This is a genomic window from Pseudomonas sp. BYT-1, assembly GCF_023611805.1.
Taxonomy (GTDB): Bacteria; Pseudomonadota; Gammaproteobacteria; order Pseudomonadales; family Pseudomonadaceae; genus Aquipseudomonas; species Aquipseudomonas guariconensis.
The window spans coordinates 4,780,001-4,837,538 of the sequence record NZ_CP072559.1 but is presented as its reverse complement, the minus strand read 5'-3'; the positions used below and the strand labels follow the sequence as shown (position 1 = coordinate 4,837,538).

50 protein-coding genes, 2 tRNA genes and 1 pseudogene (2 of these 53 cut by a window edge) are annotated in these 57,538 nt (G+C 61.6%); 35 read left to right on the top strand and 18 right to left on the bottom strand.

Annotated features, from left to right (window positions below; genetic code table 11):
• The 3 genes in view from carB to J5X93_RS22620 are tightly spaced (each overlapping or abutting the next) and all read left to right on the top strand, a layout consistent with a single transcriptional unit that may run on beyond the window.
• A protein-coding gene (gene carB, locus J5X93_RS22630; protein WP_043210112.1) for a carbamoyl-phosphate synthase large subunit crosses the window boundary here: on the top strand, positions 1-2,348 show its 3' portion. It extends 874 nt beyond the left edge of the window; 2,348 of the gene's 3,222 nt are visible here — the last part of the coding sequence; its start codon lies off the left edge, out of view; it ends in the stop codon at positions 2,346-2,348.
• Positions 2,345-2,827 (top strand): transcription elongation factor GreA, encoded by a 483-nt coding sequence (gene greA / locus J5X93_RS22625; protein ID WP_080642091.1) that lies wholly within the window; start codon positions 2,345-2,347, stop codon positions 2,825-2,827. Before carB ends, greA begins: the two co-directional genes overlap by 4 nt.
• A complete protein-coding gene (locus tag J5X93_RS22620) occupies positions 2,805-3,254 on the top strand; it encodes a hypothetical protein (protein ID WP_052352448.1) in 450 nt (149 codons plus the stop codon). Before greA ends, J5X93_RS22620 begins: the two co-directional genes overlap by 23 nt.
• Positions 3,255-3,266: 12 nt before the next feature.
• Here the strand turns inward: J5X93_RS22620 and yhbY are convergent, their stop codons facing one another.
• Entirely contained in the window at positions 3,267-3,575 is a 309-nt protein-coding gene (gene yhbY / locus J5X93_RS22615) for a ribosome assembly RNA-binding protein YhbY (RefSeq protein ID WP_023378620.1), read from the bottom strand.
• A gap of 102 nt (positions 3,576-3,677) precedes the next feature.
• On the opposite strand from yhbY, the gene rlmE reads away from it, so the two are divergent.
• The 16 genes from rlmE to J5X93_RS22535 all read left to right on the top strand — a co-directional run bounded on the left by rlmE (position 3,678) and on the right by J5X93_RS22535 (position 19,646).
• Positions 3,678-4,304, top strand: a complete 627-nt coding sequence (rlmE, locus tag J5X93_RS22610; protein ID WP_043210105.1) for a 23S rRNA (uridine(2552)-2'-O)-methyltransferase RlmE — start codon at positions 3,678-3,680, stop codon at positions 4,302-4,304.
• 203 nt (positions 4,305-4,507) lie between these two features.
• Entirely contained in the window at positions 4,508-6,415 is a 1,908-nt protein-coding gene (ftsH, locus tag J5X93_RS22605) for an ATP-dependent zinc metalloprotease FtsH (protein WP_043210103.1), read from the top strand.
• An 8-nt stretch (positions 6,416-6,423) separates the two neighbouring features.
• Positions 6,424-7,275: a dihydropteroate synthase gene (gene folP / locus J5X93_RS22600; RefSeq protein ID WP_043210099.1), complete on the top strand. Its 852-nt coding sequence runs from the start codon at positions 6,424-6,426 to the stop codon at positions 7,273-7,275.
• Between the two features lie 16 nt (positions 7,276-7,291).
• On the top strand, positions 7,292-8,632 hold the full coding sequence (gene glmM, locus J5X93_RS22595) for a phosphoglucosamine mutase (protein ID WP_043210097.1): 1,341 nt from the start codon (positions 7,292-7,294) through the stop codon (positions 8,630-8,632).
• A gap of 66 nt (positions 8,633-8,698) precedes the next feature.
• Positions 8,699-9,454, top strand: a complete 756-nt coding sequence (gene tpiA / locus J5X93_RS22590) for a triose-phosphate isomerase (protein ID WP_102082016.1) — start codon at positions 8,699-8,701, stop codon at positions 9,452-9,454.
• Positions 9,455-9,458: 4 nt separating this feature from the next.
• Entirely contained in the window at positions 9,459-9,851 is a 393-nt protein-coding gene (secG, locus tag J5X93_RS22585) for a preprotein translocase subunit SecG (protein ID WP_043210094.1), read from the top strand.
• Between the two features lie 21 nt (positions 9,852-9,872).
• Positions 9,873-9,958: transfer RNA gene (locus J5X93_RS22580), tRNA-Leu, on the top strand.
• Between the two features lie 98 nt (positions 9,959-10,056).
• Positions 10,057-10,133, top strand: a tRNA-Met gene (locus J5X93_RS22575).
• Positions 10,134-10,262: 129 nt separating this feature from the next.
• Complete coding sequence (gene rimP, locus J5X93_RS22570) at positions 10,263-10,721, top strand: ribosome maturation factor RimP (protein ID WP_043210161.1); 459 nt, start codon at positions 10,263-10,265, stop codon at positions 10,719-10,721.
• Positions 10,722-10,780: 59 nt separating this feature from the next.
• Positions 10,781-12,262 carry a transcription termination factor NusA gene (gene nusA / locus J5X93_RS22565; protein ID WP_043210092.1) on the top strand — a complete coding sequence of 494 codons (1,482 nt, stop codon included), beginning with the start codon at positions 10,781-10,783 and terminating at the stop codon, positions 12,260-12,262.
• Between the two features lie 27 nt (positions 12,263-12,289).
• The gene (gene infB / locus J5X93_RS22560; protein ID WP_043210090.1) at positions 12,290-14,824 is read left to right on the top strand and encodes a translation initiation factor IF-2; all 2,535 of its coding nucleotides are present in this window, start codon (positions 12,290-12,292) and stop codon (positions 14,822-14,824) included.
• A gap of 115 nt (positions 14,825-14,939) precedes the next feature.
• A complete protein-coding gene (rbfA, locus tag J5X93_RS22555) occupies positions 14,940-15,338 on the top strand; it encodes a 30S ribosome-binding factor RbfA (protein WP_043210088.1) in 399 nt (132 codons plus the stop codon).
• 3 nt (positions 15,339-15,341) lie between these two features.
• Complete coding sequence (gene truB, locus J5X93_RS22550) at positions 15,342-16,259, top strand: tRNA pseudouridine(55) synthase TruB (RefSeq protein WP_043210085.1); 918 nt, start codon at positions 15,342-15,344, stop codon at positions 16,257-16,259.
• Between the two features lie 149 nt (positions 16,260-16,408).
• Entirely contained in the window at positions 16,409-16,678 is a 270-nt protein-coding gene (rpsO, locus tag J5X93_RS22545; RefSeq protein WP_011532144.1) for a 30S ribosomal protein S15, read from the top strand.
• 251 nt (positions 16,679-16,929) lie between these two features.
• On the top strand, positions 16,930-19,035 hold the full coding sequence (gene pnp / locus J5X93_RS22540; RefSeq protein ID WP_043210083.1) for a polyribonucleotide nucleotidyltransferase: 2,106 nt from the start codon (positions 16,930-16,932) through the stop codon (positions 19,033-19,035).
• Between the two features lie 257 nt (positions 19,036-19,292).
• Positions 19,293-19,646 (top strand): BON domain-containing protein, encoded by a 354-nt coding sequence (locus J5X93_RS22535; protein ID WP_043210081.1) that lies wholly within the window; start codon positions 19,293-19,295, stop codon positions 19,644-19,646.
• Positions 19,647-19,757: 111 nt separating this feature from the next.
• Here the strand turns inward: J5X93_RS22535 and J5X93_RS22530 are convergent, their stop codons facing one another.
• Positions 19,758-20,072, bottom strand: coding sequence for a heme-binding protein (locus J5X93_RS22530; protein WP_102082015.1), 315 nt, complete (start codon positions 20,070-20,072; stop codon positions 19,758-19,760).
• A gap of 60 nt (positions 20,073-20,132) precedes the next feature.
• On the opposite strand from J5X93_RS22530, the gene J5X93_RS22525 reads away from it, so the two are divergent.
• Complete coding sequence (locus tag J5X93_RS22525; RefSeq protein ID WP_043210077.1) at positions 20,133-20,546, top strand: VOC family protein; 414 nt, start codon at positions 20,133-20,135, stop codon at positions 20,544-20,546.
• Positions 20,547-20,665: 119 nt separating this feature from the next.
• On the opposite strand, the gene J5X93_RS22520 is transcribed toward J5X93_RS22525, so the two are convergent.
• From J5X93_RS22520 to dksA, 13 genes are all read right to left on the bottom strand, one after another.
• On the bottom strand, positions 20,666-23,602 hold the full coding sequence (locus tag J5X93_RS22520; protein ID WP_250034002.1) for a DUF748 domain-containing protein: 2,937 nt from the start codon (positions 23,600-23,602) through the stop codon (positions 20,666-20,668).
• A gap of 78 nt (positions 23,603-23,680) precedes the next feature.
• Positions 23,681-24,550, bottom strand: coding sequence for an oxygenase MpaB family protein (locus J5X93_RS22515; RefSeq protein WP_250033998.1), 870 nt, complete (start codon positions 24,548-24,550; stop codon positions 23,681-23,683).
• A gap of 31 nt (positions 24,551-24,581) precedes the next feature.
• A complete protein-coding gene (gene acs / locus J5X93_RS22510; protein WP_043210073.1) occupies positions 24,582-26,516 on the bottom strand; it encodes an acetate--CoA ligase in 1,935 nt (644 codons plus the stop codon).
• A 256-nt stretch (positions 26,517-26,772) separates the two neighbouring features.
• Positions 26,773-28,437, bottom strand: a complete 1,665-nt coding sequence (gene pgi, locus J5X93_RS22505) for a glucose-6-phosphate isomerase (RefSeq protein ID WP_043210071.1) — start codon at positions 28,435-28,437, stop codon at positions 26,773-26,775.
• A 141-nt stretch (positions 28,438-28,578) separates the two neighbouring features.
• Complete coding sequence (gene panC / locus J5X93_RS22500) at positions 28,579-29,442, bottom strand: pantoate--beta-alanine ligase (RefSeq protein WP_043210067.1); 864 nt, start codon at positions 29,440-29,442, stop codon at positions 28,579-28,581.
• Positions 29,439-30,239 carry a 3-methyl-2-oxobutanoate hydroxymethyltransferase gene (gene panB, locus J5X93_RS22495; RefSeq protein ID WP_043210064.1) on the bottom strand — a complete coding sequence of 267 codons (801 nt, stop codon included), beginning with the start codon at positions 30,237-30,239 and terminating at the stop codon, positions 29,439-29,441. Before panB ends, panC begins: the two co-directional genes overlap by 4 nt.
• A gap of 250 nt (positions 30,240-30,489) precedes the next feature.
• The gene (gene folK / locus J5X93_RS22490) at positions 30,490-30,969 is read right to left on the bottom strand and encodes a 2-amino-4-hydroxy-6-hydroxymethyldihydropteridine diphosphokinase (RefSeq protein ID WP_043210062.1); all 480 of its coding nucleotides are present in this window, start codon (positions 30,967-30,969) and stop codon (positions 30,490-30,492) included.
• Between the two features lie 2 nt (positions 30,970-30,971).
• Positions 30,972-32,360 carry a polynucleotide adenylyltransferase PcnB gene (locus J5X93_RS22485; protein WP_043210060.1) on the bottom strand — a complete coding sequence of 463 codons (1,389 nt, stop codon included), beginning with the start codon at positions 32,358-32,360 and terminating at the stop codon, positions 30,972-30,974.
• 913 nt (positions 32,361-33,273) lie between these two features.
• A complete protein-coding gene (locus J5X93_RS22480) occupies positions 33,274-34,728 on the bottom strand; it encodes a sigma-54-dependent transcriptional regulator (protein WP_043210058.1) in 1,455 nt (484 codons plus the stop codon).
• A 4-nt stretch (positions 34,729-34,732) separates the two neighbouring features.
• On the bottom strand, positions 34,733-37,708 hold the full coding sequence (locus tag J5X93_RS22475) for a sensor histidine kinase (RefSeq protein WP_168166402.1): 2,976 nt from the start codon (positions 37,706-37,708) through the stop codon (positions 34,733-34,735).
• Positions 37,692-37,868, bottom strand: a complete 177-nt coding sequence (locus J5X93_RS22470; RefSeq protein ID WP_003250005.1) for a hypothetical protein — start codon at positions 37,866-37,868, stop codon at positions 37,692-37,694. The genes J5X93_RS22475 and J5X93_RS22470 overlap by 17 nt, the downstream gene beginning before the upstream one ends.
• Positions 37,869-38,022: 154 nt before the next feature.
• Positions 38,023-38,910, bottom strand: a complete 888-nt coding sequence (gluQRS, locus tag J5X93_RS22465; RefSeq protein WP_250033996.1) for a tRNA glutamyl-Q(34) synthetase GluQRS — start codon at positions 38,908-38,910, stop codon at positions 38,023-38,025.
• A gap of 63 nt (positions 38,911-38,973) precedes the next feature.
• Positions 38,974-39,420 carry an RNA polymerase-binding protein DksA gene (gene dksA, locus J5X93_RS22460; RefSeq protein WP_043210050.1) on the bottom strand — a complete coding sequence of 149 codons (447 nt, stop codon included), beginning with the start codon at positions 39,418-39,420 and terminating at the stop codon, positions 38,974-38,976.
• Positions 39,421-39,631: 211 nt separating this feature from the next.
• On the opposite strand from dksA, the gene J5X93_RS22455 reads away from it, so the two are divergent.
• Positions 39,632-40,804, top strand: a complete 1,173-nt coding sequence (locus J5X93_RS22455; RefSeq protein WP_043210048.1) for a pyridoxal phosphate-dependent aminotransferase — start codon at positions 39,632-39,634, stop codon at positions 40,802-40,804.
• Positions 40,804-41,517 (top strand): DNA/RNA nuclease SfsA, encoded by a 714-nt coding sequence (sfsA, locus tag J5X93_RS22450; RefSeq protein ID WP_250033995.1) that lies wholly within the window; start codon positions 40,804-40,806, stop codon positions 41,515-41,517. The genes J5X93_RS22455 and sfsA overlap by 1 nt, the downstream gene beginning before the upstream one ends.
• Here sfsA and J5X93_RS22445 read toward each other — a convergent pair.
• Entirely contained in the window at positions 41,507-41,824 is a 318-nt protein-coding gene (locus J5X93_RS22445) for a Rieske (2Fe-2S) protein (protein ID WP_070576466.1), read from the bottom strand. The two genes, sfsA and J5X93_RS22445, sit on opposite strands and share 11 nt — an antisense overlap.
• Positions 41,825-41,976: 152 nt before the next feature.
• Here J5X93_RS22445 and J5X93_RS22440 point away from each other — a divergent pair, with 152 nt between their 5' ends.
• The 4 genes and pseudogenes from J5X93_RS22440 to J5X93_RS22425 all read left to right on the top strand — a co-directional run bounded on the left by J5X93_RS22440 (position 41,977) and on the right by J5X93_RS22425 (position 45,553).
• Positions 41,977-42,852 carry a heme/hemin ABC transporter substrate-binding protein gene (locus J5X93_RS22440; protein ID WP_043210041.1) on the top strand — a complete coding sequence of 292 codons (876 nt, stop codon included), beginning with the start codon at positions 41,977-41,979 and terminating at the stop codon, positions 42,850-42,852.
• Between the two features lie 50 nt (positions 42,853-42,902).
• On the top strand, positions 42,903-43,886 hold the full coding sequence (locus J5X93_RS22435; protein WP_180962725.1) for a FecCD family ABC transporter permease: 984 nt from the start codon (positions 42,903-42,905) through the stop codon (positions 43,884-43,886).
• Between the two features lie 53 nt (positions 43,887-43,939).
• Positions 43,940-44,653 (top strand): annotated as a pseudogene (locus J5X93_RS22430) (heme ABC transporter ATP-binding protein); the annotation flags it as partial.
• 12 nt (positions 44,654-44,665) lie between these two features.
• Entirely contained in the window at positions 44,666-45,553 is an 888-nt protein-coding gene (locus tag J5X93_RS22425; RefSeq protein WP_043210035.1) for a ChaN family lipoprotein, read from the top strand.
• 185 nt (positions 45,554-45,738) lie between these two features.
• On the opposite strand, the gene J5X93_RS22420 is transcribed toward J5X93_RS22425, so the two are convergent.
• Together J5X93_RS22420 and J5X93_RS22415 are read right to left on the bottom strand one after the other, a co-directional pair.
• Entirely contained in the window at positions 45,739-46,017 is a 279-nt protein-coding gene (locus J5X93_RS22420) for a TfoX/Sxy family protein (RefSeq protein ID WP_043210034.1), read from the bottom strand.
• Positions 46,018-46,230: 213 nt separating this feature from the next.
• Complete coding sequence (locus J5X93_RS22415) at positions 46,231-47,793, bottom strand: bifunctional aminoglycoside phosphotransferase/ATP-binding protein (RefSeq protein WP_250033994.1); 1,563 nt, start codon at positions 47,791-47,793, stop codon at positions 46,231-46,233.
• A gap of 153 nt (positions 47,794-47,946) precedes the next feature.
• Between J5X93_RS22415 and mrcB the strand changes: the two genes are divergently transcribed.
• From mrcB to msrQ, 9 genes are all read left to right on the top strand, one after another.
• Positions 47,947-50,268: a penicillin-binding protein 1B gene (gene mrcB, locus J5X93_RS22410; RefSeq protein ID WP_090346742.1), complete on the top strand. Its 2,322-nt coding sequence runs from the start codon at positions 47,947-47,949 to the stop codon at positions 50,266-50,268.
• Between the two features lie 25 nt (positions 50,269-50,293).
• Positions 50,294-51,070, top strand: a complete 777-nt coding sequence (locus J5X93_RS22405) for a tetratricopeptide repeat protein (RefSeq protein WP_043215772.1) — start codon at positions 50,294-50,296, stop codon at positions 51,068-51,070.
• Complete coding sequence (locus tag J5X93_RS22400; protein ID WP_043215773.1) at positions 51,067-51,399, top strand: YqcC family protein; 333 nt, start codon at positions 51,067-51,069, stop codon at positions 51,397-51,399. The genes J5X93_RS22405 and J5X93_RS22400 overlap by 4 nt, the downstream gene beginning before the upstream one ends.
• 409 nt (positions 51,400-51,808) lie before the next feature.
• On the top strand, positions 51,809-53,533 hold the full coding sequence (locus J5X93_RS22395) for an acetolactate synthase 3 large subunit (protein WP_043215778.1): 1,725 nt from the start codon (positions 51,809-51,811) through the stop codon (positions 53,531-53,533).
• Between the two features lies 1 nt (position 53,534).
• Entirely contained in the window at positions 53,535-54,026 is a 492-nt protein-coding gene (gene ilvN / locus J5X93_RS22390; protein ID WP_003250040.1) for an acetolactate synthase small subunit, read from the top strand.
• A gap of 58 nt (positions 54,027-54,084) precedes the next feature.
• Positions 54,085-55,101 (top strand): ketol-acid reductoisomerase, encoded by a 1,017-nt coding sequence (gene ilvC / locus J5X93_RS22385; protein ID WP_043215774.1) that lies wholly within the window; start codon positions 54,085-54,087, stop codon positions 55,099-55,101.
• A 153-nt stretch (positions 55,102-55,254) separates the two neighbouring features.
• A complete protein-coding gene (gene pssA, locus J5X93_RS22380; RefSeq protein WP_043215775.1) occupies positions 55,255-56,106 on the top strand; it encodes a CDP-diacylglycerol--serine O-phosphatidyltransferase in 852 nt (283 codons plus the stop codon).
• Positions 56,107-56,183: 77 nt separating this feature from the next.
• A complete protein-coding gene (gene msrP, locus J5X93_RS22375) occupies positions 56,184-57,197 on the top strand; it encodes a protein-methionine-sulfoxide reductase catalytic subunit MsrP (protein WP_043215776.1) in 1,014 nt (337 codons plus the stop codon).
• Positions 57,197-57,538 carry the 5' portion of a protein-methionine-sulfoxide reductase heme-binding subunit MsrQ gene (gene msrQ / locus J5X93_RS22370; RefSeq protein WP_090346734.1) on the top strand. 267 nt of this gene lie beyond the right edge of the window, so 342 of the gene's 609 nt are visible here — the first part of the coding sequence; its start codon is at positions 57,197-57,199; its stop codon lies beyond the right edge, outside the window. Before msrP ends, msrQ begins: the two co-directional genes overlap by 1 nt.

The window sequence follows — 57,538 nt, the reverse complement described above, 5'->3', positions numbered from 1 at the left end:
CCGGCCGCATGGTCGTGATCGAGATGAACCCGCGTGTATCGCGCTCCTCGGCGCTGGCCTCCAAAGCCACTGGCTTCCCGATCGCCAAGATCGCCGCCAAGCTGGCGGTGGGGTATACCCTCGACGAACTGCAGAACGACATCACCGGCGGCCGTACCCCGGCGTCCTTTGAGCCGTCGATCGACTATGTCGTCACCAAGCTGCCGCGCTTTGCCTTCGAGAAGTTCCCCAAAGCCGACGCCCGCCTGACCACCCAGATGAAATCCGTGGGTGAAGTCATGGCCATTGGCCGTACCTTCCAGGAGTCCCTGCAGAAAGCCCTGCGTGGTCTGGAAGTGGGTGCATGCGGCCTTGACCCGAAAGTCGACCTGGCCAACCCGGAAGCCAACAGTATCCTCAAGCGCGAGCTGACCGTGCCAGGCGCCGAGCGTATCTGGTACGTCGCCGACGCCATGCGCGCTGGCATGACCTGCGAGCAGATCTTCGACCTGACCGGCATCGACATGTGGTTCCTGGTGCAGATGGAAGACCTGATCAAGGAAGAAGAGAAGGTCAAGACCCTGGCTCTGTCGTCGATCGACAAGGACTACATGCTGCGCCTCAAGCGCAAGGGCTTCTCGGACCAGCGTCTGGCCAAGCTGCTCGGCATCACCGACAAGAACCTGCGCCGTCACCGCCACAAGCTCGAAGTGTTCCCGGTGTACAAGCGCGTCGACACCTGCGCTGCCGAGTTCGCCACCGACACCGCTTACCTGTACTCGACCTATGAGGAAGAGTGCGAGGCCAACCCATCGACCCGTGACAAGATCATGATCCTGGGTGGTGGCCCGAACCGTATCGGCCAAGGTATCGAGTTCGACTACTGCTGCGTACACGCTGCCCTCGCGCTGCGTGAAGATGGTTACGAGACCATCATGGTCAACTGCAACCCGGAAACCGTCTCCACCGACTACGACACTTCCGACCGTCTGTACTTCGAACCGCTGACCCTGGAAGACGTGCTGGAAGTCTGCCGCGTCGAGAAACCGAAGGGCGTCATCGTTCACTACGGCGGCCAGACCCCGTTGAAACTCGCCCGCGCCCTGGAAGAAGCCGGCGTACCGATCATCGGTACCAGCCCGGACGCTATCGACCGCGCCGAAGACCGCGAGCGCTTCCAGCAGATGGTTCAGCGTCTGAGCCTGCTGCAGCCGCCAAACGCCACCGTGCGCAGCGAAGAAGAAGCCATCAGCGCCGCTGGCGGCATCGGCTACCCGCTGGTGGTGCGTCCTTCTTACGTACTGGGCGGTCGTGCCATGGAGATCGTCTACGAGTTGGACGAACTCAAGCGCTATCTGCGTGAAGCGGTGCAGGTCTCGAACGACAGTCCGGTACTGCTCGACCACTTCCTCAACTGCGCCATTGAAATGGACGTGGATGCGGTCTGCGACGGTACTGACGTGGTGATCGGCGCGATCATGCAGCACATTGAGCAGGCCGGTGTTCACTCCGGTGACTCGGCATGCTCGCTGCCACCTTACTCGTTGAGCAAGGAAGTGCAGGACGAAGTCCGCGTTCAGGTCAAGAAAATGGCTCTGGAGCTGGGTGTCGTCGGTCTGATGAACGTGCAGCTGGCCCTGCAGGGCGACAAGATCTACGTGATCGAAGTCAACCCACGCGCCTCGCGTACCGTACCGTTCGTCTCCAAGTGCATCGGCACTTCGCTGGCGATGATCGCGGCTCGAGTCATGGCTGGTAAGACCCTGAAAGAGCTGGGCTTCACCCAGGAAATCATTCCGAACTTCTACAGCGTCAAAGAAGCCGTCTTCCCGTTCGCGAAGTTCCCAGGTGTTGACCCGATCCTCGGCCCTGAGATGAAATCCACCGGTGAAGTCATGGGTGTCGGCGACAGCTTCGGTGAAGCCTTCGCCAAGGCCCAGATGGGTGCCAGCGAAGTGCTGCCAAGCGGTGGTACCGCCTTCATCAGCGTGCGTGACGACGATAAGCCGCAGGTTGCGGGTGTCGCTCGCGACCTGATCGCCCTAGGCTTCGAAGTGGTTGCTACCGCAGGCACCGCCAAGGTCATCGAGGCGGCTGGCCTGAAGGTGCGCCGTGTGAACAAAGTGACCGAAGGTCGTCCGCACGTGGTCGACATGATCAAGAACGACGAAGTGTCGCTGATCATCAACACTACCGAAGGTCGTCAGTCGATCGCCGATTCCTACTCGATTCGTCGCAATGCGCTGCAGCACAAGATCTACTGCACGACCACCATTGCGGCTGGTGAAGCCATCTGTGAAGCGCTGAAATTCGGTCCCGAGAAGACCGTTCGCCGCTTGCAGGATCTGCACGCAGGACTCAAAGCATGAGCATTACCAAGTACCCAATGACCGTCCAGGGCGCTCGCGCCCTGGAAGAGGAACTGCTCTTCCTGAGCAAGACCGAGCGTCCGCGCCTGAGCCAGGCGATCGGTGAAGCGCGGGAGCTGGGCGACCTCAAGGAAAACGCCGAATACCATGCCGCTCGTGAAGAGCAGGGTATGGTCGAGGCGCGTATCCGCGATATCGAAGGGCGTCTGCAGAACTCGGTGGTGATCGATGTCACCACCATTGCCCACACCGGCAAGGTGATCTTCGGTACCACCGTGGACCTGGAGAACACTGAGACCGGCGATCAGGTTTCCTACCAGATCGTGGGTGAGGATGAGGCGGACATCAAGAAGGGCAAGCTCTCGGCGAGCGCGCCGATTGCCCGTGCCATCATCGGCAAGGAAGAAGGCGACACCGTCGTCGTCAACACGCCAAGCGGCACGGTCGAGTACGAGATTGTCGAAGTCAAGCACATCTGACCGGCGCCTACGCGCGCCGTCCCTTGAGGGCATCCTCTGGCAACTGGCCCAGGTATTCTGGGTCGGTGGCCTGTGGGTTTTTCATGTGGGATTGGTGCCGGCACTCAAGGTGACGGGCCTTGCGCCCTTGTTGGTGCAGGATGTGGCTGCCCAGATTGACCGCTGGTTGATCGGCGTCGCGCTGCTTGGCCTGATGACCCAGCTGGCGGTATTGGCGAGGGTAGACGGTCTGGCGGCCTGGTGGCGACAGTTCCGTGGGCAGATGCTTTTGCTCGGCTTCGGTGCCTGTGTTGGCTATTACACGCTGCGCTACGGGATTTCCGTGGGTGAGCGTTGGCAGATGTTCTGCTTTTTAGTGCTGGGCTTCTCCGGCATCGTGCTGGTGGCCCAACCGGTCCCGGTCAGGGCGCGTCCATCGCGCCACTGACCGGAGCCACCGTCACTTGTAACGGTGGATATTGGACAGCTGCTTGTTCGGCTGCGGATTTTTGCGATAGATCAGCGCTTTCTTACCGATGGTCTGTACCAGTTCGGCGCGGCCGGCCTTGCACAGTTCGGCAATGGCGGCAGCGCGCTCTTCGCGATCTTCCGAGCGGATTTCGACCTTGATCAGTTCATGATCGGTCAGTGCGCGTTCCAGTTCGGCGATGACGCCTTCGTTCAAGCCATTGCCCGCGACGATCAAGACCGGCTTCAGGTCGTGACCAATCGATTTGTATTGTTTCTTCTGCTCGTTATTGAGCGGCATAATCTGACCCTTTTCGTCTGATTCTGTAAAATTGGCGGCCATTTTACCCGAGGGCCCGTGGCTCCGCCCAGTCAATCACGACGCTAATCATCGAGGTGCCCCGTGGCGCAACGTTCCAAGAGCAGCCATAACTGGCTGAGAGAGCATTTCAACGATCCTTTCGTCAAGCAGGCGCAGAAGGATGGCTATCGCTCGCGCGCGAGCTACAAGCTGCTGGAGATCCAGGAAAAGGACAAGCTGATCCGCCCCGGCATGAGCGTGATCGATCTCGGTGCCGCGCCGGGTGGCTGGTCGCAGGTGACCAGTCGTCTGATTGGTGGTCAAGGGCGGCTGATCGCCTCTGACATCCTGGAAATGGACTCGATCCCCGACGTTACCTTCATTCAGGGCGACTTTACCCAGGATGAAGTGCTGCAACGGATCCTCGAGGCGGTGGGCGATTCGCATGTGGACCTTGTGATTTCAGACATGGCCCCCAATATGAGTGGTACGCCCGCCGTGGACATGCCGCGTGCCATGTTCCTCTGCGAGCTGGCCCTGGACCTGGCGTGCCGCGTGCTTCGCCCGGGTGGGGATTTCCTGATCAAGATTTTCCAGGGCGAAGGTTTCGACCAGTACCTGAAGGACGTACGTGGCAAGTTCGACAAGGTGCAGATGCGCAAACCGTCGTCGTCGCGTGATCGCTCCCGTGAGCAGTACCTGTTGGGACGCGGCTTCAAGGGGGCGTGAGAGGCGTTTTGCGGATCGGCCGATAGTTATTTCCAATCGGCGGTTCCGTCAGGATCGTCCGAACTTCGTGTAGTCTAGCTTTCACAAAGGGTTACAGACGGCGCCTGCGGATGCGTAGGTAATGTAGTAAGTTAGGGCGGTGAATATCATGCGAGGCACGGCTGCGTCGTGCGCCGACCTCAGAGGGTAGCTAATTGAACGACATGGCAAAGAATCTGATCCTGTGGTTGATCATCGCGGCTGTCCTTGTGACGGTGATGAACAACTTCTCCAGCCCGAACGAGCCGCAGACCCTCAACTATTCCGACTTCATTCAGCAGGTCAAGGACGGGAAGGTCGAGCGTGTTACCGTCGACGGCTATGTCATCACCGGCAAGCGTACCGATGGCGACAACTTCAAGACCGTTCGTCCGGCCATCACCGACAATGGCCTGATCGGCGATTTGGTCGACAACCATGTCGTGGTTGAAGGCAAGCAGCCGGAACAGCAGAGCATCTGGACTCAGTTGCTGGTGGCCAGCTTCCCGATCCTGGTCATCATCGCCGTGTTCATGTTCTTCATGCGCCAGATGCAAGGCGGTGCGGGCGGCAAGGGCGGCCCGATGAGTTTTGGCAAGAGCAAAGCGCGCCTGCTGTCCGAAGACCAGGTCAAGACCACTTTGGCCGATGTCGCGGGTTGCGATGAGGCCAAGGAAGAAGTCGGCGAGCTGGTCGAGTTCCTGCGCGATCCGGGCAAATTCCAACGTCTGGGTGGTCGCATTCCGCGTGGTGTGCTGATGGTCGGACCGCCCGGTACCGGTAAAACGCTGCTGGCCAAGGCCATCGCGGGCGAGGCCAAGGTGCCGTTCTTCACCATTTCCGGTTCCGACTTCGTCGAGATGTTCGTCGGTGTAGGCGCCAGCCGTGTGCGCGACATGTTCGAGCAGGCGAAAAAGCACGCCCCTTGCATCATCTTCATTGATGAGATCGACGCCGTTGGCCGCCACCGTGGCGCCGGCATGGGCGGCGGTCACGACGAGCGTGAGCAGACCCTCAACCAGTTGCTGGTGGAGATGGACGGCTTTGAAATGAACGATGGCATCATTGTCATCGCTGCCACCAACCGTCCTGACGTGCTCGACCCTGCGCTGCTGCGACCCGGTCGCTTCGACCGTCAGGTGGTGGTCGGCCTGCCGGATATCCGCGGTCGTGAGCAGATCCTCAAGGTGCATATGCGTAAGGTGCCGGTTGGCGAGAACGTCAATGCCGCCGTCATCGCCCGCGGTACGCCAGGTTTCTCCGGTGCCGACTTGGCCAACCTGGTCAACGAGGCTTCTCTGTTCGCCGCGCGCGCCAGCAAGCGTCTGGTTGAGATGAAGGAGTTTGAGCTGGCCAAGGACAAGATCATGATGGGTGCCGAGCGCAAGACCATGGTCATGTCCGAGAAGGAAAAACAGAACACCGCCTACCATGAGGCAGGTCATGCCATTGTCGGTCGTCTCGTTCCCGAGCATGACCCAGTCTACAAGGTCTCGATCATTCCGCGCGGTCGTGCGCTGGGTGTGACCATGTTCCTGCCTGAGGAAGACCGCTACAGCCTTTCCAAGCGGGCGCTCGTCAGTCAGATCTGCTCGCTGTACGGTGGCCGTATCGCTGAAGAAATGACCCTGGGCTTCGATGGCGTCACAACCGGTGCGTCCAACGACATCATGCGCGCCAGCCAGATTGCCCGGAATATGGTTACCAAGTGGGGCTTGTCCGAGAAGCTCGGCCCGCTGATGTATGCCGAAGAAGAGGGCGAGGTGTTCCTCGGTCGCAGTGCGGCGAGCCAGCATGCCAGCGTCTCGGGTGAGACTGCCAAGCTGATCGACTCCGAAGTGCGCAGCATCATTGACCATTGCTACGCCACCGCCAAGCAGATCCTCACCGACAACCGCGACAAGCTCGACGCCATGGCCGAAGCCTTGATGAAGTACGAGACCATCGATGCCGATCAGATCGACGACATCATGGCCGGTCGTACGCCGCGTGAACCGCGCGATTGGGATAATGATGCCGGCACCTCCGGCAACCAGGCCTCCCAAGATGATCGTCCGGAGTCGCCAATCGGCGGTCCAGCGGCTCAACACTAAGGGCATCTATGACCTCACAGCAGTACCCGACCCGGTTGCCTTGCGGCAACCGGGTTCTTGATTTGTCCCGTACCCATGTCATGGGTATCCTCAATATCACCCCTGATTCCTTCTCCGATGGCGGGCGCTTCAATCAGCGCGACGAGGCCTTGCGCCATGCCGAGGCGATGGTGGCTGCCGGCGCGACGCTGATCGACATCGGCGGCGAGTCCACGCGTCCCGGCGCTAGAGCGGTGTCGCCGACCGAAGAGCTGGAGCGAGTGGCGCCCATGGTCGAGGCAATCAACAGCCGGCTCGACGTCATCATCTCGGTCGATACCTCCACGCCTGCAGTCATGCGCGAATCCGCTCGGCTAGGTGCGGGATTGATCAACGACGTACGGGCTTTGGAGCGTGATGGTGCCCTGGATGCTGCCGCCGACACGGGTCTGCCGGTGTGCCTGATGCACATGCGCGGCGAGCCGGGCACCATGCAGGACAATCCGCATTACGACGATGTCTCCGCTGACGTGACGCGCTATCTTGAAGAGCGGATGGCCGCATGCGCCGTCGCAGGGATTGCCGCTGACCGAATCATCCTCGATCCGGGTTTTGGCTTTGCCAAGACGCTCGATCACAACCTCAGCCTCTTCAAACACATGGAAGTGCTCTATCGCCTGGGCCGGCCGTTGCTGGTCGGTGTCTCGCGCAAGAGCATGATCGGCCTCACGCTCGATCGCCCCGTTGGCGAGCGGCTTTACGGCAGCCTGGCGCTGGCCGCATTGGCCATGACCAAGGGAGCCAGCATCCTGCGTGTGCACGATGTGGCCGAGACCGTCGACGTGGTGCGAATGATCACTGCGGTGCAGAACGCCGAATAAGAACATTGGAGTCCCTATGAGCAGAAAATACTTTGGTACCGACGGTATCCGTGGCCGCGTCGGCGAATACCCGATCACCCCTGACTTCATGCTGAAGTTGGGGTGGGCAGCGGGCATGGCGTTCCGCAAGCAGGGCAATTGCCGCGTCCTGGTGGGCAAGGACACCCGGATTTCGGGCTACATGTTCGAGTCCGCGCTCGAAGCGGGCCTCTCTGCCGCCGGTGCCGATGTGATGTTGCTCGGCCCCATGCCGACTCCGGCGATCGCTTACCTGACTCGAACCTTCCATGCAGAGGCCGGCATTGTCATCAGTGCTTCGCACAATCCACACGATGATAACGGCATCAAGTTCTTCTCCGGCCAAGGCACCAAATTGCCCGACGAGGTCGAGCTGATGATCGAGGAATTGCTCGATCAGCCGATGACTGTGGTCGAGTCCAGCAAGCTGGGCAAGGTTTCCCGCATCAACGACGCGGCGGGCCGTTACATCGAGTTCTGCAAGAGCAGCGTGCCCACCAGTACCAATTTCGAGGGGCTCAAGCTGGTGGTCGATTGTGCTCATGGTGCTACCTACAAGGTGGCGCCAAGCGTGTTCCGTGAGCTCGGCGCCGACGTCACCGTACTGCATGCCCAGCCTGACGGGCTGAACATCAACGAAGGCTGCGGCTCGACCCATATCGAGTCGCTGCAGGCCGCCGTATTGGTGGGCCATGCCGACCTTGGGATCGCCTTCGATGGTGATGGCGACCGTGTGCTGATGGTCGACCATACCGGCGCCATCGTTGATGGTGACGAGCTGCTGTTCATCATCGCCCGCGACCTGAAAGATCGAGGCAAGCTGCAGGGCGGTGTGGTCGGCACGCTGATGAGCAACCTGGGCTTGGAGCTGGCGCTCAAGGACCTGGACATTCCGTTTGCCCGGGCCAAGGTGGGTGATCGTTATGTGATGGCCGAGCTGCTCGAGCGCGACTGGCAGCTCGGCGGCGAGAATTCTGGACACGTCGTGTGCTGCAATCACACCACCACCGGAGATGCGATCATTGCCGCGCTGCAGGTGTTGCTGGCGCTCAAGCGCCGGGGCGAGACGCTTGCTCAGGCCCGCCAGGGGCTGCGCAAGTGCCCGCAGGTGCTGATCAATGTGCGCTTTGGCGCGAGCAAGGTGGACCCACTGGAGAACCCTGCCGTGCAAGAGGCCAGCGCCAAGGTCACCGAGGCCATGGCCGGGCGCGGGCGTGTGCTGCTGCGTAAGTCCGGTACCGAGCCTCTGGTGCGAGTGATGGTCGAAGGCGACGACGAAAACCAGGTCCGCGGTCATGCCGAAGCCTTGGCCAAATTGGTCGCTGAAGTTTGTGCCTGAAATAGGCTTGCCAGCGCAGATCCGGTTGGGTAAGATCTGCGCCCACTTTGATCGACGAGGTAAAGCATGCGTCGCCCCATGGTAGCTGGTAACTGGAAGATGCACGGTACCCGCGCCAGCGTCGCTGAGCTGACCGAAGGCTTGAGCAATCTGGCCTTGCCGAGCGGAGTGGAAGTCGCGGTGTTTCCGCCGTCGCTGTTCATCAATCAAGTGATTGAAGGGTTGCAGGGCAAGGGAATCACCGTCGGCGCACAGAATTCTGCTGTACAGCCCGAGCAGGGCGCGCTGACTGGCGAGATTGCGCCGAGTCAGCTGGCTGAAGCAGGCTGCAAGCTTGTGCTGGTCGGGCATTCGGAGCGTCGCCAGATCGTTGGCGAAAGCGATGAAGTGCTCAATCGCAAGTTCGCAGCCGCTCAGGCAAGTGGTTTGAAGCCTGTGCTCTGTGTGGGGGAAACCCTTGAGGAGCGCGAGGCAGGCAAGACGCTGGAAGTGGTTGGGCGTCAGCTGAGCAGTATCATCGATGAATTCGGTGTTGCCGCTTTTGCCAACGCTGTAATTGCCTATGAGCCTGTTTGGGCCATCGGTACAGGTCTGACGGCGACGCCTCAGCAAGCTCAGGATGTGCATGCAGCCATTCGAGCCCAGCTGGCGGCGCAGGACGCCGAAGTTGCCGCGAAAGTGCAGCTTCTTTATGGCGGCAGCGTGAAGGCGGCCAATGCGGCCGAACTGTTCGGCATGCCGGATATCGATGGGGGGCTCATTGGTGGAGCGTCCCTGAACGCAGACGAATTCGGTGCAATTTGTCGCGCCGCAGGAAACTGAACAAATGCTGGAAACAGTCGTAGTTGTTTTTCATCTGTTGGCTGCACTGGCTGTGGTAGTGCTGGTTCTGTTGCAACAGGGTAAAGGTGCGGAAGCAGGTGCATCTTTCGGCGCAGGTGCTTCAAATACTGTGTTCGGAAGCCAAGGTTCCGCTACCTTTTTGAGTAAAGTTACTGCTATACTTGCTGCCACTTTCTTTTTGACTGCTCTTGGGTTAGGATACTTCGCTAAAGAGAAAGCTCATCAGCTGACTCAAGCAGGTCTGCCAGATCCAGCGGTTCTGGAAGTCAAAGAGCAGAAGCCGGCAGTAAATGATGATGTACCGGTGCTCCAGGAGAAGAAGAGCGAAGCCACCAACGCTGGTGACGTACCTCCTCCAACCGAAGAGCAGAAGTAACGGGTTTCAAGAAGTAGTATTGCCGAGGTGGTGGAATTGGTAGACACGCAACCTTGAGGTGGTTGTGCCCATAGGGTGTAGGGGTTCGAGTCCCCTTCTCGGTACCAATTGAAGCATGAGAGCCCGCTTTAGCGGGCTTTCTTGCAGGTGGAGGTTAGATTGACCCTGTAGCGGGTTCGGTCTTATACTTTCGCCCCAGCTTTGTCGCGGGGTGGAGCAGCTTGGTAGCTCGTCGGGCTCATAACCCGAAGGTCGTTGGTTCAAATCCAGCCCCCGCAACCAGCTTCAGCGGAGCCCCTTTTCAGGGGCTTTTTGCTAGCTGAACAGTTCTTGCGCCGTTGTCCAACGGCGCTTTCAGGGATGGGCGCTTTGCCCATTTTTTATTTGCACAGCATGCACGAGGGGGTTCAGGTGTCGAGCAAGCTAGAACAGTTGCAGGCCTTGTTGGCCCCGGTGGTCGAGGGTCTGGGCTATCAATGCTGGGGGATCGAATACGTTTCCCAGGGTAAGCATTCGGTCCTGCGCATCTATATCGACAAGGAAGGCGGAATCCTGGTGGACGATTGCGAAGCTGTCAGTCGCCAAGCCAGTGCCATTCTGGATGTGGAAGATCCGATCACCAACGAATATACCCTCGAGGTGTCCTCTCCTGGCATGGACCGCCCGCTGTTCACTCTGGAACAGTTTGCCTCGCATGCCGGCGAACAAGTGAAGATCAAGCTGCGTACGCCCTTCGAAGGTCGTCGTAACTTCCAGGGCCTTCTCCGCGGTGTGGAGGATCAGGATGTGGTGGTCCAGGTGGACAACCATGAGTTCCTGTTGCCGATCGACTCGATCGACAAGGCCAATATTATTCCCAGTTTTGACTGAGACGTGCCGGGCCCGGCGGACTATCCGGGCCCAATGGCTTGCGCAAGGCGAGGCGTACGATGAGCAAAGAAGTACTGCTGGTTGTTGAATCGGTATCCAACGAAAAGGGTGTACCACCCGGCGTCATTTTCGAAGCGCTGGAAGTGGCCCTGGCCACTGCAACCAAAAAACGTTTTGAGGACGAAGTCGACCTGCGTGTGGAGATCAACCGCCACACCGGTAGCTACGAGACCTTCCGTCGCTGGACCGTGGTTGACGAAGCCGATCTGGATGATCCGGCGATCGAAACCTGGTTGAGCAAGATCCACGAGACCCACCCTGATGCCAAGGTCGGAGACGTGATCGAAGAGAAGATCGAGTCGATCGAATTCGGCCGCATCGCCGCCCAGACCGCCAAGCAGGTGATCGTGCAGAAGGTCCGCGAGGCCGAGCGCGCCCAGGTGGTTGATGCCTACCGTGAGCGTGTTGGCGAGATCATCTCCGGCACCGTCAAGAAGGTGACCCGCGACAACGTCATCGTTGACCTTGGCAACAACGCCGAGGCCCTGCTGGCCCGCGAGGACATCATCCCACGCGAAACCTTCCGTGTCGGTGTCCGCCTGCGTGCACTGCTCAAGGAAATCCGCACCGAGAACCGCGGCCCTCAGCTGATCCTGTCGCGCACCGCGCCGCAGATGCTGATCGAGCTGTTCCGCATCGAAGTGCCAGAGATCGCTGAAGGTCTCATCGAAGTCATGGCCGCCTCCCGTGATCCGGGGTCGCGTGCCAAGATCGCCGTCCGCTCCAAGGACAAGCGCATCGACCCGCAAGGTGCCTGCATCGGCATGCGTGGTTCGCGCGTCCAGGCCGTATCCGGCGAGCTGGGTGGTGAGCGCGTGGATATCGTCCTGTGGGATGAGAACCCGGCGCAGTTCGTCATCAACGCCATGTCGCCGGCCGAAGTCGCGGCGATCATCGTTGATGAAGATGCCCATGCAATGGACATCGCAGTCGCCGAAGACAACCTGGCCCAAGCCATTGGCCGTGGTGGTCAGAACGTTCGCCTGGCCAGTCAGTTGACCGGCTGGACCCTGAACGTGATGACCGAGAAGGACATCCAGGCCAAGCAACAAGCAGAAACCGGCGACATCCTGCGCAACTTTATCGAGGAACTGGAAGTCGACGAGGAGCTGGCCCAAGTGCTGGTCGACGAAGGCTTCACCAGCCTCGAAGAAATTGCCTACGTACCGTTGGAAGAAATGCTCAACATCGATGGCTTTGACGAGGAAATCGTCAACGAGCTACGCGCTCGTGCCAAGGACCGTTTGTTGACCAAGGCCATCGCTACCGAAGAAAAACTGGCAGACGCCCATCCGGCCGACGACCTGCTCTCCCTCGAGGGTATGGACAAGGATCTGGCGGCGGAACTGGCGGTGCGCGGCGTGGTTAACCGCGAAGACCTGGCCGAGCAGTCGATTGACGATCTGCTCGACATCGACGGCATCGACGAAGAGCGTGCCGGCAAGTTGATCATGGCCGCCCGAGCCCATTGGTTCGAGTAATTAGGCGCGGCCTGAGGAGAGAAGTGCATGACGCAAGTCACGGTGAAAGAACTGGCCCAAGAGGTCGAGGCACCGGTAGAGCGCCTGCTGCAGCAGATGCGTGAGGCAGGTCTGCCGCACACCGACGCCGGTCAGGTAGTGACCGATAACGAGAAGCAGGTTTTGCTGACTCATCTGAAAAGCAGCCACAAGAGCAAGGCGGAAGAGCCGCGCAAGATCACCTTGCAGCGCAAGACCACCAGCACCCTGCGTGTCGCCGGTAGCAAAAGCATCAGCGTAGAAGTACGCAAGAAGAAAGTATTCGTGCAGCGCAGCCCGGAGGAAATCCAGGCTGAGCAGAAGCGCGAGCTGGAGGAGCGCCGTGCAGCCGAGAATGCCGCACGCGAGAAGGCGGACGCCGAAGCTCGCCAGCGCGCTGAGGAGCAGGCGCGTCGTCAAGCGGCTGAAACCGCTGCCCAAGCGCCTGTCGAGAAAGCTGCGCCTGCAGCGGTAGCGGCCCCGGCTCCGGTTGTTGCCGAGGCACCTGCGTCCGAAGATGCCGCTGCGCGTGCCGCTGAGCGCAAGAAGGACGAGACTCGTCGCAACGAAAGCCGTGTCCGTGACGAAGACCGTCGTGGTGGTGAGCGCCGTGGCGAAGCCCCGCGCGTTTCCATCAAGGTCAAGGTCAAGGAAAAGGAAAAGGCGCCGACCCCTCGCGCGGCCCCACGTACCACCGACGAAGAGAGCGATGGTTTCCGTCGCGGTCGCGGTGGCAAAGGCAAACCGAAGAAGCGCAACCAGCATGGTTTCCAGAACCCGACCGGTCCAGTCATCCGTGACGTGACCATCGGCGAGACGATTACTGTTTCCGAACTTGCACAACAGATGTCGGTCAAGGCCGCTGAAGTCGTCAAGTTCATGTTCAAGCTGGGGACCCCGGTCACCATCAACCAGGTGCTCGACCAGGAAACCGCTCAGTTGGTAGCCGAAGAACTGGGCCACAAGGTGACCCTGATCAGCGACACCGCTCTGGAAGACTCCCTGGCAGAATCGCTGAAGTTCGAAGGCGAGACCGAGCCGCGTGCACCGGTAGTGACCGTAATGGGTCACGTCGACCACGGTAAGACCTCGCTGCTCGACTACATCCGTCGTGCCAAGGTTGCTGCAGGCGAGGCCGGCGGCATTACCCAGCACATCGGTGCCTACCACGTCGAAACCGATCGTGGCATGGTCACCTTCCTCGACACCCCTGGCCACGCCGCGTTCACCGCGATGCGTGCCCGTGGTGCCAAGGCCACCGACATCGTGATCCTGGTAGTGGCGGCGGACGACGGCGTGATGCCGCAAACCCGCGAAGCCGTCCAACACGCCAAGGCTGCCGGTGTTCCGCTGGTGGTTGCGGTTAACAAGATCGACAAGCCGGGTGCCGACATCGATCGCATTCGTAACGAACTGGCTGTTGAAGGCGTGACCTCCGAGGATTGGGGTGGTGACACTCCGTTCGTCAAGGTTTCCGCGAAGATGGGTACCGGTGTCGACGAACTGCTCGAGGCCGTGCTGCTGCAGGCAGAGATCCTCGAGCTGACCGCCACGCCAACCGCACCTGGTCGTGGTGTCGTGGTCGAGTCGCGCCTGGACAAGGGCCGCGGCCCGGTCGCTACCATCCTGGTTCAGGACGGTACGCTGCGTCAGGGTGATATGGTCCTGTGCGGCTCCAACTATGGCCGCGTGCGTGCCATGCTCGACGAGAACGGCAAGCCTGTGAAGGAAGCCGGCCCGTCGATCCCCGTCGAAATTCTCGGTCTGGACGGCACTCCGGAAGCCGGTGACGAGCTGTCCGTGGTCGCCGACGAGAAGAAAGCCCGTGAAGTCGCCCTGTTCCGTCAGGGCAAGTACCGCGAGGTCAAGCTGGCCCGTGCTCACGCCGGCAAGCTGGAAAACATCTTCGAGACCATGGGTCAGGAAGAGAAGAAGACGCTCAACATCGTCCTCAAGACCGACGTGCGTGGTTCTCTGGAAGCGCTGCAGGGCTCGCTGTCGGGCCTGGGCAACGACGAAGTTCAGGTGCGCGTGATTGGTGGCGGTGTCGGTGGTATCACCGAGAGCGATGCCAACTTGGCGCTGGCGTCCAACGCGGTGCTGTTCGGCTTCAACGTTCGTGCCGATGCCGGTGCGCGCAAGATCGTCGAGCAAGAAGGTCTGGATATGCGTTATTACAACGTGATCTACGACATCATCGAAGACGTCAAGAAGGCCCTGACCGGCATGCTCGGCAGCGATGTTCGCGAGAACATCCTGGGTGTCGCCGAAGTACGTGACGTGTTCCGCTCGCCGAAGTTCGGCGCCATCGCTGGCTGTATGGTCATCGAGGGTACCGTGTACCGCAACCGTCCGATCCGCGTACTGCGCGAGGACGTGGTGATCTTCGAAGGCGAACTGGAATCGCTGCGTCGCTTCAAGGACGATGCTGCCGAAGTTCGTTCGGGCATGGAGTGCGGTATTGGCGTCAAGAGCTACAACGACGTCAAGGTCGGCGACAAGATCGAAGTCTTCGAGAAAGTCCAGGTGGCACGTACCCTGTAAGGGCCGTGCCGGGCGCAAGCCCCGCCCTTGGGCGGTTTGCGGCGCCTCTGAAGGTAACGCCCGGTCAGGCTCCAGCCTGTCCGGGCGTTTGCCGCTTTAGTTACAGGTAGCAAGAATGGCAAAAGAATATAGCCGTACCCAACGCATCGGCGATCAGATGCAGCGCGAGCTGGCCGAACTGATCCGTCGTGAAGTCAAGGATCCGCGTGTCGGCCTGGTGACCATCACCGCCGTGGATGTCAGCCGTGACCTGGGCCATGCCAAGGTCTTCATCACCGTCATGGGCCAGGATGGCGCCGATGCCGTGCCGCAGACCCTCAAGGCCCTCAACAGTGCAGCGAGTTTCCTGCGCCTGCACCTGGGGCGTGTCATGCAACTGCGCAGCGTACCGCAGCTGCATTTCCACTTCGATGAGAGCGTCAGCCGCGGTGCCCACCTGTCGGCGCTGATCGAGCGTGCAGTGGCGGAAGATCGCCTGCACAAGGATGCCGACAAGCCGGACGCCGAGGAGTAATCGGTGGCTCAGGTCAAACGAATCCGCCGCAACGTAAGCGGCATCATCCTGCTCGACAAGCCGTTGGGGTTCACCTCCAACGCCGCGTTGCAGAAGGTCCGCTGGCTGCTCAATGCCGAGAAGGCTGGCCATACCGGTAGCCTCGACCCTTTGGCCACTGGCGTGCTGCCGTTGTGCTTCGGCGAGGCTACCAAGTTCTCCCAGTACCTGCTCGACTCCGACAAGGGCTACGAGACAGTCATGCAACTTGGGCAGACTACCAGTACCGCCGATGCCGAAGGCGAGGTCTTGCAAACCCGCGATGTGACCGTTGGTCGTGCAGATATCGAAGCTGTTTTGCCACGTTTTCGCGGTGAAATCAGTCAGGTACCGCCGATGTACTCGGCCCTCAAGCGTGACGGCCAGCCGCTGTACAAGCTGGCACGTGCAGGAGAGGTAGTGGAGCGCGAGGCGCGTTCTGTTACTATTAGCCGCTTGGAGTTGATCGAGTGCGAAGGCACTCGGGTTCGCCTGTCGGTCGGTTGCAGCAAAGGCACCTATATCCGCACCCTGGTGGAGGATATCGGTGAGGCGTTGGGCTGTGGTGCCTACGTCGCGCAACTGCGCCGTACCCAGGCCGGCCCCTTCGAGCTGGCACAGACCGTGACCCTCGATGAGCTCGAGCAGGCCCACGCCGAAGGTGGCAACGAAGCGCTTGATCGCTTCCTGATGCCGTCCGACAGCGGATTGCAGGATTGGCCACTGGTGCGTCTCTCCGAGCACAGCGCGTTCTACTGGCTGCATGGCCAGGCGGTTCGTGCGCCGGATGCGCCGCAGTTCGGCATGGTCCGAGTACAGGATCACAATGAACGCTTCATCGGTATCGGTGAGGTGAGCGAAGACGGGCGTATTGCGCCGCGTCGACTGATTCGGTCGGAATGATCGAAACCGTACGTCCAAGCCCTGGCCCAAGCGTACGGAACCGAGGGTGGCTGTTAATAGGCACGGTCACACCTCTACTCATTAATACAGGGATTCGTCCCTGGCCTATTGGAGACCGTCCGCGGGATCCGTTTATCAGGAGAAGCCAAATGGCCCTCAGCGTTGAAGAAAAAGCTCAGATCGTTGCCGAATACCAGCAAGCCGCCGGCGATACCGGTAGCCCGGAAGTGCAGGTTGCTCTGCTGACCGCCAACATCAACAAGCTGCAAGGCCACTTCAAGGCCAACGAGAAAGACCACCACTCCCGTCGTGGTCTGATCCGTATGGTTAACCAGCGTCGTAAGCTGCTGGACTACCTGAAGGGCAAAGACACCACTCGTTACAGCGCCCTGATCGGTCGCCTGGGTCTGCGTCGCTAATAGCGTCCTGGCCAGTGGTGTGCATGGCGTGTCGCAGGTTTCGGGAGTGCTGCCTGGCAGCACTCGCGTCAGGCACGCCACGCGTATCTCCGAGGTTGGCAGCCTGGTTGTGCTGAGCGGTTTTACCGCGCAGCGGCCAGGCTCCCAGCCTCGTGTTGTATCTGGACGGTCAATGGGGCCGATTCCCCGTTCTGCCCAAGAATTCGCAAGAACAAGTTCCCCCCAGAGCCACTGAAAAAAGGTAGGAAACCGTGAACCCGGTAATCAAGAAATTCCAGTTCGGTCAGTCGACCGTAACCCTCGAGACGGGCCGCATTGCCCGCCAGGCGACCGGCGCCGTGCTGGTCACCGTCGACAACGACGTCACCGTGCTGGTGACCGTGGTCGGTGCCAAGCAGGCAGATCCAGGCAAGGGCTTCTTCCCGCTGTCCGTGCACTACCAGGAAAAGACCTACGCCGCTGGTAAGATCCCAGGTGGCTTCTTCAAGCGTGAAGGCCGTCCTTCCGAGAAAGAAACCCTGACTTCGCGCCTGATCGACCGCCCGATCCGCCCGCTGTTCCCTGAAGGGTTCATGAACGAAGTGCAGGTTGTCTGCACCGTGGTTTCCACCAGCAAGAAGACCGATCCGGACATCGCTGCGATGATCGGTACTTCGGCTGCCCTGGCCATCTCCGGTATCCCGTTCGAAGGCCCGATCGGCGCAGCCCGCGTTGCCTTCCACGAAAGCACCGGCTACCTGCTGAACCCAACGTACGAGCAACTGGAAGCCTCCAGCCTCGACATGGTCGTGGCCGGTACCGAATCCGCTGTACTGATGGTTGAATCGGAAGCCAAAGAGCTGACCGAAGACCAGATGCTGGGCGCTGTGCTGTTCGCTCACGACGAGTTCCAGGCCGTGATCCAGGCCATCAAGGAATTCGCTGCCCAAGCCGGCAAGCCGACTTGGGACTGGCAGCCAGCCCCAGCCAACACCGAGCTGCTGAACCTGGTGCGCGCCGAGTTCGGCGAGGCCATCTCCCAGGCCTACACCATCACCCTGAAGGCCGATCGCTACAACCGTCTGGGTGAGCTGCGCGACCAGGCCGTCGCCCGTTTGTCCAATGAAGAAACCGGCCCAACCGCCGGCCAAATCAAGGACATCTTCGGCGAACTGGAATACCGCACCGTCCGCGAGAACATCGTTAACGGCAAGCCGCGTATCGACGGCCGTGACACCCGCACCGTGCGCCCGCTGAACATCGAAGTCGGCGTTCTGCCCAAGACCCACGGTTCGGCCCTGTTCACCCGTGGCGAAACCCAGGCCCTGGTCGTCGCGACCCTAGGTACTGCCCGTGATGCCCAGCTGCTGGATACCCTGGAAGGCGAGAAGAAAGACGCCTTCATGCTGCACTACAACTTCCCACCGTTCTCGGTAGGCGAGTGCGGTCGCATGGGCGGCGCTGGCCGTCGTGAAATCGGCCACGGCCGTCTGGCTCGTCGTGGCGTCCAGGCCATGCTGCCGAGCGACAGCGAGTTCCCATACACCATCCGCGTCGTATCGGAAATCACCGAGTCCAACGGCTCCAGCTCCATGGCCTCGGTCTGCGGTGCCTCCCTGGCACTGATGGATGCAGGCGTACCGATGAAGGCGCCTGTAGCCGGTATCGCCATGGGTCTGGTCAAGGAAGGCGACAAGTTCGCAGTCCTGACCGACATTCTGGGTGACGAAGATCACCTGGGCGACATGGACTTCAAGGTTGCTGGTACCGCCAAAGGCGTTACCGCACTGCAGATGGACATCAAGATCAACGGTATCACCGAAGAGATCATGGAAATCGCCCTGGGCCAGGCCCTGGAAGCGCGCCTGAACATTCTCGGCCAGATGAATCAGATCATCGCCCAGTCGCGCAGCGAGCTGTCGGCCAACGCACCGACCATGCTGGCGATGAAGATCGACACCGACAAGATCCGTGACGTCATCGGCAAAGGCGGCGCGACCATCCGCGCTATCTGCGAAGAGACCAAGGCTTCGATCGACATCGAAGACGACGGTTCGATCAAGATCTTCGGCGAGACCAAGGAAGCGGCCGAAGCGGCCAAGCAGCGCATCCTGGGCATTACCGCTGAAGCCGAGATCGGCAAGATCTACCTGGGCAAGGTCGAGCGCATCGTCGACTTTGGCGCCTTCGTCAACATCCTGCCGGGCAAAGATGGTCTGGTGCACATCTCCATGCTCAGCGATGCGCGTGTAGAGAAGGTCACAGACGTTCTGAAAGAAGGTCAGGAAGTCGAAGTGTTGGTACTGGACGTGGACAACCGCGGCCGTATCAAACTGTCGATCAAGGACGTTGCGGCTGCCAAGGCCTCCGGCGTCTAAGCCTCTTCAGGCGAAAGAAAGGACCCAATAGGGTCCTTTTTTTTTCGCCTCGATTTTTCCTTGGTCCACTTGCATCTTGCATGCAGGATTTTGCCTGGCCTTGCAAATTGCACGATCGCAATCCGAATCGATTATTTTAACTATTTGAATTTAAAGAGATTTTTTATCCGGAAAAGCTGGCACAGCACATGCAACGGTAGGTTTACCTGCTGCCAGGAACCACGGCGCAGACCTTTCGAACAACAGGAGTGACTCACATGAAGAAATTCGCCATTGCTGCCGCTACTGCCACCGCCCTGACTCTGACCATGGCTAATGCGGCATTTGCCCAGCAGCCCGCCCAGTCGTCCCCAATGACGCTGGCGGCCGGTGAAGTGACCAAGGCCAAGGAAGAGACTAAAGACACTTGGATCACCACCAAAGTGAAGGCCGACCTGATGACAGAGAAAGGCATCCCTGGCAGCGACATCAAGGTCGAAACCAATAAGGGTGTGGTCTCCCTGTCTTCTGACGTGGCGATCACCGCCTCGCAGAAAGAACAGGCGATTGCCATCGCCAAGGCTATCAAGGGTGTCCAGGCTGTGTCGGCTGACGGCCTGAAAACCGAGTAAGGATTGTCCCGTCGGCCAAAAGGATTTGGCCACCTTTTCATCGAGGGCCGCTGTGCGCCCCTTTCGCTAGCGTTGACGCGAGCGACAGGGCCGTACAGCGGCCTTCGACTTTCATTCACCGCCCAAACGTACAGGGTTGAACGTGATCACATCACTCTCGAAGCATTCCTGCTCGACGATCAGCGGCTCCACCAATGGCCGGCTGTCACGGAAATGCGCGGTTTGGGTGTGCGCCTCGTACGCGGCGTCGTCGCGATAGATCTCATAGAGGTAGATCACGTCCGGATCGAGACGGTCCTGTGACACATCGAACACCAGACAACCTGGCTCATTGGCCACCGAGGCCGCCGCATTGACCTTGATGGCGTTCAGAAATTGTTCAGCGCTGCCGTTCTTTACACGGGTCTTGATGAAGAGGCTGTACACAAAGCGATCCTTTTGTTTTAAATTTGCTCGCAAATTGTATACATATAAGGAGCCGCGTCCATGTCTGATCTTCCTGCCCGTCCTGGCCGTCTGAATGGTCTGCGTCATCTCGCCCTGCTGGTTCCCAACCTGGAAGAGTGCGAACGTTTCTACGTCGACCTGCTTGGTATGGAAGTGCTGCACCGGGCTCACGAAGATCTGGTCTACCTGACCTGCGGTAACGACAACCTGTCCCTGGGGCGCGGTGCGGGTGCGGCTAACGGCTTGCAGACCTTGGACCACTATGGGTTCATTGTCGACAGCGTGGAAGAGCTGGACGCTTGGTACCTGTACTTCAAGGCGCACGGTGTGACCCTGCTGGATCGCCCATTCGATCATGGCGATGGTGCGCGTAGCTTCCATGTCCTCGACCCGGCCGGCAACAAGGTGCAACCGCTGTATCACCCGGCGGTTTCCGGACAGCGGCTGGTCTGAAGGTAGGGTTTGCGGGTAGCTCCGCTCCTACAGGGCCACTACACCCTCTGTAGGAGCGGGTTTACCCGCGAAGATGACACCGGTGGCCAAGGGCACCCCAAGGTGCCTGCAGGGGCGGGCTACTCGGCATCCAAGTGCAATGGCGTGATGACCCGCCCATCGCTTTCAGCCTGGCCCAGGTTGGTATCGATGAAGTACACCCGGTCGTCTTCCAACTGACCTTTGTCCACCAGGTAGTCCTTGATGCTGCCAGCCCGATCTTGGCCCAACTGACGCAACAGCGCGGTACTTTCAGCCCAGGACTTGATCACCGCATCGTGCAGCTTGGCGGTGCGTTCGTCGCGGCTCAGTTGTTGCCATTCGGCCGGAGGTTGCTGTTTGAGACGGGCGCGGTAGATACCCTCGAGCATCGCCGGTTTGTCACTGTCATCGACCACCAGCATCGATGCATTGGCTGGCACCTTGTCGCCGCGGCGCTGGAGGATCTTGTACCAGGTCGCCTGGTACTCGCGCTCCAGGCGTTGCTTGGCGATCAGCGGGCCATCGCTGCTCTGAGCACTGGTGCCTTCGATTTCCAGGCGCAGTTCCGGGCGCTCCTTGAGCGCACTGGCCAGTTTGTCCAGTGCGGACTGGGCGTCGGCACTGAGGTCGCTGGAGCCTGGCGCGAATGCCACATTACCCAGATCCTCGGCGCCACCGCCGGCAATCAGTCCGCCGATGAACTTGAACGGTGCCTGGGCTGCGCGCAGCACCAGATTGCGCAAGGTTTGCCAGATGATCGGCATGACGCTGAACTGTGGATTGTTCAGGTCGCCGGTCACCGGCAGCTCGATGGAGATCTTGCCTTCGGTGTCCTTGAGCAGGGCGACTGCCAGGCGGATCGGCAGGTCCACGGCATCGGGGCTGTCGACCTTCTCACCCAGCTGCAGCTGCTCGACCACCACCTTGTTTTCAGCCTTGAGTTGGCCGTTGGTGATCAGGTAGTGCAGGTCCAGGTTCAGTCGGCCTTTGCGGATGCGGAAGCCCGCGAACTTGCCGGAGTAGGGCGTCAGCGTGGTCAGCTCGACGCGTTTGAAGCTGGTGGCGATGTCCAGGCTGGCCAGTGGGTTGAACGGGTTGAGCGCACCTTTGATGGTCACCGGTGCGTAACGATCGACCTTGCCTTTCACATCGACCTTGGCCGGTGCCGGCTTTCGGTTGTCGATGGTGCCGATCTGGCCGTTGAGCTGCTGGATGGCAGTGGCGAAGTTGGGGGTCAGGGTGAGGTCGGCGAAGTTGGCCGAGCCATCGTTGATGTCGATGCCACCGATGCGGATGCCCAGCGGCTTTTCAGTGCTGGCAGTGGCCGGCTTGGTTTGACTGGTTGCGGGTGCGCTGGCCGGTTGAGGGATCAGCAGATCGTCGACGTTGGTGGTGCGGTCTTCATTGATGATGAAGCGTGCATAGGGCTGCAACAGCGCCACCTTGTCGATCGACAGGGCATCGCCATGGACATACGACAGACCGCTCAGATCCAGTTGCTGCCATTTGACGAAGTCGCGATTTTTGATGGTGTCCAAAGTGTGCAGCTGGCTGACCTGGGCTTTGCCGCCGACGCTGAAGGCCAGTGGTTCGGTACTCTTGAGATCGACCTTCAGGTCGCTGGAAAGCATGCCGCTGCGCAATTCCAGGCGGATGAACGGGCTGATGTAGGCCTGGGCCACGCGCAAGTCGATATCACGGGTGCTGACATCCAGCTTGGCGGTGACCGGCGCCAGATTGACTTGGCCGGCCGCCTGCAGTTTGCCTTGCTTGCCGACCCCGGTGTCGAGCTTGAGTGTGAAGGGCGACTGGTTGAGGCTGTCGAAGTTCTGCAGGTCGGCGTTGAGCGGGCCCACATCCAGTGCCACAGGCTCCTTCTGGCTACGGTCGGCCAGGTGTACCTGATAGTTGCGCAGTTGCACATCCTTGAGCAGCACCTGCCAGGGCTTGCTCGGCTCCTTGGCGGCCTTTTCCTCGGCACTCGGCTCGGCAGCGGCAGGTTCGGCTTTTTCCTTCGGGGTGGCCTTGGCCGGCTGACTGGCGAACAGCTTTTGCCAGTCAAGCTGGCCGTCGCGTTCGAGGGCGGCCCAGGTCTCGAGCTTTTCGCTGCGGATCTTGCCGACGATGATCTGTTGTTTGGCCAAATCGATGGAAGTTTCGCTCACGTCCAGACTGGCCAGACGCGCCAGCGGGCGTCCGTCCGGTGCCTTGATGGCGAAGGGGGCGACGCGCACCGAGGTGTTGTCCAGCAGCAGCTCGGTTTCCTTGGACAGATTGAGCTTGTAGTGAGTGTCCAAGCTGACCACGCCTTCTTCCAGCACCAGGGGGACCGCATCGCGCACATAGGGCCAGAAGGCTTTCATCCTGCCTTCGGTGACCTTGAGGGTTCCTTCGGAGGCGATAGGGGCCAGGCTCAGGGTACCGCTCCAGTCGATGCGTCCACCATTGGGGCCAATGGCCACCAACGCCATGTCGGCATTGTCGTCGGGCAGGGTGCTGAGGTTCTTCAGTTCCAGGTTCATGGAGTCGTAGAGGAACTCGATGGGTTCGCTCGGTCGCAGGTCCTGGAAGTGCAAATAGCCTTCGTTGAGCTTGATGCTGCCGATGCGCAGCGGGAAGGGGTCGCCTGCGGGCTCCTCAGGTTTGGGCTCGCTGGGCGGCAGTTTGAACAGCTGGGTCAGGTTGAGGCTGCCATCCTTGGCGAACAGCACCTCGTTGCGTGGCTTGTCCAGCTCGACAGCCTCCAAGTGCAGGGCCTTGGTCCACAGGCTGTCGAGCGAGAGGTTGGCATAGAGGCGTTCGAAGCCCACCTGCTCCTTGCCCGGTTCGCCGATCTGCAGACCCCAGAGCGTGAGCTCGAGGCTGAACGGGTTGAACTCGATACGTTGCAGGTGTGCCGGCACCGTGGCGTATTGCGCCAGTTGTTGGTTGGCGATGCGCAGGCCGACACCGGGGATGATGAGAAAGCCAAGCAGGCTGTACAGGGCCACGAGGGCCAGCATGGCGCCGAAGGCGCGCGTCAATCCTTTGGGCATGTAAGACGTCATCTGTCTGAAGCGGGGTGCCTTGGAGTATGGCACGTTAAAACGGTTCCGACGAAGCGACCAAAAACCTCACTCGAGTCCCATACGCCGTCTTGCCCGGTGTGCCGAGCCGTTGCGCATGGCCCAGCGCAGCACCGGAGCGATGCGATTGATGCCCAGGCGGATCATGCGCTGCTGAAGAGGATTCTGGTGCAGATCGAGCATATCGCGGGCCCAGTCCGGCAGCAGGTCGATGCCGGCATTGAGCATCAATTTGCCGACCGGTTGCGCCATGCGGCTGGGAGCTGGGGCATCAAGCAGGATATCCACCACCTCATGACTGCGTGCGTCGCACAGCAGCTGTGGGCGCATGCATTGCAAGTAGTCTTCGACTGCCTGACACGAGCGCGGTACATCGCTTGCCCCCAAGCGTTCGGCGATCAGGGCGATCTCGTTGTAGTAGGCGTCCTGGGCCTCGCGGCTGAGATGGGGGTTGCGGTAGCGCAGGTGGGCGGCCAGGAAGCTACTGACCTCGGCGACATGGACCCAGGTCAGCAGGTCGGGGTCGCTGGCGGCATAGGGGCGCCCGTCGGGGGCAGTGCCCACGACCTTGAGGTGGATGGTGCGGACCTTTTCGATCAGCCATTCGGCATCGCGGGTCGAGCCGAACGTGGTGCCGGAGATGAACTGGCTGGTGCGGCGCAGGCGACCGAGCAGGTCCTGGCGGAAGTTGGAATGGTCCCACACCCCAGCCAGGGCCAAAGGGTGCAGCAGTTGCAGCATCAAGGCGCTGATACCGCCGACGAGCATGCTGGGGAAGTCGCCGTGCACCTGCCAACTGATGCTCTGCGGGCCGAACAGGCCCGGGTCACCTTTGGGGGATTCCAGGTCGAGCTGGCCTAGGGCCAGCCCGGTGAGGCTCATGACCTGAGTTTCGATGCGGCGGCGTAAGGCTTCCATGGCGGTCCCGCAGGCCGCCATGGGCGGCCGTCTATTGATTGAGGCGATTGTCGATCAAGCCCTGGACCACGGTCGGGTCGGCCAGGGTCGAGGTATCGCCCAGGTTGTCCAGCTCGTTGCAGGCGATTTTGCGCAGTATACGCCGCATGATCTTGCCCGAGCGGGTCTTGGGCAATGCCGGCGCCCACTGGATCAGCTCGGGTTTGGCGAAGCTGCCGATCTCCTTGCTGACCAAGGCCAGCAACTCGTTCTTGAGCGTGTCGTCCGGGGTGACGCCGTTCATGGGCGTGATGAAGGCATAGATGCCCTGGCCCTTGAGGTCGTGCGGGTAGCCGACCACGGCGGCCTCGGCGATGCTGTCGTGGAGCACGAGAGCGCTTTCGACTTCGGCGGTGCCGATGCGGTGGCCGGAAACGTTGATCACATCGTCGACGCGCCCGGTGATCCAATAATCGCCATCGGCATCGCGACGGGCGCCGTCACCGGTGAAGTAGTAGCCGGGCATGGGCTTGAAGTAGGTGTCGACCATGCGTTGATGGTCGCCATAGACACTGCGGATCTGCCCGGGCCAACTGGCTTTGATCACCAGCAGGCCTGCGCCTGGGCCTTCGATGACCTTGCCTTTTTCGTCCAGCAGCACCGGTTGCACGCCAAACAAAGGTTGCGTAGCGCAGCCCGGCTTGAGGTGGGTGTTGCCTGGCAGCGGGCTGAGCATGATGCCGCCGGTCTCGGTCTGCCACCAGGTATCGACGATGGGGCAGCGCTTCTGGCCCACCGCCTCGAAGTACCATTCCCAGGCTTCCGGATTGATGGGCTCGCCCACGCTGCCGAGCAGGCGCAGGCTTTGTCGGGAGGTGTTCTGTAGGGGCGCCGAACCTTCGCGCATCAGTGCGCGCAGGGCGGTGGGGGCTGTGTAGAAGATGTTCACCTGATGTTTGTCGACCACCTGCCAGAAGCGCGAGGTGTCCGGGTAATTGGGCACGCCTTCGAACATCAGCGAGATGGCGCCGTTGGCCAGGGGGCCGTAGACGATATAGCTGTGGCCAGTGACCCAGCCGACATCGGCGGTGCACCAGAACACCTCGCCATCACGATAGTCGAACACCACCTTGAAGGTCAGCGTGGCCTGCAGCAGGTAACCAGCGGTGGTGTGCAGCACGCCCTTGGGTTTGCCGGTACTGCCGGAGGTATAGAGGATGAACAGTGGATCTTCAGCTTCCATGGCCTCGGGCGGGCAGTCGTCATCGGCCTGTTCCGTGGCTTCGTGATACCAGAGATCACGGCCCTCGCTCCAGGCGATATCGGCCCCGGTGCGCCGTACCACCAGCACGCTGCTGACCGCCGGGCAACTGGCCAGGGCCTTGTCGACGTTCTGCTTGAGCGCAATGCGCTTGGCGCCGCGAACCCCTTCGTCTGCGGTGATCACCGTGCGGCAGTCCGCGTCCAGAATGCGATCACGCAGGGCATCGGGTGAGAAACCACCGAACACGACCGAGTGAATGGCGCCTATGCGGGTGCAGGCGAGCATGGCATAGGCCGCCTCAGGGATCATCGGCATGTAGATGCACACACGATCGCCTTTCTTCACCCCACGGGCCTTCAGGGCATTGGCGAGACGGCAGACCTGGCGGTGCAGCTCGCGGTAGGTGATGGCCTTGGCGTCCTTGGGGTCGTCACCTTCCCACAGCAACGCCGTCTGCTGGCCGCGGGTGGCCAGGTGGCGGTCGATGCAGTTGTAGCTGACGTTCAACTGGCCACCGTCGAACCAGCGCGCCTTGCCGGTCTTCAGATCGCATTGCTGCACACTCGACCAAGGCTTGATCCAGTCCAGGCGCTTGGCCTGTTCGGCCCAAAAGGTATCGGGATCTTCGATCGACTGGCGGTAGAGACGCTGGTAGTCGTCGGGGGAGAGGGCGGCGGACTGGCTCACGGCCAGGGCCTGGGGGTAGTTGCGGATATCGAACATGGCGGGTTGTCCTGCTCTTGTGAGGGGCGAGGGACTGCAGCGGCTATTCGATGGACAGTGTAGAAGGTAGGGGTGTTCCCTGGAGGGCCGCCCCGGTGATTGAGTTGCGTGGTCAGCGTACCTGTGGAGCTTTAGCCGCGAAGCAGGCGTACCGGTGCATGGCACAGGCCGGGTCGGCACTCGCGGCTAAAGCCGCTCCCACGGGGCGCTGGGCACATCTGCGAGTGATATGCAGCACCGTGAAAGCGACCCTATATCAACCGCGGTGGCGACCGCGGAAGTAGTTGATCAGGCCTTGGGTGGAGCCATCCTCAGCGCTGTCTTCCAGACTGCCGACCAGGCGTTGGTATACGCCCTTGCCCAACTCCTTGCCCAACTCCACGCCCCACTGGTCGAAGGCATTGATACCCCAGATGACGCTCTGTACGAACACCTTGTGTTCGTACATGGCCACCAGCGCGCCGAGGCGACGAGGGCTGATGCGCTCTACCACCAAGGTATTGCTCGGGCGGTTGCCCGGAATCACCTTGTGTGGTGCCAGCTTCTCGATGTCCGCTTCATTCAGGCCTTTGGCGCGCAATTCGGCCTCGGCTTCCTCGCGGGTCTTGCCGAGCATCAGCGCCTGGCTCTGGGACAGGCAGTTGGCGTACAGCCACTGGTGGTGGTCGGCCACCGGATTGAAGCTCACCACCGGGACGATGAAGTCGGCCGGGATCAACTGGGTGCCCTGGTGCAATAGCTGGTGGTAGGCGTGTTGGCCGTTGCAGCCGACGCCGCCCCAGATCACTGGACCGGTATCGGTTTTCACCGGGGTGCCGTCCTGCAGCACGCTCTTGCCGTTGGATTCCATGTCCAACTGCTGCAGGTGCTTGGTGATATTGCGCAGGTAATGGTCGTACGGCAGGATCGCGTGGCTCTGGGCGCCCCAGAAGTTGCCGTACCACACGCCCAGCAGGGCCAGCAGCACTGGCATGTTCTTATCGAACGGCGTGGTCTGGAAGTGCTGGTCCATGGTGTAAGCCCCGGACAGCAGCTCCTTGAAGTTTGCGGTGCCGATGGCCAGTGCGATCGGCAGGCCGATGGCCGACCACAGCGAGTAGCGCCCACCCACCCAATCCCACATCGGGAAGATATTCTCTTCGCGCATACCGAAGGCCACGGCGGCGGCCTTGTTGCTCGATACCGCGATGAAGTGGCGGTACAACTCGGCCTCGGAACCGCCCTGGGCCAGGTACCAGGTACGCGCGGCGGTGGCGTTCTTCAGGGTTTCGAGGGTGTTGAACGATTTGGACGAGACGATGAAGAGGGTGGTCTCGGCACGCAGATTGGCCGACAGCTCATGGAACTCGCTGCCGTCGATGTTCGCCAGGTAATGGCAGCGCACGCCACGCTGGGCGTAGGGCAGCAAGGCTTCGGAGACCAGCTCCGGCCCCAGGAAGGAGCCGCCGATACCGATGTTCACCACGTCGGTGATGGGCTTTTCGCTGTAACCGCGCCACAGGCCGTCATGGATACGGCCCACCAGTTCGGTGATCTGGTTGAGGACCTTGTGTACTTCCGGCATCACATTGACGCCATTGACACTGAGCTTGTCGCCCACCGGGCGGCGCAGGGCGGTGTGCAGGACCGGACGACCTTCGGAGGCGTTGATGATCTCGCCGCTGAACATCGACTTGATGGCATCGGCCAACCCGACCTGGTTGGCCAGGTTCACCAGCAGATCGCGGGTCTGCTCGGTGATCAGGTTTTTCGAGTAGTCGAGGAACAGGCCGCAGCTGCTGAGGGAAAACTGATCGAAGCGCTTGGGATCGGCTGCGAAGGCTTCGCGCATGCTGAAACCCTGCATGGCGTCGCGGTGTTGCTGGAGCGCCTGCCAGGCGGGCAGTGCCGTCACATCGTGGGGGGTACGGTAATACGCCATTGCGGATGCTTTCCTTGGTGCGTGATGGGCCTTGGACAACAGACAGTTGCTGGCAGTTGCAGGCTGGCCATCATTATAGGCATTGGCTGTCAGGAAGGAATGGGGGGCTTTGCGCCCCCTCACGAGCTCCCGCCCCAGGTATCACGCAGTCTTTTCGTCCAGGTGCAGGTACAGGTTGTCGATCAAGCGGGTAGTGCCCATGTAGGCCGCAGCCAGGATCACCAGGTCGCGGTCATCGATCATTGCCGGGCGCAAGGTCACGGCGTGGCGCACTTCCAGGTAGTCTGGGCGGAACCCAGCGGCAACCAGTTGCACCTGCCCCTCGGCAATCAAAGCGGGATAGTCACGCTGGCCCTTGGTGATGGCCTCGGCCATGGTCTTCAAGGTTCGGTACAGCGCAGGCGCAGCAGCGCGCTGCTCCGGGCTCAGGTAGCCGTTGCGCGATGACAGCGCCAGGCCATCCTCGGCGCGCACGGTGGGCTCGCCGATGATCTGGATCGGCATGTTCAGGTCGCGCACCATGGCGCGGATCACCGCCAACTGCTGGAAGTCCTTTTCGCCGAACACTGCAAGGTCGGGCTGGACCATGTTGAACAGCTTGCTGACCACGGTGGCGACGCCTTCGAAGTGTCCAGGGCGGCTGGCGCCACACAAGCCTTCGGACAGTTGCGGCACGCTGACGCGCGTCTGCACTGCCATGCCGTCGGGGTACATCTCCTCGACGGTGGGCGCGAACAGCAGGTGGCACCCAGCTTCGAGCAAGCGCTCTTGGTCGGCGGCGAGGGTACGGGGATATTTGTCCAGGTCTTCGCCGGCGCCAAACTGCAGCGGGTTGACGAAGATGCTCGCGACCACGAAATCGGCACGCTGCGCGGCTTTGGTCACCAGTGCGGCATGGCCACTGTGCAGGTTGCCCATGGTCGGCACGAAGCCGATCCGCTTGCCTTCGCCGCGGGCGCGTGCCACGGCGGCGCGCAGTTCTCGGACGGTCTTGACTGTATTCATGCGCTGAACCCGTGTTCGCTACCTGGGAAGCTGACTGCCTTGACCGCTTGCACGTAGGCAGCCAGGGCGCTGTGAATATCCGGCTGGCCTTCCATGAAGTTCTTCACGAACTTGGGCACACGCCCGCTCAGGGATAGCCCGAGCATGTCATGCAGGACCAGCACCTGACCGTCGGTGGCGCTGCCGGCTCCGATACCGATGACCGGAATGCTGACCGCCTGGGTGATCTCGGCGGCCAAGTCGCTGGGCACGCACTCCAGCAGCAGCATGGCCGCACCGGCTTGTTCCAGGGCGATGGCGTCGGCACGCATTTGCCGAGCCTGGGCTTCCTGGCGGCCCTGAACCTTGTAGCCGCCTAGCACATTGACGGTCTGCGGAGTCAGGCCCATGTGCGCGCACACTGGCACGCCACGTTCGGCCAGCAGGCGGATGGTCTCGGCCAGCCAGGCGGCGCCTTCGAGCTTGATCATGTGGGCGCCGGCCTGCATCAGGGTGGCGCAGTTGGCGAAGGCCTGCTCAGGTGTGGCGTGGGCCATGAACGGCAGGTCGGCGAGGATCAGGGCGCCCTCGTTGCCACGCTTGACGCAGGCAGTGTGGTAGGCCATTTCGGCGGTCGTGACCGGCAGGGTACTGTCATGGCCCTGCAGGACCATGCCCAGGGAGTCACCCACCAACAGTATTTCCACGCCGGCTGCGCAGGCGGCCTTGGCGAAGGTCGCGTCGTAGCACGTCAGCATGGCGATTTTCTCACCCTTGGCCTTGAGGCCGTGCAGGGTGGTCAGGGTTACTTCAGGCATGTAGGAAATCCTCGTTCAGGCGCTGTGAAAAACGACTGCGTACAACGCGTGTAATCATCTTCCGGAGCGGCACATCATCGTGTGTGATGTTCGGGCACAGGTCCGTCCGAGCCTAAATAGGTAAAAAGGCGGCACTTTGGTGCCACGGGACGCCTATAGTCGTGAGCGAGGGGGGGGAAGTCAATCACCCTGTTACCGCATTGTTACGATCAGGGTGTTACTGGCGTTACCGTTGTCCGAAACGCCCGGATTACAGGCGTTCCAGACCCACGAAGGGGCAGGCCTCAAGCAATTGCGCCAGGCTACGGCCGTCGGCAAGGTGGAAATCGGCGGGTACCAGCTCAGCCAGGGGATAGAGCACGAAAGGGCGCGCCTGCATGTGGTAGTGCGGGACTTTGAGGCGTGGCACGTCGATGACTTGGTCGCCGAACAACAGGACGTCCAGGTCGAGGGTACGGGGCCCCCAGCGCTCCTTGCGCTCGCGGCCTTGGTCAAGCTCGATGGCCTGAAGGGCGTCGAGCAACGCCAGTGGCGCGAGATGGGTGTCCACGGCGGCCACGGCATTGGTGTAGCGCGGTTGGCCGGGGAGCAGGGAGTCGCTGGTATAGAAAGCCGAGGTGGCTGCCAGGCGGGTACCTTCGACGTTGTCCAGCGCCTGCAGGGCGCTTCGCAATTGTTCGGCGGGCTCGGCCAGATTGCTGCCCAGGCCAATGTAGGCGCGGGTCGTCATGTTCAATCCCAGTTTTCGTCGCCGCTGCGCTTGCGCTTGCTGCCACTGCGCTTGCGTTTGCGGGGCGCGGCACCGGCACCGTCGTCGCGGCTGCCCAGGTCACGGATCATGTCGCGACGTTCGCTGTCGTTGGCGTCCTGATAGTCTGTCCACCATTGGCCCAGATCGTCGGTTTCCTCGCCGGCGCTTTCGCGCAGTAACAGGAAGTCGTAGCCGGCGCGGAAGCGTGGGTTGTCGAGCATCATGTCGGCGCGCTTGCCACTGCGGCGTGGCAGACGCTCCTGCATGTCCCAGATCTCGCGGATCGGCAGGGTGAAACGCTTAGGTATCGCGATGCGTGCGCACTGTTCGGCGATCAGGTCGTGGGCGGCGTTGTTCATGGCCGGAATCGGCGGCACACCCTGGCTTTGCAGGTACAGCGCGCGGCCCGGCAGCGCCGGCCAGAGCAGGGCAGCGAACAGGAAGGCCGGGGTGACCGGCTTGCCTTGCTTGACCCGCAGGTCGGTGTTGGACAGCGCCTGGCTGATCAGGGTGTGGGTGTAGGTCGGGCGTTCTTCCAGCGCATGGGCGCTGGCCGGGAACAGTGGGTCGAATAGGTGCAGGTCCACCAGCATCTCGAAGGTGATTGCGCCTTGGCCGGAAAGGAACAGCTTGAGGCTTTCTTCGAACAGGCGCGCTGGCGGGATCTCTCGCAGCAGCGGAGCCAGGTCGCGGATTGGCTGAACCGTGTGCTTTTCGATGCCGAAATCGAGCTTGGCGGCAAAGCGCACGGCTCGCAGCATGCGCACCGGGTCTTCCTGGTAGCGTTGGGTAGGATCACCGATCAGGCGCAGCAGGCGGTTGCGGATATCGTGCACGCCGTTGGCATAGTCGAGGATCCGTTCGCTGACCGGGTCGTAGTACAGCGCGTTGATGGTGAAGTCACGACGCTGGGCGTCGTCTTCCAAGGTGCCATAAACGTTGTCGCGCAGAATGCGCCCGCTGGCATTGTGCGACGAGCGGTGGCTATCGCCTTGATCTTCTTCGGAGTGATGGGCACGGAAAGTGGCGACTTCGATGATCTCACGGCCAAAATGCACGTGGACCAGCTTGAAGCGGCGGCCAATGATTCGAGCGTTGCGAAACTCTGCGCGGACTTGCTCAGGAGTGGCACTGGTGGCGACGTCGAAATCCTTGGGATTGATACCCAGGAGCAGGTCGCGGACGCAGCCGCCGACCAGATAGGCCTGGTAACCGGCGCTTTGCAGGCGCTCGACGATACTCACCGCGTGGCGGCTGAACTGGCTGCGTTGCAGCGAGTGCTGGCTCTTGTTGATCACTTCAGGCGTGGTGCGCCTGTGGTGCTGACCACGGATAGGAGGACGGAACGACTGGAACAGCTTCTTCAGCATGGGATGCACTGTTTGAAGGAATGTTCGGCCAAGAATAGGAGAATGGCCGCATGATGGGCGGGGATTCTAGCATTTACTCGGGGAATGGTGTAGGCGCTGCTTCGGAGGTGATGCTGGAGGGGGAGAAACGACATGGGGAGCCGAAGCTCCCCAGGAAAGTCGTTGCGTGCTCTTATTGTTTTTCTGCCGGGCTTCTTGTTTTTGTTGATGCCCTGCCCACAAATCTCAAAGCTTGTGGACGACCCCCAACCCGGGGGTGAAGAGCAAACGGATTGCTTTGGTCGCTGATGTTATGCTGATCGTTCGATCCAACCAGTTCAGGCGCTGCTTTTTAGTGCAGTTTTTGTTGTTCTCTGCCTGGCTGTGGGGCAAGCCCCAAACACAACTCCTCTCCAAAAGAATCAGTTAGCTGCGCCTCCGCCGTCTTGTTTTTATTGTGCGTGAGCCGTTTCGTCTTGTTCTTATTCTGGATTGCAGTGCTTGTTATTGTTCTTGTACCAGACATATAGCAGGTGCCGTGCCAACTTTGCTAAACCCAGCAAAATCAAGGCTTTGCGGGTTCTGTGCTTTCGGTGTCATGCAGAAAATGTCGAAATTTCGTTACCGTACGCCTCGGCTGATGTTACGCCTGGGCGGGTGGGGTAACAGATTCCTTGGGCAACTGCGCTGTTACCGAGGAACACCGGCAACGCCGGTGTCAGTGCGGCGAGTAGGTTTCTTCGTGGCGGCACCCGCTCCCGCAGGTTTCGTGGCGCATTCATCGACACGCTGTACCTGTAGGAGCGGGTTCGTCCACGAATAGGCGCGAGTGAGCACCACAAGACAGTGGGTTTCTCACGAGCTGCGTGGTGTTTTGGGGAGGAAGGCGCAGGCAGGAGAAAACCCTCCTGCCTCTGTAGCGGGGAGGGGCGGATCAATTGTCGCTAGTGGCATTGCTCTTGCGCCGTGGAATACCCAGGCGTTGACGTCGTTCCCACAGGCATTTGCGGCTGACGCCCAGCTTGCGGGCCAGCTCGGTCTCGGTCATGTGATCCTGATGCTCGAGGACGAAATGCTGGAAGTAGTCTTCCAGGGACAAGTCCTCGGTTGGTTCATGGCTGGCGTTGTTGGTACCGGCGCCGGCCACGGCCGGAGCGGTGTCGAACGGCCCTTCGTCCTCCAGGCCGCTCAACTCGATGTCGATGCCCAGCAGATCAGCGGAGATTTCCGCGCTCTCGCTGAGAATCACCGCGCGCTCCACGGCGTTTTCCAGCTCGCGTACGTTGCCTGGCCAACTGTAATGACGGATCGCTTGCTCGGCCTCGGCGGAGAAGTGCAGATCGTCTCGGCCGATGCGAGCGCTCTGGCGGGCCAGGAAGGCATCGGCGATTTCGTTGACGTCGCTGCCGCGCTCACGCAGGGCCGGAAGCTTCAGGGCAATCACGTGCAGGCGGTAATAAAGGTCTTCGCGGAACTGCCCTGCCTTGGCCAGGTTCTTCAGGTCGCGATGGGTCGCGGCTATCAGACGGACATCGACCTTCTGCGATTGCACCGAGCCGACCCGACGGATCTCGCCTTCCTGTAGCACACGCAGCAGGCGGGCCTGGGCTTCGAGTGGCAGCTCGCCGATTTCATCGAGGAACAGCGTACCGCCGTCGGCCGCTTCGACAAGGCCGGCACGGCCTGCGCTGGCACCTGTGAACGCGCCTTTCTCGTGGCCGAACAGTTCGGACTCGATCAGGGTTTCCGGGATGGCCGCGCAGTTGACCGAGATCATCGGGGCTTTGGCGCGACGCGAAAGGTTGTGCAGGGCGCGGGCGACCAGCTCCTTGCCGGTGCCGGATTCACCCTGGATCAGGACATTGGAGTCGGTAGGCGCGACCTTGCGGATCTTGCCGAACATGTCCTGCATCGGTGGGCACGAGCCAATGATGCCGATCTCGCCGTTGGCCGAGGCCGGGCTGGCCTTGTCGGCGGCGACTGCCTTGCCGTTGGCGCGCGGCTCGGCGGCGCTGACGGCGGCAGGTGCCGGGGCGTTCTGCCGGTCGCGCAGGATGCGCGCCACGGCCTGGAGCATCTCGTCGTGATCGAAGGGCTTGGCGATGTAGTCCACCGCGCCCATTTTCATCGAATCGACCGCCGAGCGCAGGCTGGCATAGCTGGTCATGATCAGCACCGGTGTGCCCTGGCCGAGCTTGATCAACTCGGTGCCCGGGGCGCCGGGCAGGCGCAGGTCGCTGACGATCAGGTCGAAGGTGGCAATGCTGAAGCGTTCCTGGGCTTCCTGCACCGAGCCGGCTTCGCTGACTTGGTACTGGTTCCGCTCGAGCAGTCGACGCAAGGCCGAGCGGATGATGGTTTCGTCTTCGACGATCAGAATGTGCGGCATTGATTCAATTCTCTCGACGGTCTCGAATTTCAGGGGACGTCGCTACGACATGCCTTGGCAGGGTCACGCGGATCCGGGTACCACGTTGGCGTTCGATATCGGCCGGGCTGTCGATGGTGATTTGCCCATAATGCTCTTCCACGATGGAATAGACCAGAGCAAGCCCCAGTCCAGTGCCTTCGCCAGGGTCCTTGGTGGTGAAGAAGGGCTCGAACAGCCGGTCCATGATGTTTTTCGGGATTCCGCTGCCTTCGTCCTCGACGATCAGGTCGACAGTGTGCTCACACACAGCGCTGCGCACACGCACGGCGCTGCCGGGCGGGGATGCGTCGCGGGCGTTGGAAAGCAGGTTGATCAGCACCTGGGCCAGGCGCTGGGGATCACCCTCGGCCCAGTGATCCGGGTCGCAGAGGTTGAAGAACTGTACTTCGAAATTGCGCCGGTTCAACGCCAGCAGACCAATGGCATCTTGCGCGACTTCGGCCAGGCACACCGGCTCCTCGCTGTTCTGGTGGCTGCCACCTGCATGGGCGAAGCTCATCAGCGACTGGACGATGCGCGAAACGCGTTTGGTCTGTTCGATGATCTGGCTGGAGAGTTCGATGATCTCGCCATCGCCTTCACGCTCTTCGCGCAGGTTCTGCGCAAGGCAGGCGATGCCGGTGATAGGGTTGCCGATCTCATGGGCCACGCCCGCAGCCAGGCGACCGATGCTCGCCAGGCGCTCTGAGTGCACCAGTTTGTCTTCCAGGGCCTGGGTTTCGGTCAGGTCCTCGACCAGCAGCACCAGGCCGCTGTTGCCCGGTGCCAAGGGCTCGGCGATGGCCGCCTTGTGCAGGTTGAGCCAGCGGGTCTGTCCGTCCAGGGCCAGGCGCTGCTTGTGCAGGTGTTCGTCGGGGATGTTGATGAAGTTCTGCAACAGCCCGCGCCAAGGCTCGCTGACAGTGACCAGACGCGAGCCGACCACGTGCATGGCAGCCACACCGGTCAGCTCTTCCATGGCTTTGTTCCACATCAGGATCTCTTGGTCCTTGGCCAAAGAGCACACGCCCATGGGCAGCTCCTGCAGCGTCTGGCGGTGGTAGCGGCGCAGGGCATCGAGCTCGGCGGCGAGACCGGTCAGGCGCGAGTGGTAGTCTTCCAGGCGGCTTTCGATGAAGTGGATGTCTTCGGTGACGTAGTTCTCGTTGCCCGATTTGTAGGGCAGGAAGGTCTCGACCATGTCCTGGGCCACGCTCGGCCCCATCAGGCCCGACAGGTTGGCCTCGATGCGGTCGCGCAGGCGGCGCAAGGCATAGGGGCGGCGTTCGTCGAAGGGCAGGTAGAGGTCACGCAGGGCCTGCTCGACTTCCTTCTGCGCAGCCTTCGCGCCCAGGGGCTTGGCCAATTGGGTGGCGAACTCCTGGGGCGAGGCGGCATGTAGCTCACGCCGTTGTGGCCGGCGCACGTTGTCCACGGCGCAGGCCTCGGCAGCGCTGACTTCTTCGCTGCTGGCATTGGTGAACAGCGAGATCAGGGTGAACAGCAGGACGTTGGCGGCCAACGAGCCGATGGCTGCCATGTGCCAGCTGGTGTCGTCCAGCACGTAGATCATGTCCAGCAGCGGGATATAGAAGCCCTGCAGATTGCCCAGCAGCGGCAGCAGCATGGTCACCATCCACACCGCGATGCCCGCCATCAGGCCGGCGATGAAGCCGCGGCGGTTGGCAGTCGGCCAGTACAGCACCGAAAGCACGCCCGGCAGGAACTGCAAGGTGGCGACGAAAGCGACGATGCCCAGGTTGGCCAGGCTCTGGTGATTGTTCTGGGTCAGGTAGAAGACGAAGCCTGCCGCGATGATGGCGACGATCAGGGCGCGCCGGGTCCACTTCAGCCAGCGGTAGATGTTGCCCTCGGCCGGTGGCTGATAGAGCGGCAGCACCAAGTGGTTGAGGGCCATCCCCGAGAGGGCCAGGGTTGTGACGATGATCAGCCCGCTGGCGGCAGAGAGGCCACCGACATAGGCGAGCAGGGCCAGCGCTGGGTTATCGGCGGCGATGCCCAGGCCCAGGGTGAAGTACTCTGGATTGGTGCTCGCGCCCAGGCGCAGGCCGGCCCAGAGCACCAGCGGCACGGCCAGGCTCATCAGCAGCAGGAACAGCGGCAGGCCCCAGCTGGCGCTGACCAGCGAGCGCGGGTTGAGGTTTTCGGTGAAGGCCATGTGGTACATGTGCGGCATGACGATGGCCGAGGCGAAGAACACCAGCAGCAGGGTTCGCCACGGACCTTCCTGCAGCGGCGTGTGCAGTGCGGCCAGCGCAGTCTGGTTCTGCAGCAGCCAGACCTCCAGCTGGTGCGGACCGCCGAATACGCCATACAGCGCATACAGACCGATACCGCCCAGGGCCAGCAGCTTGATCACCGATTCGAAGGCGATGGCGAACACCAGGCCTTCGTGTTTTTCACGCGTGGCGATGTGGCGCGAGCCGAAGAAGATCGTGAACAGGATGATCAACACGCAGAATGCGAAGGCTACCCGAGCCTTGACCGGCTCGCCGGTGAGGATGCTGATCGAGTCGGCCACCGCCTGGATCTGCAGGGCCAGCAGGGGCAGCACACCGATCAACATGAAGATGGTGGTGAGCGCGCCGGCCCACGTGCTGCGAAAGCGAAACGCCAGCAAGTCGGCCAGCGACGAGAGCTGGTAGGTGCGGGTGATCTTTAGAATGGGATAGAGCAGCACCGGCGCCAGCAGGAAGGCCCCGGATACCCCTAGGTAACAGGCCAGGAAGCCATAGCCGTACTGATAGGCCAGGCCCACCGAGCCATAGAAGGCCCAGGCACTGGCATAGACGCCCAGGGACAGGGTGTAGGTCAGCGGGTGGCGGATGATCGAACGCGGGATCAGCCCACGCTCGCTGATCCAGGCCACACCGAACAGCACCAGCAGGTAAGCGGCGCTGATCAGGATCATCTGGGTCAGGCTAAAGCTCATCGGCATCTCGTTGGCTCTGCAAAATGAAGGTGACGACGATGAGGATCAGCCAGAGCAGGTAGGGTCGGTACCAGGCACCGGTCGGCTCGATCCACCAGTCCATGATGGCCGGGGAAAACAGGTAGATCCCCACGACCAGAAGCAGGACCAAACGATAGATGTACATGCTGGCCTCGAAGGTTGGGCGCTGCGGGCTTGGACTTATTATTGGCGCAAATGGCTGGGACGATGCTAGCGGGATTCATCCTCGCTCGGCAACAATTTGAATTTATTGGGTTTTTGCACCGCGCTTGTTACAACGGGCCTGCGCGAACGCTCGATCAGCGCAGGTCAGCCTCCGGCACCGTCAATTTGTGTGCGATCGCCTCGGGGCGCCACTGCTGCCGTGCGACCGTCAGCACCTCGGCGGGGCTGGCGCGCTCCATGCCAGGCTCTGTGGCCTGGCCCAGGGCCCGCAAGGCGCGCAACAACAGGGGCGTAGCTTGATCGGCCGCCAGTGGTGGCGAGCGATAGGATTTACCCAGCTTGTGGCCGTCCGGCTGAGTGATCAGCGGGATGTGCAGGTAGCGTGGCTGGGAGAAGCCCAGCAATTCCTGCAGGTAGAGCTGGCGAGGTGTGTTGTCCAGGAGATCGGCGCCCCGCACGATATCGGTGACGCCTTGCCAGGCATCGTCCAGCACCACGGCCAGTTGGTAGGCGTAGAGCCCGTCCCGGCGCTGGATGACGAAATCGCCCACCTCATGTCCCAGGTGTTGCTCGAAAGCCCCCTGGACGCGATCGGTGAAGCGGTAGATCAACTCCGGCACCCGCAGGCGGATCGCCGCGCATTCGCGGGCATGTCCGGCGTTTCGGCACAGCCCCGGATACACCCCGCCATAACCCTCCAGTTGTTTGCGCGAGCACGTGCAGGCATAGGCCAGGCCCATGCGCATCAGACGCTCGACCACCTCGGCATAGGCTTCGTGGCGCTGGCTTTGGTGGACGACCTCGCCGTCCCACTCCAGGCCGTAACGCTCCAGGGTTTGCAGGATGGCATCCCGTGCACCGGGCATTTCCCGAGGCGGGTCGGTGTCCTCCATGCGCAACAACCAGCGTCCGCCCACCGCGCGGGCATCGAGCCAGGAAGCGAGCGCCGCGACGAGCGATCCGAAGTGCAGAAAGCCGCTGGGGGTGGGGGCGAAGCGCCCGATGTAGCTGGAGTCGTTCATGGGTTTGCAGGCTATATAAATGAAACGGGGCGCATCGAGCGCCCCGTTCAGGTGGGAATCAGGTCAGGCCTTGCCGACCTGCTTTTCCTTCTTCTCCGCCAGTTCCTTGCAGTCGAAGCACAGGTCGGCGGTTGGGCGCGCTTCCAGGCGACGCAGGCCGATCTCGACGCCGCAGGCTTCGCACCAGCCGTACTCTTCGTCCTGGATCGATTGCAGGGTCTTGTCGATCTTCTTGATCAGCTTGCGTTCACGATCCCGGTTGCGCAGTTCGAGGGCGAATTCCTCTTCCTGGCTGGCACGGTCGGCAGGGTCCGGGAAGTTGGCTGCTTCATCCTTCATGTGGTCTACAGTCCGATCCACACTGGTCATCAGCTCTTGCTTCCAGGCACTGAGGAGTTTGGTGAAATGCTTGCGCATGGGTTCACCCATGTACTCTTCGCCCGGCGTTTCCTTATAGGGTTCGACACCGTACATGGTTTGACCGGCTTTTTGCTTTTCTACGGTGGACATGAATAGACCGCCTCTCACTCATCTGATCCAATGCGCAGGCTGCTCCATCTCCGGCACCCGCCGGCCCTGCGACTGCGAGCCGCCGAACTTACCAGATAGATCGGGGGTGCGCTACCCCGCCCGATCCTAGGAGTTGACAGCGGTGCGAGCCGCACGTTCGATGCCTCGCAGGGGTAGAATCACCAGTTTAGACCCAATTGAGAGAAGGCCCATGGCTCAGCCCTACAGTGCACGCAGTCGCGCTATCGAACCCTTCCACGTCATGGCGTTGCTGGCGCGCGCCAATGAGCTGCAGGCGGCTGGCCATGATGTCATCCACCTGGAGATCGGCGAGCCGGACTTCACCACCGCCACGCCCATCGTGGCGGCTGGCCAGGCGGCCTTGGCCTCGGGCCACACCCGCTACACCGCGGCCCGCGGCCTGCCCGCCCTGCGCGAGGCGATTGCAGGTTTCTACGACCAGCGCTACGGGGTGAGCGTCGACCCTGAACGGATCCTCATCACCCCGGGCGGATCCGGTGCGTTGCTGCTGGCCAGCAGTCTGTTGGTCGATCCGGGCAAGCACTGGCTGCTGGCCGACCCCGGCTACCCGTGCAACCGCCACTTCCTGCGTCTGGTCGAAGGTGGGGCGCAACTGGTACCGGTAGGGCCGGACGTCAATTATCAACTGACGGCCGACCTGGTCGACCGCTACTGGGACAAAGACACTGTCGGTGCCTTGGTGGCCTCGCCTGCCAACCCCACGGGTACAGTGCTCGAGCGTGACGAGTTGGCCAGCCTCTCCAAGGCTACCCGCGAGCGCCACGGGCATCTGGTGGTGGACGAAATCTATCATGGCCTCACCTATGGCATGGACGCACCGAGCGTGCTGGAGGTGGACGACCAGGCGTTCGTCTTGAATAGTTTTTCCAAGTATTTCGGCATGACCGGTTGGCGCCTCGGCTGGCTGGTCGCACCGCCCAGCGCGGTGAAGGACCTCGAGAAGCTGGCGCAGAACCTCTACATCAGTGCGCCGAGCATGGCCCAGCATGCCGCGCTGGCCTGCTTCGAACCTCAGACCCTGGCCATTCTGGAAGAACGTCGTGCCGAGTTCGCCCGCCGCCGGGACTTTCTGCTGCCGGCGTTGCGCGAGCTGGGCTTCGGCATCGCCGTGGAGCCGCAGGGCGCTTTCTATCTGTATGCCGATATCAGTGCCTTTGGTGGCGATGCCTTCGCTTTCTGCCAGCACTTCCTGGAAACCGAGCACCTGGCCTTCACGCCGGGCCTGGACTTCGGTCGACACCAGGCCGGTCATCATGTGCGGTTCGCCTACACCCAGAGCCTGCCGCGTCTTGAGGAAGCCGTGCAACGCATCGCACGTGGCCTGAGGAGCTGGCAAGGCTGATGTTGTTCTTCCCTGCACTCGAACAGGCGCGCTTGTTGCGCCGCTACAAACGGTTCCTGGCCGACATCGAGTTGGCCAGCGGTGAGCAACTGACCATCCACTGCCCCAACACCGGCTCGATGCTCAATTGCATGCACGAGGGCGGGCAGGTTTGGTTCAGCCGCTCCAACGACCCCAAACGCAAGTTGCCCGGCACCTGGGAGATCAGCGAGACGCCCCAGGGGCGCCTGGCCTGTGTCAACACGGGGCGGGCCAATGCCTTGGTGGAGGAAGCGCTGCGCGCCGGACGTATCACCGAACTGGCCGGGTTCACGGCGCTCAAGCGTGAAGTGGCGTATGGCGAGGAAGGCAGCCGGGTGGACTTTCGTCTGGAGTTCGCCGAGGGGCCGGCTTATGTGGAGGTCAAGAGTGTGACCCTGGGCTACCCGGACACGCCGGTCGCGGCTTTTCCCGACGCGGTGACCCAGCGCGGCGCCAAGCACCTGCGCGAGCTCGCAGCCTTGGCGCGCCAGGGAATCCGTGCGGTGCAGTTGTATTGCGTGAACCTGACCGGTGTCGAGGCGGTGCGTCCGGCCGAGGAAATCGACGCGGCTTATGCCCAGGCCCTGCGCACTGCAGTGGCCGATGGCGTGGAGGTGCTGGCCTACGGCACGCGCCTGGACGCCGAGCAGATCGTCATCGACAGGCCATTGCCGGTGCTGCTCACGCCTTGAGCCAGATGCCCTGGCTGTCTTCAAGGCAGGCCAGTGCCTGCAACTGTTCGCCCTCGCAGGGGCCGGCCACGCATTCGCCGCTTTCGATCAGGAACAACGCGCCGTGATGGGCGCAGTGGATCAGGCTGGCGCTCTGATCGAGAAAAGCATCCGCCTCCCAATTCAATGGAATGCCCTTGTGGGGGCAGCGGTTGCGATAAAGGTAAACCTGGCCCTGACGCCGTACGCCGAAAACCTGCTCGCCCGCTACGCTGAATGCGCGGCTGTGGCCTTCGGCGAGATCGAGGGATGCGCAAAGAAAATGCATTGAAGCAGACAGCTCATGTGACAAAGGGATGGCTTGACGCCTCAATGCGAACAATTATCAAATTGCTCGCAGTCGCTGCGCCAGGCTGCCTATGGTGCGCAGTTCCGTCGCCCGCTACAAGGCGCGCGGCCCGCCTTCTGCAAAGGAAAACGATGATGCGTCGTCCCGCTGCCCTGATCGTCCTGTGTGCAAGTCTTGTACTTGCCACCCAGGCATTGGCCGCCGAGCTACCCCAGCGCTGGGTCAGTGCCGGCGGTGCCCTGAGCGAGTGGATCAGCGCCCTGGGGGGGGAGCGGCAACTGGTGGGGGTCGATACCACCAGTCAGCACCCTGAGTCGCTCAAATCGCTGCCTAGCATCGGCTATCAACGGCAATTGTCCGCCGAAGGGATTCTCAGCCTGCGCCCGGATGTCTTGGTCGGCACCGAGGAGATGGGGCCGCCGCCGGTGCTGGCGCAAGTGCGCAAGGCCGGGGTGCGGGTGGAGTTGTTCTCCAGCAAGGCCGAGTTGGACGCCGTGGACGATAACCTCCAACGCCTAGGCAGTTTGCTGGGGGCCGAACAGAAAGCCGCCGAGCTGACCGCCGGTTACCACCGGCAACTCGATGCGCTGCAAGCCAGGGTCAAGCAGGCCCAGGCCAGCCAGAAGGCGCCAGGGGTTCTGCTGCTGGTCGGGCATGCAGGTGCCAAGCCCCTGATCGCAGGCCTGGGCACATCGGGGGACTGGCTGCTACGCCAGGCCGGTGCCCGTAACCTGGCCGAGCATCCGGGTTACAAGAACTTCTCGGTCGAGGCTCTGGCAGCGCTGGATCCAGATGTGCTGGTGCTCTCCGATCGCAGCCTCGAGGGCGAGCAGGCGCTGCAGGCGTTGCTCAAGGAAAACCCCGCGCTGGCCACGTCCCGGGCAGTCCGAGAGAGGCGCCTGGTAGCGCTGGACCCGACCTTGCTCGTCGGTGGTCTTGGCCCGCGCTTGCCGGCCACCTTGACCGCACTGGCCGAGGCCTTCTATCCGGTGGCCAAGGCCCAATGAGAGGCCGCGTTCAGTCCCGCGCGCTGTTTGTCTGTCTGACGCTGTCGTGCCTGTTGGCCGTTTGGTTGTCGCTGGCGCTTGGGCCGGTCAGCCTCCCGCTGTTCGATACCCTGCGTGCGGGCCTGCGACTGCTGGGTGTGCCGGTTCACGCCGAGGGGCTGGAACAAGCCGAGATGATCCTTGGGCAGATCCGCTTGCCTCGTACCCTCCTGGGGCTGGCGGTGGGCGCGGTGCTGGCGCTGTCCGGCGTGACGATGCAGGGGCTGTTCCGCAACCCTCTGGCAGATCCTGGGCTGGTCGGAGTGGCCAGTGGAGCAGCGCTGGGGGCGGCGGTGGCGATTGTCGGTGGTAGCTGGCTGGGCGGGATCCCAGAGTGGTTCTCGCCTTACCTGTTGTCGGGCTGTGCCTTCGTGGGCGGCCTCGGTGTGACCGCGCTGGTGTATCGCCTGGGCCGGCGCGACGGGCAAACCAGCGTCGCCACCATGCTGCTCGCAGGCATCGCCCTGACTGCATTGGCCGGTTCGGCGGTCGGCTTGTTCACCTACCTGGCCGATGACGCCACGCTGCGCACCTTGACCTTCTGGAACCTGGGCAGCCTCAACGGTGCCAGCTACGAGCGCCTGTGGCCCTTGCTGCTGGTGACAGCAGCGGTTGCGCTGTGGCTGCCACGCCGCGCCCAGGCGCTCAATGCCCTGTTGCTGGGCGAGTCCGAGGCCCGGCACTTGGGCATCGATGTGGAGTCGCTCAAGCGTGAGCTGGTGTTCTGTACTGCCCTGGGCGTGGGGGCTGCGGTGGCGGCTGCGGGGTTGATCGGTTTCATCGGCTTGGTAGTGCCGCACTTGATGCGCTTGCTGGCAGGCCCCGACCATCGGGTGCTGCTGCCTGCCTCGTTGCTCGCAGGGGGCGCCTTGCTCTTGTTCGCCGACTTGGTGGCCCGGCTGGCGCTGGCACCGGCGGAGCTGCCGATTGGCATCGTTACTGCGTTCCTCGGCGCGCCGTTCTTCTTGTTCTTGTTGATACGAGGGCGAAGCTGATGCTGGAAGCCCAAGGGGTACGTTTGCGGCGCGGAACCCAGGACGTGCTGCAGGCGATCGACTTGCACGTGCGTCCTGGGCAGGTCCTGGGTGTACTGGGCCCCAATGGGGCCGGCAAAAGTAGCCTGTTGGGCGTGCTGTGCGGCGAGCTGGCTCCCAATCAGGGGCAGGTGCGCTTGCGTGGTCGCACCTTGGCGGACTGGCCAGGCCAAGCACGCGCTCGTTGCCTGGCGGTACTGCCGCAGGTTTCCACCCTTGGGTTTGCATTTGGTGTCGAAGAAGTGGTCGGGCTTGGCCGGCTGCCTCACGCAAGTGGTCAGCAACGCGACCAGGAAATCGTCCACGCCGCCTTGGGTGCGGCTGATGCCCTGCACCTGGTCGATCGCAGCTACCTGGCGCTGTCCGGTGGCGAGCGCCAGCGGGTTCACCTGGCCCGGGTGCTGGCGCAGCTGTGGCCGGGGGAGGAGGGCGCCACCCTGCTGCTGGACGAGCCCACTTCGATGCTGGACCCCTTGCACCAGCACACCACCTTGCAAGCGGTGCGGCGCTTTGCCGACCAGGGCGCGGCGGTGATGGTGATTCTGCACGACCTCAACCTCGCCGCGCGCTACTGTGACCAGATCCTGTTGCTGGAGCAGGGACGCTGCCATGCGCTGGGCACCCCGCAGCAGGTGCTGACGCCTGACGCGCTCAAGGCGGTATTTGGAATCGATGTGCTGGTGCAGCCGCACCCGGAGCTCGGTCATCCGTTGATCATCACCCGCTAAGAGGCTTTGCCCATGCGCCATCCCGTGCTGTCCGGCCTATCGATCCTGCTGGCTTTGGTGTTGTCCGGCTGCCAGGCCAGCCTGCCCGACTTGCCGGCGTGGCAAGCCGGCGAAGGACGCGATAGCGCACAACTGGGGCAAATCCGTGACCTGGCCACGGGTGAGCAGCTCACGCCAGAGCAGCTAGTTGCGTACCTGGCCCCGGCGCCTCGGGTGCTGGTGGGAGAGAAGCACGACAATCCCGATCACCACGCGTTGCAGCTGTGGCTGTTGCGAGCCTTGGAGGCCCGTCGCCCCCAAGGCAGCCTTTTGCTGGAGATGCTGCAGCCCTCGCAGCAACCGCTGATCGATGCCGTGCAAGGGCAGGCGGTCATGCCTGAGGATTTGCCCAAAGCCCTGGCCTGGCAGGACGGCTGGGACTGGCAATGGTATGGGCCGATCGTGCAGGAGGCTTTGCATCGGCAGATTGCGCTGCTGGCGGCCAATCTTTCGCCGGAGGAGTTGCGTCAGGCTTATCGGGACACCCCGGTGTTGCAGGGGCCGCGCTCGAATGCACCTGCGGTCAAGGCTGCGCTGCTAGACCAGGTGCGCGCCGGACACTGTGGATTGCTGCCGGAAAACCAGCTGCCGGCAATGCTTGCCGTGCAGCAGCAACGCGACCGCCGCATCGCCGAACGCGTCCTTGGCGCGCCACAACCGGCCCTGTTGCTGACCGGCAGCTACCATGCGCGCAAGGACTTGGGTGTGCCACTGCACCTGGCTGATCTGGGCGCAGAGGGCGAATCCAAAGTGTTGTTACTGGTGGAGGTGGGCGAAAAAGTCGAGCCGGGCATGGCCGACTACGTCTGGTACACGGCCGCCTTGCCTGAACAGGACTACTGCGCCCGATTGCGTCGTTGATCGGACTTTGTTTATCGGAGGCAAAAAAAGACCCGGCAAAGTGCCGGGTCAATAACCGTGATTAGCCTGATGAGGAGATAATCTGAGCGTCCGAACCAAGGACTTTTCAGGTTATCCAACCAGTCTCGCGACCAGTTGTGATAATCATAACGATTCTCATTTATAGGTCAATCCCCCCATCCCGCCTATTTTGATTTTTTTTGCACAGGGCTTTTGGCGTCCAGCTGTTCATCGAGCGCTTGTTTACGCTCGACCGGCAAATCATTCCAGTGCATGTCCAGCAGTGCCGCCTCGATGGAGTACAACAACACCTTCGATGCCCGGAACCCCCGCGACTTCACAGCCTGGTAGGCGCCTACCGCGCCCAGGCGGCGCAAGTCCGATGCACTGTGGATGCCGACGGCATGAAGCCATTGCGCGGAGGTCTTGCCAAGATTTCTCAGATGCTGCAATTCATCGTTCATCGGGCCTCCTTGCGATGGCTGAACGAGGTCTTTGGGATAAATCGCGAGCAGGTTCCAGAGGAGTGTAGCGGGGGTTGGGAAATACGCGGCCTTTTGCCATCGACCCCCGACGAGGGCCACCCTGAAAACCGGGCGTTGGCATCTGTGAGCGTGGCTTTACCCGGTCGCGATGGCATGCAAAAAGGGCTGCAAGAGCAGCCCTTCATGAATCGTTCAGATGCCTGGGAGACGCTGGCGGATCTGCTCGATCAATTGGTCCATGCTGGCGCTTTCCTGTGTGTCCACCCGCTTGCAGTGGGGCAGTTCTTCGGCGCTCAGCGGTTCGCGGCTGGCCTGTTGGGCCTTGACCACTTCCAGGGTGGCATCGGAGGGGTCGTTAGCCTCGGTCTGGCGCTGGGCCAGCCAGCTGGCGATGACCGCGTCGGGCGCCTGGCAATCGAGGATCAGGAACGGAACGCCCGTTTCGTTGGCAACCTGGGCCGCGGCTTGGCGCTGGGCCAGCTTGAGGTAGGTGGCATCGAGCACCACCGGGAAGCCTGCACGCAGGATGATCGCCGCCAGCTCATGCAGGCGTTGATACGTGGCGCGGCTGGCGTCCTGGTCATAGATGCCGGCCTGCAGTTGGCCAGCGCTTTGTTGCTGTTGCTCGCCGAACAGGCGCTTGCGCTCGACATCCGAACGTACACGAATCGCGCCCAGGGCTTCGACCAGACGCATGGCCACGTGGCTCTTGCCCACGGCCGAGACGCCATGGGTGATGGCCAGCAGCCGCGATGGAATGGCACTGTAGCTTTCGGCCAGGTTGGCATAGTTGCGGTAGGTGCGCAGGGTGGTAGCACGCTGCACGCCGTCGGCATCGGCCGGCATGCTGAACAGTGCGACCTTGGCGCGCACCAGGGCGCGGTAGGCCTTGTAGAAGTTGAGCAGTTCCAGGCCTTCGTAGTCGCCGGTCAGCTCCAGGTATTGGCTGATGAAACGACGGGCCAGGCATTTCAGCCCGCGGTCTTCGAGGTCCATGGCCAGGAAAGCGGTGTCGGCATAGACGTCGGTCAGGCGGAACGGCTCGTTGAATTCAATGCAGTCGAAGATCACCACCTTGCCGTCGATCAGCGTGGCGTTGCCCAGGTGGATGTCGCCATGGCACTCGCGGATGAACCCCTGGGCCTTGCGCGCCTCGAGCAACCCGTGAAGCCGCTCGAAGCTGCTGCGGGCCCACGCCTGTAGGTTGTCCAGTTGTTGCAGGTCGGCCTTGTCGCTGAGGAACGGACGGATCTGCTCGAAGTTCTGCTCGACCGGTGCCATGACACTGTCAGGTGTGCCTAACGGATGGTCGACCGACACCTTCGGCGCCTGCAGGTGGAATTCGGCGATCTGGCGGGCCATCTGGTCGATGTGGCTGGCATTGAGTTCGCCATTGGCCTGCAAGGTAGTGAGCATCTGGCCTTGGGGGAACTGGCGCATCTTCAAGGCATACTCGATCGGTGCGCCGGCGCCGCCCAGTTGCGGGGCATCGGCCGTTCCTGTGATCGGCAGCACTTCAAGGTACAGGCCCTCGGTAAGGCGCTGGTTCAGGCGTAGCTCTTCGTTGCAGAAGTGACGGCGTTGGTCCAGCTCGGTGAAATCCAGGAAGCCGAAGTTCATCGGCTTCTTGATCTTGTAGGCGTACTCGCCGGTCAGCAGCACCCAGGAGATATGCGTCTCGATGAGTTGGAACCCGTCCACCGGGTGGGCATAGAGGGCGGGGTTCTGCAGCGCGCTGATCAGGGCTTGGCTCACGGGCAATCCTTCTGGGGCAGGGAATTCGAAAGCGCCATTATGGTCAATGGTGCCGTCCCTGCAAACAGCTGGAAATCCTGGCGGATGAACGCGAGCTTTCCGTTTCGTCCCGCAGGCCACTAGCCTTTATCAAAGTGCGTATAATCCGCCGCCATGACTCGTACCCGAAACTCCCGTACCCCCAAGAAACGCCCGACCGGCCGCTCCCGCGCCTGGCTGGGCTGGGCGCTCAAGCTCAGCCTGGTCGGCCTGGTGGTGCTCGCCGGCTTCGCGGTTTATCTCGATGCTGTCGTCCAGGAGAAGTTCTCCGGCAAGCGTTGGACCATCCCGGCCAAGGTATACGCCCGTCCGCTGGAGCTGTTCGTCGGCCAGAAGTTGAGCCGCAACGACTTCCTCACAGAGCTCGATGCCCTGGGCTATCGTCGTGAAGCGGCCGCCAACGGCCCGGGCGCGGCCTCGGTCAACGGCAACACGGTCGACCTCAATACCCGAGGCTTCCAGTTCTACGAGGGCATGGAACCTGCGCAGTTCGTGCGCGTGCGTTTCTCCGGCGATTATGTCGCCGGGCTGTCCGGTGCCAATGGTGGCAAGCTGGATGTGGTGCGACTCGAACCGCTGATGATTGGCGGCATCTATCCCAAGAATCTCGAAGACCGGATCCTGATCAAGATCGACCAGGTTCCGCCTTATCTGCTGGAAACCCTGGTCGCCGTTGAAGACCGCGACTTCTACAGCCACCATGGCGTATCGCCCAAATCCATCGCCCGTGCCTTGTGGGTCAACACCTCCGCAGGCGCCATGCGCCAGGGCGGTAGTACCCTGACCCAGCAGTTAGTGAAGAACTTCTTCCTGACCAACGAGCGCAGCCTCAGCCGCAAGCTGAACGAGGCCATGATGGCCATGCTGCTGGAGCTGCACTACGACAAGCGCGAGATCCTCGAGGCGTACCTCAACGAGGTATTCGTCGGCCAGGATGGGCAGCGTGCGGTGCACGGCTTCGGCCTGGCCAGCCAGTTCTTCTTCAGCCAGCCGCTGCAGGAGCTCAAGCTGCACCAGATCGCCTTGCTGGTGGGGATGGTCAAAGGGCCGTCCTATTACAACCCGCGTCGTTATCCCGAGCGTGCGCTCACCCGACGCAATTTGGTGCTCGACCTGCTCGCCGAGCAGGGCGTGGTCAGCCAGGAGATGGCCGAAGCGGCGAAAAAGATGCCGCTGGGCGTGACCAAGCGCGGCAGCCTGGCCGACAGTTCCTTCCCGGCTTTCCTCGACCTGGTCAAGCGCCAACTACGCCAGGACTATCGCGACGAAGACTTGACCGAAGAAGGCCTGCGTATCTTCACCAGCTTCGATCCGATCCTGCAGATGAAGGCCGAGACGGCCATGAGCGAGACCTTCAAGCGCCTGGCCGGGCGCAAGGGTGCCGATGAGGTCGAGTCGGCGATGGTGGTGACCAATCCGGAAACCGGTGAGGTGCAGGCGCTGATCGGCAGCCGGCAGGCCGGCTTCGCCGGGTTCAACCGCGCCATCGACGCCGTACGGCCGATCGGCTCGCTGGTCAAGCCAGCGGTCTACCTGACCGCCTTGGAACAACCCAGCAAGTACACCTTGACCAGTTGGGTGCAGGACGAGCCGTTCTCGGTCAAAGGCGCTGACGGCCAGGTCTGGCGTCCGCAAAACTACGATCGTCGCCCCCACGGCACCATCTACCTGTACCAAGGGCTGGCCAACTCCTACAACCTGTCCACCGCCAAGATCGGTCTGGAAGTGGGCGTGCCCAACGTGATCAAGACCATTGGCAGGCTGGGCGTGAAGGTCGACTGGCCGGCGTTCCCGTCCATGCTGCTGGGCGCGGGCGGCATGTCGCCGATGCAGGTGGCGACCATGTACCAGACCATCGCCAATGGCGGTTTCAACACGCCGATGCGTGGTATCCGCAGTGTGCTCACCGCCGAAGGCGAGCCGCTCAAGCGCTACCCGTTCCAGATCCAGCAGACCTTCGATCCAGGTGCCATCTATCTGGTGCAGAACGGCATGCAGCGGGTGATGCGCGAGGGTACCGGCCGTTCGGTCTACAACGTGCTGCCCCGTTCGCTGACCCTGGCAGGTAAGACCGGTACCAGTAACGATTCGCGCGACAGCTGGTTCTCCGGCTTCAGCCAGGATTTGCTGGCGGTGGTCTGGCTGGGCCGCGACGACAACGGCAAGACGCCGTTCACCGGTGCCACGGGTGCCTTGCAGGTATGGACCAGCTTCATGAAGAAAGCCGACCCGCTGCCGCTGGACATGCCGCAACCGGACAACGTGGTGCAAGCCTGGATCGACCCGTACAGCGGCCAGGGGTCGGACGGTAGCTGTCCGGGGGCGGTGCAGATGCCGTATATTCGTGGAAGTGAACCGCCTGCCGGCGCTGCCTGTGGTGGCCCGCAAGACCCAGTGGAGTCCGTTATGGACTGGGTCAAGGGATGGATGAATTGAGCGCTAGCTTTGAAGAGGGTGTGAAGTGAACAAGTGGTTGTTTCCTGCCTTGACGGCGATTGCCGTGCTCCAGGGGTGCTCCAGCGTTCCGCGCGGCAATATCCCCGTGGTGGACTCGAGCACCCGGGTATCGAACAGTGAGCGAATTGCGAGCAACCGTAACGTTGCCCGCCAGCCCAGCGGAGGCACCAGCCAGGCGCAGTCCCTGCCTGAGGATTCCGGTGTGACCGTGGTGATCCCGCAAGGCGCTGGCGCAGCGCCCATCCAGGCCTTCCCGGCCGGTACGGGGGCTGCGCCAATCAGCACTGGGCCAATCACCCCTGGCCCTGTGAGCAGCGGCCCGATCGCCACCAACCCCAACCCGATTGCCGACGAGCCGTTCGACATCGCCTCGATGAACAGCGCGTCCAGCACGCCCAGCGCTCCGACCGGTATTCCGCGCAGCAACGCCACCGGCGGGCTGTCGGCCGATGAGCAGCTCGATGGGCCGGTGCTGGCGCTGCTGACCACCGCTCAGCAGCAACAGGGCGGTGGTGACTTCAACGGTGCCGCCTCGAGCCTGGAGCGTGCCCAGCGCATCGCTCCGCGCGAGCCGCAGGTACTGTTCCGTCTGGCCCAGGTGCGCCTGGCCCAGGGCGACTCGGCGCAGGCTGAGCAACTGGCACGTCGTGCGCTGACCTACGCCAATGGGCGTCCCGACCTGCAGGCCGAGCTGTGGAACACCATCGCCCAGGCCCGTGAGAAGCAAGGGGACAGCCAGGGTGCGGCATTGGCGCGGCAGAAGGCGCGGACTACCTCGTGATGGAGCAACGCATCCTCGATATTGCCGATCATCTGTTGTTGATCGAGCGCGAATTGCAGGTCCAGGGCTGGTGGAGCGAACAGGTGCCCAGCGCCGAAGCGCTGGCCAGCGTGGTCCCGTTCGCGGTGGATGTAATGACCTTCGAGCAGTGGCTGCAATGGATTTTCCTGCCGCGTATGAAGCTCATCATCGAGCACGGTCACCCGTTGCCCAATGCCTCTGGCATTCTGGTCATGGCCGAAACGGTGTTCGTCGATCGCCCAGAGCAGAGTCGCGAGCTTAGACGTCTGCTGGCAGCATTTGACCAATTGATCAGTCCTTCCGCCTGATTTCTTCTTTTTTTCCTATAAGGGCCGCAGATTGTGGCCCTTTTTTTTGGAAATCTTTATTTTCCTGCTGCTGACCACCTTTTTCGTGGTGGCAGGAATTCATCCTGGGGAAAAATTGGCAATAATTTTTCTTGACTTGCGCGCGACGAATCAGAAGAATCCAGATTCCGCTGTAGAGGGACTGCCAGAAGCAGACCCGCTAAGCAGATCATGAGGCGCACACCCGCGCCGACTTGTAACACCCCGCAACGCGTTACCTCGCGCTGGGTGGGAACCCCCCGCAACACTCTGGGGCGCTCCCAATACTTGCTCAGTCAGTGCTGACGTTCGCTCATGCTCTGCTTGGCAGTAAACCTATTAAGACCCGTCCATTTGAGGGCGGTATTCTGGCGTTTTAGAGGTGAACAACGTGGAGCTTTTATCTGGCGCTGAGATGGTCGTCCGCTTCTTGCGTGACGAAGGCGTTAAGCACATCTATGGGTACCCTGGCGGTGCTCTCCTTCATGTTTACGACGCCCTGTTCAAGGAACCGGAGATCAACCACATCCTGGTTCGTCACGAACAGGCTGCCACCCATATGGCGGACGGTTACGCCCGTGCAACCGGCAAGGCCGGCGTGGTGCTGGTGACTTCCGGCCCAGGCGCGACCAATGCCATCACCGGCATTGCCACTGCCTATATGGACTCGATCCCGATGGTCATCCTGTCCGGTCAGGTGCCTAGCACCATGGTTGGTACCGATGCCTTCCAGGAAACCGACATGATTGGTATTTCCCGGCCGATCGTGAAGCACAGCTTCATGGTCAAGCATGCCTCGGAAATTCCCGAAGTCCTGAAAAAAGCCTTCTACCTGGCGCAATCCGGCCGTCCAGGCCCGGTCGTGGTCGACATTCCAAAAGATATGACCAACCCGGCCGAGAAGTTCGAATACGTCTATCCCAAGAAGGTCAAGCTGCGCTCCTACAGCCCGGCTGTCCGCGGTCATTCCGGCCAGATCCGCAAAGCGGCCGAGATGCTCTTGGCAGCCAAGCGTCCGGTGGTCTATTCCGGCGGTGGGGTCATTCTTGGCGGCGGCTCCGAAGCCCTTACCGAGATTGCCAAGTCGTTGAACCTGCCGGTCACCAATACCCTGATGGGGCTGGGTGGCTTCCCGGGCACCGATCGTCAGTTCATCGGCATGCTGGGCATGCACGGCAGCTACACCGCCAACATGGCGATGCACAATGCAGACGTGATCTTCGCTGTCGGTGCGCGTTTCGACGACCGCGTAGTCAATGGCCCGGCCAAGTTCTGCCCGAACGCCAAGATTATTCACATCGACATCGACCCGGCGTCGATCTCCAAGATGATCAAGGCCGACGTGCCGATCGTTGGCCCGGTCGAAAGTGTGCTCACCGAGATGCTCACCATCCTCAAGGAGATCGGCGAGCAGCCTGACAAGGCGGCACTCGATGCCTGGTGGAAGCAGATCGACGAGTGGCGAGGTGACCGCGGCCTGTTCCCTTACGACAAGGGCGATGGCAGCGTCATCAAGCCGCAGACCGTGATCGAAACCCTGTGCGAAGTGACCAAGGGCGATGCCTTCATCACCTCCGATGTCGGCCAGCACCAGATGTTCGCGGCGCAGTACTACCGTTTCAACAAGCCAAATCGTTGGGTCAACTCCGGCGGCCTGGGCACCATGGGCTTCGGCTTCCCGGCGGCGATGGGCATCAAGCTCAACTTCCCTGACCAGGACGTGGCTTGCGTGACCGGTGAAGGCAGTATCCAGATGAACATCCAGGAACTGTCCACCTGCATGCAGTACGACCTGCCGGTGAAGATCGTCAACCTGAACAACGGTGTGTTGGGCATGGTTCGTCAATGGCAGGACATGGCCTACAGCGGCCGTCACTCGCATTCCTACGTGGAGTCGCTGCCTGACTTCGTCAAGCTGGTTGAGGCCTATGGCCATGTGGGTATCCGCATCACCAGCCTGAAGGACCTCAAGCCAAAACTGGAAGAGGCTTTCGCGATGAAGGACCGCCTGGTGTTCATCGACATCGCGGTCGACAGGACCGAGCACGTCTACCCGATGCAGATCAAGGACGGCTCGATGCGTGACATGTGGCTGAGCAAGACGGAGCGTACCTGATATGCGGCACATCATTTCCCTGCTGTTGGAAAACGAACCCGGTGCCTTGTCTCGCGTGGTCGGTCTGTTCTCCCAGCGTAACTACAACATCGAAAGCCTGACCGTGGCGCCGACCGAGGACCCGACTCTGTCGCGCCTGACCCTGACGACCGTTGGTCATGACGAAGTGATCGAACAGATCACCAAGAACCTGAACAAACTGGTCGAAGTGGTCAAGCTCGTCGATCTGTCGGAGAGTGCTCACATTGAGCGCGAGCTGATGCTGGTCAAGGTCAAGGCCACCGGCGCCCAGCGCGCCGAGATCAAGCGCACCACGGATATCTTCCGTGGCCAGATCGTCGATGTCACCGCCAGCGTGTACACCGTGCAACTGAGCGGTACCAGCGATAAGCTGGACAGCTTCATCCAGGCCATTGGCACCGCGTCGATCCTGGAAACCGTGCGCAGCGGCGTCACCGGCATTGCCCGTGGCGACAAAGTGCTCAGTATCTGAATACGCATACAAGAATCAGTGATGGCTCCGTGGAGCCGAGATATAACAGGGGTATTTCATGAAAGTTTATTACGACAAAGACTGCGACCTTTCCATTATCCAGGGCAAGAAAGTCGCCATCATCGGTTACGGCTCCCAGGGGCACGCCCAGGCGTGCAACCTCAAGGACTCCGGTGTGGACGTTACCGTCGGTCTGCGTAAAGGTTCGGCCACCGTTGCCAAGGCAGAAGCCCACGGCCTGAAAGTCGCTGACGTTGCTACTGCCGTCGCCGCTGCCGACCTGGTCATGATCCTGACCCCGGACGAGTTCCAAGGCGCCCTGTACAAGAACGAAATCGAGCCGAACATCAAGAAGGGCGCTACCCTGGCCTTCTCCCATGGCTTCTCGATCCACTACAACCAAGTCGTTCCGCGTGCCGACCTGGACGTGATCATGATCGCGCCGAAGGCTCCGGGTCACACCGTTCGCTCCGAGTTCGTCAAGGGCGGCGGCATCCCTGACCTGATCGCCGTCTACCAGGACGCCTCCGGCAACGCCAAGAACGTTGCTCTGTCGTACGCCTCGGGCGTCGGCGGCGGCCGTACCGGTATCATCGAAACCACCTTCAAGGACGAAACCGAAACCGACTTGTTCGGTGAGCAGGCCGTTCTGTGCGGCGGTACCGTCGAGCTGGTTAAGGCCGGTTTCGAAACCCTGGTCGAAGCGGGCTACGCGCCGGAAATGGCCTACTTCGAGTGCCTGCACGAGCTGAAGCTGATCGTTGACCTCATGTACGAAGGCGGTATCGCCAACATGAACTACTCGATCTCCAACAACGCCGAATACGGTGAGTACGTCACCGGTCCGGAAGTCATCAACGAAGAATCCCGCAAGGCCATGCGCAACGCTCTGAAGCGCATCCAGGACGGCGAGTACGCGAAGATGTTCATCTCCGAAGGCGCCACCAACTACCCATCGATGACCGCCAAGCGTCGTAACAACGCCGCTCACGGCATCGAAGTCATCGGCGAGCAACTGCGCTCCATGATGCCTTGGATCGCGGCCAACAAGATCGTCGACAAGACCAAGAACTAAGTCTTGCGTCGGTAACATGAAAAACGCGGCTTCGGCCGCGTTTTTTCGTTTACGCGGCCTGCTTCTGGTATAAAGCGACCAGTGGCTTGCCGTCAGAACCTGTTTCGCAGGCCCGTGTCGAATATTTTCCACCCCAGTTGCAAGGTACTTTTCATGAGCGAACGTCCCGAAGAGCCGAATAAGCCCTCCGACGCCGAAAGCCTGCTACCTGTCGATGAGCATATTGAAGAAGGGCATGACGCCGAAGGGCGCAAGGTCCGTCACCGTGGCATTTACCTGCTACCCAACCTGTTCACGACCGCCAACCTGTTTGCCGGTTTCTATTCCATCGTCAGCTCCATCAGCGCGCACGGTTACCTCAGTGCCGGCGACCCGCGTGAAGCGAGCAAGTACTTCGCGTTCGCCGCGATCGCCATCTTCGTGGCCATGGTCCTCGATAGCCTCGATGGTCGTGTTGCGCGCATGACCAACACCCAGAGCGCCTTCGGTGCCGAGTACGACTCGCTGTCGGACATGGCGGCCTTCGGCGTTGCGCCTGCCTTGCTGGCGTTCGTCTGGGCGCTGGGCGACATGGGCAAGGTCGGCTGGATGGTCGCCTTCATCTATGTCGCTGGTGCGGCATTGCGTCTGGCGCGCTTCAATACCCAAGTCGGCACGGCTGACAAGCGCTACTTCATCGGCCTGGCCAGCCCGGCTGCCGCCGGTGTGGTCGCTGGCACCGTATGGGCCTTCAGTGACTATGGCATCCAGGGCTCCAAGCTGTCGTTCCTGGTCGCCTTGTTGGTGGCCGCTGCCGGCATGCTGATGGTCAGCAACATCAAGTACAACAGCTTCAAGGAGCTGGACCTCAAGGGGCGTGTGCCCTTCGTGGCCATTCTGGCTGTGGTGCTGGTGTTCGCGGTGGTGTTCAGCGACCCGCCCCGAATCCTGCTGCTGATCTTCCTCGGCTATGCGATTTCCGGCCCTGTGCAGTATCTGCTGCGTGGTCGTCGCCGCAAAAGCTGACAAAGCGTTAATGTTGGAATAACCCTCCGGCTCCATAGTCTTACAGGTACATCCGTTGCCTGTGCTGTGGAGCCGTCATGCTTATCAAGTCTCCCAGATCGTCCGATTGCAAAGCGTCGGAGATCACCCCTGAAAGACTCTATCTTTCCAGGCGTTCAATGCTTGGGGCTTCCCTGGCAGGGCTGGCCCTTGGCGCGTTGCCGCGTGCTGGTTCGGCTGTCGAGGCGTCGCGCTATGCCGACGTCGCGCCTGGTGCCGCGCCTGCCTGGTTCACAGACAAGCTGGCAGCCGCGCGCTGGCAGGCTGTGACGGTCAAGGACGAAGCGATCACGCCGTTCAAGGACGCCACCCACTACAACAACTTCTATGAGTTCGGCCCCGACAAGGGGGACCCAGCGGCCAATGCCGGTGCGCTTAAGACCGAGCCCTGGACTCTGGTGGTCGATGGTGAAGTGGCCAAGCCCGGTCGCTATGCCTTGGAAGACTTCGTCAAACCCTACCAGCTCGAAGAGCGCATCTATCGGTTGCGTTGTGTCGAGGCCTGGTCGATGGTCATTCCCTGGCTGGGCTTTCCATTGGCACAGGTGCTCAAGCAGGTCGAGCCGAACTCCAAGGCGCGCTACGTACGCTTCGAGACGCTGCAGGATCCACAGAGCATGCCTGGGCAGCGCTCAGGCTTTGCCTTGATCGATTGGCCCTATGTAGAGGGGCTGCGCCTGGACGAGGCGATGCATCCCTTGGCGATTCTGGCGGTAGGCATGTATGGCCGGGAGTTGGCCAATCAGAACGGCGCGCCGTTGCGCTTGGTAGTGCCATGGAAGTACGGGTTCAAGAGTATCAAGTCCATCGTGCGCATGAGCCTGGTGGCAGAGCGGCCAAGCACCACCTGGGAGAGTCTTGCGCCTACGGAATATGGCTTCTATGCCAACGTCAATCCGATGGTCGACCACCCGCGCTGGAGCCAGGCCAGGGAAAGGCGTTTGCCCAGTGGGCTGTTCAGTCCCAATGTGCGCGATACCCTGATGTTCAATGGCTACGCCGATGAAGTGGCGTCGCTGTATGCGGGGCTCGATCTGCGGAAGAACTACTGATGCGTTATCCCTGGTTTCGACTGGCCATTTTCCTGGTGGGGTGTGCGTTTCCCGGTTGGTGGCTATATGAAGCGGCGATGAATCTGCTGGGACCAGACCCTGGCAAAATCTTGGTAGATCGCCTGGGTCTTGGCGCGTTGACCTTCTTGCTGGTCACCTTGAGCATGACGCCGTTGCAGAGACTCACAGGGTGGCCCGCTTGGATAGTCGTGCGGCGGCAACTGGGGTTGTGGTGCTTTGCTTACGTCGTCCTGCACATGGCTTCCTATATTGTGTTCATCCTCGGGCTGGACTGGGGGCAATTGGGTGTCGAGCTGCGCAAGCGCCCTTACATCATTGTG

Coding starts and splice junctions, on each gene's coding strand:
- greA (WP_080642091.1), top strand. CDS start 2,345: ATGAGCATTACCAAGTACCCAATGACCGTCCAGGGCGCTCGCGCCCTG.
- yhbY (WP_023378620.1), bottom strand. CDS start 3,575: ATGCCGCTCAATAACGAGCAGAAGAAACAATACAAATCGATTGGTCAC.
- ftsH (WP_043210103.1), top strand. CDS start 4,508: ATGGCAAAGAATCTGATCCTGTGGTTGATCATCGCGGCTGTCCTTGTG.
- folP (WP_043210099.1), top strand. CDS start 6,424: ATGACCTCACAGCAGTACCCGACCCGGTTGCCTTGCGGCAACCGGGTT.
- glmM (WP_043210097.1), top strand. CDS start 7,292: ATGAGCAGAAAATACTTTGGTACCGACGGTATCCGTGGCCGCGTCGGC.
- tpiA (WP_102082016.1), top strand. CDS start 8,699: ATGCGTCGCCCCATGGTAGCTGGTAACTGGAAGATGCACGGTACCCGC.
- secG (WP_043210094.1), top strand. CDS start 9,459: ATGCTGGAAACAGTCGTAGTTGTTTTTCATCTGTTGGCTGCACTGGCT.
- nusA (WP_043210092.1), top strand. CDS start 10,781: ATGAGCAAAGAAGTACTGCTGGTTGTTGAATCGGTATCCAACGAAAAG.
- infB (WP_043210090.1), top strand. CDS start 12,290: ATGACGCAAGTCACGGTGAAAGAACTGGCCCAAGAGGTCGAGGCACCG.
- rbfA (WP_043210088.1), top strand. CDS start 14,940: ATGGCAAAAGAATATAGCCGTACCCAACGCATCGGCGATCAGATGCAG.
- rpsO (WP_011532144.1), top strand. CDS start 16,409: ATGGCCCTCAGCGTTGAAGAAAAAGCTCAGATCGTTGCCGAATACCAG.
- J5X93_RS22535 (WP_043210081.1), top strand. CDS start 19,293: ATGAAGAAATTCGCCATTGCTGCCGCTACTGCCACCGCCCTGACTCTG.
- J5X93_RS22525 (WP_043210077.1), top strand. CDS start 20,133: ATGTCTGATCTTCCTGCCCGTCCTGGCCGTCTGAATGGTCTGCGTCAT.
- J5X93_RS22520 (WP_250034002.1), bottom strand. CDS start 23,602: ATGCCCAAAGGATTGACGCGCGCCTTCGGCGCCATGCTGGCCCTCGTG.
- J5X93_RS22515 (WP_250033998.1), bottom strand. CDS start 24,550: ATGGAAGCCTTACGCCGCCGCATCGAAACTCAGGTCATGAGCCTCACC.
- acs (WP_043210073.1), bottom strand. CDS start 26,516: ATGTTCGATATCCGCAACTACCCCCAGGCCCTGGCCGTGAGCCAGTCC.
- pgi (WP_043210071.1), bottom strand. CDS start 28,437: ATGGCGTATTACCGTACCCCCCACGATGTGACGGCACTGCCCGCCTGG.
- panC (WP_043210067.1), bottom strand. CDS start 29,442: ATGAATACAGTCAAGACCGTCCGAGAACTGCGCGCCGCCGTGGCACGC.
- panB (WP_043210064.1), bottom strand. CDS start 30,239: ATGCCTGAAGTAACCCTGACCACCCTGCACGGCCTCAAGGCCAAGGGT.
- folK (WP_043210062.1), bottom strand. CDS start 30,969: ATGACGACCCGCGCCTACATTGGCCTGGGCAGCAATCTGGCCGAGCCC.
- J5X93_RS22485 (WP_043210060.1), bottom strand. CDS start 32,360: ATGCTGAAGAAGCTGTTCCAGTCGTTCCGTCCTCCTATCCGTGGTCAG.
- J5X93_RS22480 (WP_043210058.1), bottom strand. CDS start 34,728: ATGCCGCACATTCTGATCGTCGAAGACGAAACCATCATCCGCTCGGCC.
- J5X93_RS22475 (WP_168166402.1), bottom strand. CDS start 37,708: ATGCCGATGAGCTTTAGCCTGACCCAGATGATCCTGATCAGCGCCGCT.
- J5X93_RS22470 (WP_003250005.1), bottom strand. CDS start 37,868: ATGTACATCTATCGTTTGGTCCTGCTTCTGGTCGTGGGGATCTACCTG.
- gluQRS (WP_250033996.1), bottom strand. CDS start 38,910: ATGAACGACTCCAGCTACATCGGGCGCTTCGCCCCCACCCCCAGCGGC.
- dksA (WP_043210050.1), bottom strand. CDS start 39,420: ATGTCCACCGTAGAAAAGCAAAAAGCCGGTCAAACCATGTACGGTGTC.
- J5X93_RS22455 (WP_043210048.1), top strand. CDS start 39,632: ATGGCTCAGCCCTACAGTGCACGCAGTCGCGCTATCGAACCCTTCCAC.
- sfsA (WP_250033995.1), top strand. CDS start 40,804: ATGTTGTTCTTCCCTGCACTCGAACAGGCGCGCTTGTTGCGCCGCTAC.
- J5X93_RS22445 (WP_070576466.1), bottom strand. CDS start 41,824: ATGCATTTTCTTTGCGCATCCCTCGATCTCGCCGAAGGCCACAGCCGC.
- J5X93_RS22440 (WP_043210041.1), top strand. CDS start 41,977: ATGATGCGTCGTCCCGCTGCCCTGATCGTCCTGTGTGCAAGTCTTGTA.
- J5X93_RS22425 (WP_043210035.1), top strand. CDS start 44,666: ATGCGCCATCCCGTGCTGTCCGGCCTATCGATCCTGCTGGCTTTGGTG.
- J5X93_RS22420 (WP_043210034.1), bottom strand. CDS start 46,017: ATGAACGATGAATTGCAGCATCTGAGAAATCTTGGCAAGACCTCCGCG.
- mrcB (WP_090346742.1), top strand. CDS start 47,947: ATGACTCGTACCCGAAACTCCCGTACCCCCAAGAAACGCCCGACCGGC.
- ilvN (WP_003250040.1), top strand. CDS start 53,535: ATGCGGCACATCATTTCCCTGCTGTTGGAAAACGAACCCGGTGCCTTG.
- ilvC (WP_043215774.1), top strand. CDS start 54,085: ATGAAAGTTTATTACGACAAAGACTGCGACCTTTCCATTATCCAGGGC.
- pssA (WP_043215775.1), top strand. CDS start 55,255: ATGAGCGAACGTCCCGAAGAGCCGAATAAGCCCTCCGACGCCGAAAGC.
- msrP (WP_043215776.1), top strand. CDS start 56,184: ATGCTTATCAAGTCTCCCAGATCGTCCGATTGCAAAGCGTCGGAGATC.